Raw genomic sequence first — 57,671 nt, 5'->3', positions numbered from 1 at the left:
ACATCATCGCCATACCCGACACTATGCCAATTATCAAATGTCACGACATAGTCGCCTTCGTCCGACACCAGGACCGAGACCGGAGAAACTTCGTTAGCTAGGTTGATCTCCCACTTTTTCCGCAGAGAGCCGCCTTCCCTGACGGAGAAGATCCCACGACAAAGATTCTTCTTTACCTTTTTGTCTGCTCCCGCGTTCTCTTTGCCGCCTACCTTATCCTGAAAGTAGTCGAGTTGGCTTGTAAGTTTCTTTGGAATAACCTTCAGACAGTACTTCTTGTTCTTGGAGCAAATTGTTTTCTTTTCCGGCAGCGCCCAACTGTCCGCAAGAACAATGCTTGCGGCGAAAAGCGTGCAGAATGACAACGATAAACAACAAAATACTAATCTATGCATCGCTAGCTAAGAAGCTCGATACTCTAGGATTGGTTGCTCGTTGCAGTCCTTTTCACAAATCACTCAGAGCCTGACTCATTGGACGCCAAACGTTTGCTTGGCAAACTTTGCCATAAATGCTATTTTTGAGCTATGACAACGATGAACATTTCTCTTTCTGAGGAGCTGAGGTCTTTTGTCGATTCGCAGGTGTCCGGCGGTGATTACATCAGCAGCAGCGAGTATGTGCGAGATGTCTTGCGCAAGGAAAAGGACCGTGTTCGACTGCGAGAGATGCTGCTCGAAGGTGGTTCGTCATCCGCCAGCGGAAATGTTTGGGACGCTGAGCACTTCGAGAAAATGCGGCAGCGGGTCAGGTCGAAGACGAAATGAGAAAGCCTGTCGTCCCTCGGGTCAAAGCCGAGGACGACCTTGACAGCGCGCGCGATCATTATTTGGCGGCCGGCGGTGTCGAGGTAGCTGTCGATTTCCTGCACGACTTTGATCGCGCTATCGCTCACATTGCCCGGTTTCCCGAATCCGGCTCGCCAAAATACGGACATGAACCCGGCCTGGCCGGGATCCGGTTCTGGCCGATGAAGAAGTTCCCGTTTCTTATTTTCTACATTGAGACCGAGCATCAGATCGATGTTTGGCGGGTGATGCACGGCAAAATGGATATCGACGCGGGACTGCACGATCCCGACTCACTCCCGTAGCTTGCTAATATGAGCAATTCAGAACCAAACAAGATCATCTTTTCGATGGTCAAGGTCAGCAAGTTTTACGACAAGAAGCCTGTCCTCAAGGACATTTATCTCTCGTTCTTTTATGGCGCGAAGATCGGTGTGCTTGGGTTGAACGGGGCGGGAAAATCTTCGCTACTGCGGATCATCGCGGGAACCGATAAGGAATTTAACGGCGAAGTCGTTTTTTCGCAAGGGTATTCGGTCGGTTATCTCGAACAGGAGCCGAAGCTTGACGACGGCAAGACTGTAAAAGAAATTGTCGAGGAGGCGGTGCAATCGACGGTCGATTTGTTAATAGAGTTCGAGGAGATCAACGCCAAGTTCGCTGAGCCGATGGACGATGACGCGATGAACGCTCTCATCGAGCGGCAAGGGCAGGTGCAGGAAAGGCTCGATGCGGCGGACGCGTGGGACCTCGATTCGCGGTTAGAAATGGCGATGGACGCGTTGCGATGTCCGCCGCCAGACACGAAGATCGCAACTTTATCTGGCGGTGAAAAGCGCCGCGTCGCGCTCTGTCGCCTTCTGCTGCAAAAGCCTGACATTCTGCTATTGGACGAGCCAACTAACCATCTCGACGCCGAGACGGTTGCGTGGCTGGAGCAGCATTTGCAGCGTTACGAAGGCACGATCATCGCGGTCACGCACGACCGGTATTTTCTCGATAACATCGCCGGCTGGATACTCGAATTAGATCGCGGCGAAGGCATTCCGTATCAGGGGAATTATTCATCGTGGCTTGAGCAGAAACAGGCGAGACTCGCTCAGGAGCAGAAGACCGAAGACAAACGCCAAAAGACGTTGGAGCGTGAGCTTGAATGGATACGCATGTCGCCGAAGGGCCGCCATGCAAAGGGCAAGGCTCGTATCAACGATTACGAAAAACTGCTCGCAACCGAAAGTGAGAAACGCAGCGAAGACCTTGAGATATTCATCCCGCCGGGGGAGCGGCTGGGCGACACGGTGATCGAGGCACACGGCGTTTCAAAATCATACGGCGACAAATTACTGTTCGAGAACCTCGAATTCTCGCTCCCGCCCGGCGGCATCGTCGGCGTGATCGGACCGAACGGTGCGGGCAAGACGACGCTCTTTCGGCTGATAACCGAACAGGAAAAAGCCGACGGCGGTGTATTCAAAGTTGGACCGACCGTAAAGCTCGGCTATGTCGATCAATCGCGTGATTCGCTTTCCGGCGACAAGACCGTGTGGGACGAGATCTCGGAAGGGCTGGACGTGATACAACTCGGCAAACGCGAGGTCAATTCGCGGGCGTATGTGTCGCGATTCAATTTTTCGGGGAGCGATCAGCAAAAGCGTGTCGGGCAATTGTCAGGCGGCGAACGCAATCGCGTACACCTTGCAAAAATGCTCAAATCGGGTGCTAATGTGATCCTGTTTGACGAGCCGACAAACGACCTCGATGTCAACACGATGCGTGCCCTCGAGGAAGCGCTCGAAAACTTCGCGGGCTGTGCGGTCGTAATATCTCACGACCGCTGGTTCCTCGACCGTATCGCAACGCACATTCTGGCGTTCGAGGGCGAGAGCCACGTCGAATATTTTGACGGCAATTACAGCGAGTACGAAGAGGACCGTAAGCGCCGCCTGGGCCACGACGCCGACCAGCCGCATCGGATCAAGTATCGCAGCCTGACGCGAGCATAAATGGAACGACGCCGCTCGGATCGGCGTGTATTAGTTTCTGCGCCCTGATGACGATGCTAAGGACCGCTTCTTTCCTCGTGCTAATGGCTATCGTCTCGGCAGCCTGCGGCCCGGCCCGTGACGCTCGTGAGGCGGAGGATCACGCTGTCCAGACGCCGTCGCCTGACGGATCGCCGTCGCCCTCACCGACGCCGGCCGTCCCTGATCTCCAGGCCGAGCTCACGGATGATCGCAATACCGCCACCGTCTTTCCTATCGGGGCCTTTGACTTCAAGAACTACACCTACGAACTCCCGCGAGGCTGGCAGAATCCGGACGGCACCGCCGAGATCATATTGAAAAACGGGAAAGCCGCTCCGGTTGGCGGCCAGGTCAGCGATGGTTTGAGTAACGATGCGCGTGCTGTCGCGAAAGCAGAACGACGCATTGGCTTGTCGTTCGTTACGGCTAAATACTTTGACCTGACCGGCGACGGCGAGGATGAAGCAGTCGTCGTACTGAAGATCGAAACGGGCGGCTCAGCCGTGCCGCAAATCGGTTACGTATTCGCGTGGAAAAACGGTGCACCTGAGCTGATCTGGCAATTTCGCACCGGCGACCGGGCGGATGGTGGCCTAAAGAACCTATTCGCGGAGAACGGGATGCTCGCGATCGAGCTATTCGGCCAGGACCGCTTTATCCTCGGCCAGGTCGAGACCGGACGCATCACGGGTGACGAAGAGCAGTTGTGCTGCCCGACACACTTTACGCGCTCGGCGTATAAGTGGAACGGCAGCACGTTCATCCTCCAGGGCAAGCGTCACACGTATTCGATCGCGGACAACACCTTACCCGCTCAGGAAAACCTTGGTGACATGGTAAATGAGCCGGCCAAAAAGAAGAAATAGGCTTACGGTTCGTAGGGATTCGCAAAGCCGCACTGAGCGTAATTGTAGTGGCTGCCGAGGTTCTGGCCCGATCCCCTGAGCACGCCGTCCTCTCTGAGGCAAAGCCGCGTCGCACCGGTCTGCGTCACGCCGCTCGTCGATGATGGGATCGCCGAGACAACATAGTTTGACGGCGCATGTGTTACGGGATTTATGTCTCTTGCGATGATCCGGAACCTGTAGCCGCTCTTAGCGGTATTCCTCGGTGGATTTCCACCGACGTTCAGGTTGTTCGCCGCGGCAACGGTGCTGTCGATAAGGTGGGCAACATACAGTTCGCTTGCCGTGCCGTAATTACCGCCGCCAGTGGTTCCGATATACGCGGCCTCAGCCTCGCTTATCACGCGGAGGGCTGAGAGCGCGGACGCCTCGTTTGACGCCCGTCGTGAGCTCAACAGGTTTGGCACGGCAATAGCCGCAATGATCATGATGACGGCGACCACAATGACCAGTTCGATAAGCGAAAAACCGCCGCTTGAATTCAGTTTCTTTATTGCATTTGTTGACATAGGCTGTCAGCCTCCGCGGATACATAAGTCAATCCTCGTGCCACTCTGCGGCGGGTGCCGCATCCTGGCGTGTAAATCCATGTTGATACAGGGTTTACGTGCCTATAGATGTCGGTGATCTCATTGAGGGCCTTTCAGAAATCCGATCTCCTTCGCTTGTGATGGCGGTCACTGACTGACAATTTCTGTCAATTTGACCGATTAATGTTCTCAAAAGAAAGATTGATTTACTTTGTATCATAAAGTTCTTGACATTGATGACAACTTCATGTAGTTTGTTTTCAGGATGTCCAAGCGATCAGCCCAAATAGGTGAGCAGCCCGGTCCGGGCCAGCCCGTCCATATTGGCGACCGTGCCGCTGACAATCTGCAGTTCATTCGCGAGACGATGGAGCGCTCGACGAGCCTTACGGCCGTGCCGGGCTACGGCGGGATGCTGATGGGCATGACGGCCGTCGTCGCGGCATACATCGCAGCCCAGCAGGACCACCGTATCGGGTGGCTGCGGGTATGGCTGCTCGAAGCGTGTCTCGCCTTCGCGATCGGCCTGCTCGCGATGTGGCAAAAATCGCGCATCGCCGACACGCCGCTGTTCTCAACGCCTGCGCGCAAATTCGCACACGACTTTGCCCCACCGCTGATCGCCGGCGTCGCGATCACGCTCGGCCTGTGGCGTTACGAACATTACGAGATGATGGCACCGGTGTGGATGCTCTGCTACGGAGCCGCCGTCGTATGCGCGGGTGATTTTTCGGTGCGGGTCGTGCCGGTGATGGGATGGATATTCATAGCTCTTGGGGCAGCGGCGTTCGCCCTACCCGCCGCGTACAGCAATTGGCTGATGGCAACGAGCTTTGGCTTGACGCACATCATTTTTGGAGCAGTGATCGCAAAGAAATACGGCGGATAGGTCGCAAAGGGCCTATTGGACCTATGGCAAAGAACCTAGCACTACAGAACGACCATGGATCACACGGCCTGACCGTTGCGCGAGCGGCCGAAAGCGTATCCAATGACCTCGACAAGGTCATTCACGAGCGTATGCGGCTCGGCATCATCAGCGCGCTTGCAGCGAACGCGAGGCTGAGCTTTACCGACCTAAAACGCCTGCTCGACACAAGCGACGGCAACGTCTCGGTCCACGCCCGAAAGCTGGAGGACGCCGGCTACATCACGTGCGAGAAATCCTTCAAGGGCCGCATGCCGCTGACCGAGTACGTAATAACGAACGAGGGCCGCGACGCCCTCACGAGATACCTAGACCATATGGAGGCCCTCATTAGGGCAATGAGGGATCATAAATGACTGACCGGACAAAGACGGGACTACAGATCATACAGGCCGCCATTATCGTCGGTGTGGCAGGGAATATTCTACTCAGACAAACGCCGTGGGGGCTGAACGCGTTTCTTTTTGTGACGCTGTTTGTCGCCGGGCTGCTGATGCTCATGCGCCGATCGCGGCCTGAGCTGCTCAATTTGACGAACCTATCACTCGCCGGTGCGATGCTGTTCTTTGGAACGATGTTCCTGGTTCGAGATTCGATCGAGATGCGCGTAGCCGACACCATCGCGGTCATCATCGCGATGGGCGTGCTGATCCCTGGCAGTTTTGGCATCAGGGCGCGAATCGGCGGGACGTTTCACTACATCGCCGGACTGATCGCCGCGGCCCTGAGCAGTTTCTTTGGCGGATTTGTGCTGCTTGCGGCTGATATCGATTGGAAAGCAATGCCGGGCAATGGCCTGAGCCGGAGCGTCTTTGCCGTGCTGCGCGGGCTGGCCATCGCACTGCCGCTCGTTCTCATCTTTGGCGCTTTGTTCATGGCTGCCGATGCCGTATTCGAGGGCTGGGTCAACCGTGCCATCGATTTTGAGCTGGACACGATCATCAGCCACGTGATGCTCACATCGGTACTCGCGTGGCTGACGGCCGGTTATCTCCGCTCGGCTGTCGGCGGGTCATTCACGGCGGAGCCCGAAACACCGGCGACGGCCACGGGACATCGCACCGACGGTCCGTCTTATGTTCAGAAGGTGGCTGACGAGCCGGTCGATACCGAAAATACGCTGCCGAATAACGCGACCGTCGTCGAACACATCAACGCGACGGACGTTCCCGAGGATGCCACCTCCGCCGCGACGCCTGCCGCGTCGGCAGACGCTCCGCCGGCCAAAAAGCAAAAACGCGACTGGCAGAATATCGACAGCTCAAAACTGCCCCACGTATTCACGCTCGGAACCGTCGAGATCGGCATTATTCTAGGCCTGTTGAACGGGCTGTTCCTCATATTTGTCATCGCACAGGTGCCGTATCTGTTTGGCGGGATGGAACTGGTTCAAAATACGCCGGATTTCAAGCTCGCCGATTACGCCCGCCGCGGCTTTGGCGAATTGGTCGCCGTTTCGGCACTCGTCCTGCCGATCCTGCTCGTCGGCCATTGGCTGGTGCGCAAGGACAAGCCCGTCACCGGCACGCTGTTCCGCGTTCTTGCCGGTATCCAGATCGCACTGCTTTTTGTCATCATGGCCTCGGCTGTCCAGCGGCTGGTCCTGCTGACCGGCAACCTCGGCTATGGCCTGACCACGATTCGGCTGTATCCGCTGATCTTTATGGCGTGGCTCGCGGTCGTGTTTGTGTGGTTCTCGGCAACCGTGCTGCGCGGTGCAAGACAGCATTTCGCCTGGGGAGCATTGTGGTCGGCATTCGTCATCCTCGGCGCCACAAACCTGATGAACCCGGACAAATTCATCGTAGAGCACAATCTGGCCTTGATGCGTGAGGGCCGCGAGTTTGACGCCTACTTCAACACCAGCCTGAGCGACGACGCTCTGCCCTCAGTCTTTCTGGCATTGCCCGATATGAATGATGAGGACGCCCGGTGGGCCGCGTACAGTCTCGCCCGCCGCCACTGTGAAAAGCTCGAAGAAGCCGACCTGAGAAGCTGGAACCTGTCGCGCTCAGCGGCGTCCGGCCTGCTCGTCCGCAACAGCGGATTCGTCGACCTGCTCGGTGGTTGCGAGGCACCCAGGCTAAGGCCATATCGCGGCCTCGACTAGACCGCCGAACAAGAAAATCCTTGCGTTTCGTCTCGCTGTTTCATTAGTATCGGTGTCGTGGCCGATGGAAATGCAAAACGCGATCTCATCCGCGAATACCTGACCTTCTGCCGTGTCGAAAAGGGACTCGCGGCGACGTCTATCGACAGTTATGCCAACGACCTAGGTAAATTGTCCTCGTGGGCCGATAAGAACGGTCTCGGCCTGATGTCATTGCGGCGTGAGGATTTACGCGAATGGCTGATCGATCTGAGTCGCGAGAACTTTTCTGAGAATTCACGGCGGCGGCTGATCAGCGCGGTTCGTGGCTTTTACAAATTTCTGATGCAGGACGGCCATATCATGGCCAACCCGGCCGAAGACCTCGTCGCACCCCGGAAAGGCACGTATCTGCCGCGATTTCTTAACCGATCTGAGATCGAGGTCTTCCTTATGGCACCCGACACATCGACCGAAACCGGCCTTCGCGACCGCGCGATACTCGAATTGATGTATGCCTGCGGCCTGCGGGTTTCCGAGGTCGTCGGGCTGAAGTTCAACGATATCGACCTTGACAGCGGCATCCTCACAACGACCGGGAAAGGCAGTAAGACACGCCGCGTGCCGGTCGGGTCGAGTGCCGTCGAATGGCTCAAAAGCTATCTAGCGGCCCGCCGACAGAAGGACATCGACCGCGATGAGTTATTCGTGACATCTGCGGGTTCGCGGCTCACGCGTCAGGCTATACACGCGATGGTCCGGGCATATGCCGATAGATGCGGCCTCGAGGGCGTTTCGCCGCATACGCTACGGCATTCGTTTGCGACGCATCTCATCCAGAACAACGCCGACATCCGCTCAGTTCAACAGATGCTTGGGCATACCGACATCTCGACGACGCAGATATATACGCACGTTACCAACAGCCAGCTTAAACGCAACTACGACCGATTTCACCCGCGCTCATAACTTGCCGTAAATGCGCCGAAAACGTGTGTTTACGCGCTTGCAAGTTGATTTTTGGTTAGTTATTATTGGAAATTTGCTATTTGGCTCTGGAAAGCGCCAATGGCGGACAGTAAAGGCCGAGCATGGGTGGTCGAGCGGTCAAAGGCAACGGGCTGTAAACCCGTCGGGTTAACTCCCTACGCAGGTTCGAATCCTGCCCCATGCACCAGTAATTTGAGCGGGAGTAGCTCAGTTGGTAGAGCGTCAGCCTTCCAAGCTGAATGTCGCGAGTTCGAGTCTCGTCTCCCGCTCCAACGGTTGTTTGGAAAGGTGAGATTTGCCCAAGTAGCTCAGGGGTAGAGCGCATCCTTGGTAAGGATGAGGTCGCGGGTTCAAATCCCGCCTTGGGCTCCAGATTTTATGTTGGGTGATGCGAACACAACGATGACAATGGTCTATTGGAAGTCGGATCATTTTTGGCTGGGCAAACTCCTTGAGCACCCGGAGATCATGACCCAGGGCGAAACATTGGAGGAGCTCGAAGAGAACATCAAGGATGCGTATTTGTTAATGGCGATGGACGAGGTCCCGAGCTCATATCAGGTCAAAGAGATCCGAATATGAAACGAAAGGACCTGCTAAAGCATCTCGCGGCCAATGGTTGCGTTCTGCTGAGACACGGTTCAAACCACGACATTTATTTGAATCCGAAGAATGGGATGAGACAGCCCGTGCCGCGACACAGCGAGATCGATGAAAACCTCGCCCGGCACATTAAGAAATATTTAGGTCTAGAAAAGAGGACGAACTAAGATGAGCAAAGAGAAATTCGATCGCAGTAAGCCGCACGTGAACATTGGGACTATTGGCCACGTTGACCATGGTAAGACGACGTTGACGGCGGCGATCACAAAGGTGATGTCGAAGCACAATCCGAAGATGGCGTTTCGGTCGTTCGATTCGATCGACAACGCACCTGAGGAAAAGGCACGTGGTATCACGATCGCGACGGCACACGTGGAATATGAGACGGCAAATCGTCACTACGCACACGTCGACTGCCCGGGCCACGCCGATTATGTGAAGAACATGATCACGGGAGCCGCACAGATGGACGGAGCGATCCTCGTTGTGGCTGCGACCGACGGCCCGATGCCGCAGACGCGTGAGCACATCCTGCTTGGAAGACAGGTTGGTATCCCGACGATGGTCGTCTTTATGAACAAGTGCGACATGGTGGATGATGCGGAACTGCTCGAACTCGTCGAGATGGAGATCCGCGAACTGCTCAGCTCATATGAGTATCCGGGCGACGACATCCCTGTTATCCAGGGTTCGGCCCTGAAAGCCCTTGAGGGCGATGCGACGTGGGAAGCAAAGATCGACGAGCTGATGCAGGCTGTAGATGATTTCATTCCGACACCTGCACGCGAGACCGATAAGCCGTTCCTGATGCCTGTCGAGGATATCTTTACGATCCAGGGCCGCGGAACGGTTGCCACGGGCCGTATCGAGCGTGGACAGATCAATGTCAACGAGCCTGTTGAGATCGTCGGCATCCGCGAGACGCGGAACAGCGTTGTTACGGGTGTTGAGATGTTCAAGAAGCTGCTCGACTCGGGAATGGCGGGCGACAACGTCGGTCTGCTGCTGAGAGGCGTTGAAAGAAAGGAGATCGAACGCGGCCAGGTCATCGTCAAGCCGGGCTCGATCACTCCGCACACGAAGTTCAAGGCCGAGGCCTATGTGCTGACCAAGGAAGAAGGCGGCCGTCACACGCCGTTCTTTACGGGCTACCGCCCGCAGTTCTACTTCCGCACAACTGACGTGACCGGCGTAGCACACCTGCCGGCAGGCGTCGAGATGGTCATGCCCGGCGACAACATCCAGATGGAGATCGAGCTTATCGCTCCGATCGCCATGGAAAAGGGCCTCCGCTTCGCCATCCGCGAAGGCGGCCGCACCGTCGGTGCCGGTACAGTGTCGGAGATCGTGGAATAGCAGTCAGCCATCAGCCTTCAGCAGTCAGCCAAATCCGGTTGCTCCTGCTGAATGCCGATAGCTGAATGCTGAGAGCTAGTTTTATGCCGAGAGATAACATAATTTTGCAGTGCACTGAGTGCAAAGAGCGCAATTACGTGACGACGAAGAACAAGAAGACCCAGCCGAACAGGCTCGAGTTCAAGAAGTTCTGCCGCCGCTGCCGCAAGCACCAGCTGCACAGAGAGAACAAGTAACGAATGCACAGTGCAGAATGCACAATGCAGAATTGTGCATTCTTCATTTGGCATTGTGCATTGAATTGCAGGGGTATGGTGTCAATGGTTAGCATGGAGGTCTCCAAAACCTTAGGTGCGGGTTCGAATCCTGCTACCCCTGCCAATTATTGGGTTTAGAGAAAAGGTATGGCAGAAGCCGTAGAAACAAAGAAAGAGGGCATCGGCGCGTTTGTCAGCAAGACACGTGCTGAGCTCGACAAGACGTCGTTCCCGTCATCAAACGATGTCAAGAACACGACGATCATCGTCGTCATCAGTGTGATCTTTTTCGCCGTGTACCTTTTTCTGGTCGACCGGGCTTGGGTCTATGTGCTTCAGGGCCTGACCTGGGTGGTAGATAAGATCGCCGGAGCCTAAGGATATTTGAAGATGAAGCAGTGGTTTTTTATCCACACCTATTCGGGCCACGAAAACAAGGTCGTTGAGAGCCTGAATGCGCGCATCCGCGACATGGAGCTCGACGAGCAGATCACCGGCGTGCTCCTGCCAAAGGAGAAGGTCGTCGAGATGCGCGGTAATAAGGAGTATGTGTCCGAGCGGATGTTCTACCCCGGATATGTGCTGGTCGAGATCGAGTGTGACGAAAAAGGGAAAATTCCCGACAACGTGTTTCACGCGATCAAAGCGACGCCTAAGGTGACGGGATTTCTCGGCGGAAAGCAGCCGACGCCGCTCTCGCAGGGCGAGGTGGACCAGATCGTCCACAATATCGAGGTTGCGACCGAGAAACCAAAGCCGAAGTTCACCTATCAGGTCGGCGAGGTCGTCAGGATCAAGTCGGGCCCGTTTGCGAGCTTTACCGGCAAGGTCGAAGAGGTGAACGAAGAAAAATCGGTGCTCAAGGTGTCGATCACCATCTTTGGCCGCTCGACACCGTATGAATTGAATTTTTTGGAAGTAGAAAAAGTTACTTTCGCTGAGGAAGAGTAAGAGTTTTGGTAACAGGTAATTAGTAGAGGACATTGCCGACCAGTCGGCATCGTTAATCGAAAAGAGCAATGGCAAAGAAGATAGAAGGTTACATCAAGCTACAAATTCCGGCGGGCAAGGCCAATCCGGCGCCGCCGATCGGCCCTGCGCTGGGCCAACACGGCGTTAACATCATGGAATTCTGCAAGGCGTTCAACGCCAAGACGCAGAATGACGATCCGGATATGAAAATTCCGGTCGTTATCACCGTTTACGCCGACCGGTCGTTCACGTTCGAGACCAAGACGCCGCCTGCAGCCGACCTGCTTAGGAAGGCGTCGGGCATCGCAAAGGGCTCGGGCAAGCCGAACCGCGAAAAGGCGGGAACCGTAAAGCGCTCGCAGATCGAAGAGATCGCGAAAAAGAAGATGCAGGACCTCAACACGTCTAACCTCGAATCTGCAATGCGGACCATCGAGGGCACGGCTCGCAGCATGGGCCTTACCGTTGAGGGCTAATAAATTGGTCCTATTGGACGCATATGTCCCATAGGTCTCATAAGGGAGAACGCAAAAGCGTTCGCTAACACCTGGAGGTAAAATGAAACGAGGCAAGAAATACCTTGCCGCTCTCGAAAAGATCGAGGCCGGCAGGAAACACACTCTCGACGAAGCGGTCTCAAAATTGAAAGAGATCGCATTCGCCAAATTCGACGAAACAGTTGAACTGACCATGTGGCTCGGCGTCGATCCGCGTAAAGCGGACCAGCTCGTGCGGGGCACTATCGTGCTTCCGCACGGACTGGGCGGCGCGGCCAAAAAGGTCGTTGTAGTTGCTCAGGGCGACAAGATCAAAGAGGCACAGGAAGCCGGAGCGGATGAGGCCGGCGGCGACGATATCGTCGAAAGGATCAAGGGCGGCTGGCTCGATTTTGACGCGCTGATCGCGACGCCCGACATGATGGGCAAGGTCGGTCAGCTCGGCAAGGTGCTCGGCCCTCGCGGCCTGATGCCGAACCCGAAAACGGGAACGGTCACGATGGACGTAAAGACCGCCATCGAAGAGACCAAGGCCGGTAAGGTCGAGTATCGCGTCGACAAGACAGGTGTCATTCATTCGCCGGTCGGCAAGGTCTCGTTCGACGACGCCAAGCTCGTCGAGAACACAAGAGTCCTGATCAACGCGGTGATGAAGGCCAAGCCGACCACCGCTAAAGGCCGCTATCTAAAGAAGATAAACTTGGCCGCAACCATGAGCCCGGGCGTATTGCTCGACGAATTAGCTTACGCATAAGAGGGGGCAAAACAATGAAATCAAGAGAAACAAAAGCAACAGATCTGGCCGCCCTTACCGAATCGCTCGCAGCGTCGAAATCAGCGATGGTCGTGAGCTTTTCGGGCCTGACGGTCAGCAAGGACCAGGAATTTCGCAACAGTCTTCGTGAAGCGGGTGCGAAGTACGAGGTCGTAAAGAACACGCTCGCTCGTATCGCCGTAAAGGGCACGCAGTACGAAGAGGTCAGCGAACACTTCAAAGGCGTGACCGCCATCGCGTGGACCGAGAACGATCCGGTTGTCCTGTCGAAAGCAATTTCGAAGTTCATGAAGGACAACGCCGATATCTACACGTTCAAAACGGGCGTCGTGGATGGCAAGGTCGTCGATCTCGCCCAGCTGACGACGATCGCTAACCTTCCGAGCAAGGAAGAGCTTATTTCCAAGCTGATGTGGGTGCTCAACAGCGGGGCCCAGCGTCTGGTCACGGTCATCAACGCCGTACCCCGCGATCTCGCCGTTGTTATCGATCAGATCGGCAAACAGGATGGCCGCGCCAGCGGTGCTCCAGTGACTGAAGCCGCTCCGGCTGAAGAGGCTGCTCCGGTTGTTGAAGCCGAGGCAGCGGTCGAGGAAGCACCGGCTGCGGAAGCGGAAGTACCTATCGAGGCAGCATCCGAGGATGCTCCGGCGGAAGAGGCTGCTCCGGCGGGCGAGGCCGCCGAGGAAGTTCCGTCGGTGGAGGAAACTCCGGCCGAAGAAGCTCCGGCAGAAGAGCCGGCAGCGGAGTAGAGTTTTGAGATCTTCGGGTCTCAAGCGAATTTGAAATTTGAGATTTCAAATTTGAGATTGCGGGCCTGGCCCGCATAAGCCGTACCAAGGTAAAACGAGCCGTCGTGTTGTCAGGCACAGCGGCTTCGGGCAAGAAGGCAAAGGAGATGCAACCCCAGCCATCGAGTCCCTGGGTTCTAGCGGCTAGGAAGTGAATGCAGAATGCACAGTGCAAAATGCACAATTTTGCTTATGTATTCCATTCATGGATAAACCGGCGGGCATTGTGCGTTTTGCACTGTGCGCTCGTCATGAATACAGAACCCTAAATAGGAGATAGATACGATCATGGCAGTTACAAAAGCAGATGTGGTTGAGTATTTGAAGGGAATGTCGCTTCTCGAAGCGTCGGAACTCGTCAAAGAGCTCGAAGAAGTGTTTGGCGTGTCGGCTGCGGCCGCGGCGCCGATGGTGATGGCGGCCGGTGCCGGTGCAGGCGGCGGTGACGCTGCTCCTGCGGCTGAGGAGAAGGATTCGTATGATGTCGTCCTCGCCTCGGCCGGCGGCAACAAGATCGCGGTGATCAAGGTCGTCCGCGAGGTTGTCGCGGGACTCGGCCTGAAAGAGGCCAAGGACCTCGTCGACGGTGCTCCGAAAGCCCTCAAGGAAGGCGTTTCGAAGGCCGAGGCCGACGAGATCAAGACGAAGCTTACCGAGGCAGGCGCGACCGTCGAGGTCAAGTAAGCAGCCCTTTTACGCGATTCGCCGAGGGCAGAGGCGCTTCACACCATGCGAAGCGCCTCTGTTTTGTGGCGACGGCGCAGCCGGAATAGCGGCCATGCGTCCTTGTATCGGCGAAAATTTGCTGGTAAACTATTGGTTTCGCATGTTACGCGTGGGGCGGGGCAAGCGAATACCGGCAGCGTCGGAGTTGGGAACTATCTTATTTTACAATAGTTTCCGTTGGTTTTGAGGCGGCTATCAATGCCGCAGGCGAGTGGAGAGTTGGTGTCCGTTTTTGGCACGCTCGAAAAATTTAATAACTAGCAGAAGCTGCTAAAAAGCGGTCTGGGCAAACTTTACCCTCGACCGCATTTGCCGTCTTTTCTGCCTTGATCTCGGGGGAGCCGAACTTTACGTGCATCGTAACAGCATCGACACCGGAAATCAACAACTTTTTATCTAAACCCGCTATCGATCATATGACAAACAATCCTCTACAGAACAACTCGAAGGGCCTTGGGGTCAGGACGAGCAAGGCACCGGAGCGTGTCGATTTCTCCAAGATCTATACCTCGGCCCAGATCCCGAACCTGATCGAAGTCCAGCGAGAGTCCTACAACCGCTTCCTGCAGATGGACCTCATTCCGGAGGAGCGTGATTTTATCGGGCTGCAGTCGGTGTTCTCGTCCATCTTCCCTGTGTCGGATTTCCGTGAGACGGCAACGCTCGAATACGTCGAATACCAGATCGGCAACTGGCAGTGCAAATGCGGCAATCTCGAAGGGCTCGATCATCTGCGTGCCAACTGTAAGAATTGCTCGGCGAAGATCAAGGTCGATCCGTTCAATCCGGCCGAGGTGCTCTGTAAGAATTGCGGCACGTTCAATGCCGTGCGGCCCAACCTCTGCAACAACTGCGGCGAGCCGGTCGGCCTCAAGCACAAGCACGACCAGCAGGAATGCCAGGAGCGGGGAATGTCATACAGCGTCCCGCTCAAGGTCAAGATCCGTCTGACGGTGTATGACAAGGACGCCGATACCGGTGTCTCGACGGTCCGTGACATCAAGGAAGAGGATGTATTCTTCGGCGAGATACCGCTGATGACCGACAACGGCACGTTCATCATCAACGGAACTGAGCGCGTGATCGTATCGCAGCTTCATCGCTCGCCGGGTGTGTTTTTTAAGGGCGACCGCGACGAATTTCTCGCAAAGATCATTCCCTACCGCGGCTCGTGGGTCGAATTTGAATACGACCAGAAGGGCTTGCTTCACGCCCGCCTCGGCAAGCGTAAGATCATAGCGACCGTTTTCCTGCGTGCGTTGGGCCTGTGGCTCAGTCCGCAGATCGATATGAAGACGGTGTCTGACAACATCCTTGAGGAGATCGTTAAGAACGCTGAGTATTCGAATGCCAGTATCCTGAAGCTCTTTTACGCCGCGGATGAGGTGGTCATTGAAAAGGGCAAGACGTTTATGCGAGTCAAGCCTGACGGCGATACGCACATCGTCGGGCTTCGCTCCGAGGAGGACATCAAGGACAAGAAAGAGGATGTCGTCCGCAAAGGCAAAAAGATCACAAAGGCCGCGCTCGCCGACCTTCGCCGCATGGGCAAAGGGCAGGTGCAGGTCGCCTCGGCTGACCTTGAAGGCGCCTTCGCGCTCGACGACATCGTCAATACCGAAACGGGCGAGATCATCGTCGAATCGAATCTTGAGATCACTGCCGGGCTGTTGACCCAGATCATTGAAGAGGGCGTAACGAGCTTCTCGGTATTTTTCCCGAAGCGTGACATTATCGGCGAGATCGTGTCGGCAACGATCAAGAAGGATCCGATCGGCAAACCTGTCGACGCCCTGCTTGAGATCTACCGCAAGATGCGTCCGGGCGATCCGCCGACCGTCCCGACAGCCTATCGGCTGCTCGAAGGGATGTTCTTTGACACGCGACGGTTTGATCTGTCGCGTGTAGGACGCCTCAAGTTCAATATCAAGATGGGCCGGCCCGACCACGATCGGCTGACCGATCCGCTGCTGGCCCCGACGGATTTTCTCGATGTGGTGTCGTACCTGCTTCGGATGAAGAAGGACAGCGACAATTACTATCAGGACGATATCGACCACCTCGGCAATCGCCGCGTCCGTGCGGTCGGTGAGCTGCTCGAAAATCAGTTTCGCATCGGCCTCGAGCGAATGGAGCGGGCGATCAAGGAGAAGATGTCCATTCAGCAGGACATGTTCACCACGATGCCGCGAGATCTGGTCAATGCAAAGCCGGTGACGGCCGCGGTCCGCGAGTTTTTTGGCTCGTCGCAGCTATCGCAGTTCATGGACCAGACAAATCCGCTCAGCGAGATCACGCACAAGCGTCGCCTGTCGGCCCTTGGGCCGGGCGGACTGTCGCGTGAGCGAGCAGGCTTTGAGGTTCGTGACGTTCACCCGACGCACTACGGCCGCATCTGCCCGATCGAGACGCCTGAAGGCCCGAATATCGGCCTCATCTCGTCGCTCTCGTGCTTTGCCCGGATCAATGAGTTCGGCTTTATCGAATCACCGTATCGCAAGGTCGTTGACGGCCGCGTGATCGAGTACGTGCTCGTCAAAAACGGCGGCGATACTAAATTCAAGCCCGGTGAACACGTGCCGCTCGATGATGTCGAGTCGGCAAACAAGCGTATCAAGGACGGCAAGAAAGCCGAGTTTGAGCCATTTCCGTTCTACCTGACGGCATGGGAAGAGGACCGCTACATAATCGGCCAGGCCAATATTGAGCTTGATGCTAAGGGCAACCTCGTCAATGAGCGTAACGCTGCGAGGCAAAAGGGTGAGTTCATCACGGCCGACAAGATGGACATCCAGTATATGGATGTCTCGCCCAAACAGCTCGTATCAGTAGCGGCGTCGCTGATACCATTCCTTGAGAACGACGACGCGAACCGGGCCCTCATGGGCTCGAACATGCAACGCCAGTCTGTGCCGCTGCTCTGTGCCGAATCACCGTACGTCGGCACCGGCATGGAGAAGATCGCCGCCCGCGATTCGGGTGCCGTCGTTATCGCAAAGCGAAACGGCGTTGTTGATTACGTCGACTCGGAACGCATTATCGTCAAGGCCGACCATCAGGTGGACGGCACCATCTCTCGCGAGGTGACGGCCGACATCTATTCGCTGGTCAAATTCAAGCGTTCTAATCAGAACACGTGTATCAACCAGCGGCCGATAGTTCAGGTTGGCGAACGTGTCATCAAGGGCCAGGTCATCGCTGACGGCCCGTGTACCGATCGCGGCGAACTCGCATTGGGACGCAACGTGCTCGTGTCGTTCATGCCGTGGCGTGGTTACAACTTTGAGGACGCGATCCTCGTTAGTGAACGGCTCGTGCGTGACGACTATTACACCTCGATCCACATCGAGGAGCTCGAGATCGAGGCCCGCGACACAAAGCTCGGGCCCGAAGAGATCACTCGCGACATTCCAAACATCGGCGAGAACATGCTTCGCGACCTCGACGAGAGCGGCATTATCCGCATCGGTGCACAGGTCAAACCGGGTAGCGTGCTTGTCGGCAAAGTTACACCCAAGGGCGAGACGCAGCTAACCGCAGAGGAAAAGCTGCTCCGAGCGATCTTTGGCGAAAAAGCCGGCGACGTTAAGGATGCCTCGCTGACATGTCCTCCGGGCATAGACGGTACTGTCGTTGACGTCCAGATCTTCACGCGCAAGGGCCAGGACAAGGACGATCGATCGCTCGATATCGAGGGAATGGAGGAGGAAGCTCTCCACCGTGACCTCGATGATGAGATCCGTATCCTTCAGGAACAGCGCGATGAGCGCATCTATGAGCTTTTTGACGGCCGCAAGCTGAATAAGGACCTTATTGACGGCAAGGACGTCGTGATCAAGAAGGGCTCAACCCTTTCGCGAGAGACGCTCGCCGGCATCGAGACGAAACTGCTTCGCAAGGCCGATGTGGCTTCCGGTTCGGTCGATATTGCCAGCGAGATAAAGGAATACGAACAGCGGACCGAACGCCAGATCAACATTCTTCGCGACATCTATGACGAAAAGATCACCAAACTCAAGCAGGGCGACGAACTGCCGCCTGGCGTGATCAAAATGGTCAAGGTCTTTGTCGCGATGAAGCGTAAATTGAGCGTCGGTGACAAAATGGCAGGCCGCCACGGAAACAAGGGCGTCATCGCACGCATTCTTCCTGAGGAGGATATGCCGTATCTACCGGACGGCACGCCCGTCGAGATCGTCCTCAACCCGCTCGGCGTGCCCTCGCGTATGAACGTCGGCCAGATCCTTGAGACACACTTGGGCTGGACGGCACGAGTGCTCGGGCTTCATTTTGCGACGCCCGTCTTTGACGGCGCGACCGAGAACGAGATCAAGGAGTACATCGCCAAGGCGAACCGCAAATATGACGAGCTTGAACTGCCGCCCTCGGTCGGCCCGTCGGGCAAGACGCGTCTATATGACGGATTGACAGGAGAGCCATTCGAACAGAAGGTCTGCGTGGGCTACATCTATATGCTCAAGCTCTCACACCTTGTGGACGATAAGATACACGCCCGCTCGATCGGCCCCTATTCGCTCATCACGCAGCAGCCGCTGGGCGGTAAGGCACAATTCGGCGGCCAGCGGTTCGGCGAAATGGAAGTTTGGGCACTCGAGGCCTATGGCGCCGCCCACATCCTGCAGGAATTGCTTACATGCAAATCCGACGACGTGGCCGGCCGTTCGAAGATCTACGAGACGATCGTCAAGGGCGTCTCGAACTTCGAGCCGGGCATTCCCGAATCGTTCAACGTCCTCGTTCGCGAGCTGCAATCGCTCTGCCTCGACGTTGAATTGATCCAGGAGCACGAGATCGATCCGGAAGAGGTTGTCGCGGGCGTTGATGCCCTCGTCGGTGTTGATTAGTTCATCGAGTTCATGGAGTTCATAGAGTAAACGACGTAACTCTATGAACTCTCCAAACTCTACAAACTCTACGAACTCATATATTTATGTTTCGATTTAACGAAAGCACAAAGACGCAATTGACCGCAAACTACGAGGCTATCCGCATCTCGCTTGCCTCGCCCGAGCGTATTCGCTCGTGGTCGCACGGCGAGGTGACCAAGCCCGAGACGATCAACTACAGAACGTTCAAACCGGAGCGCGATGGGCTGTTCTGTGCCCGCATCTTCGGCCCTGTCTCGGATTGGGAATGTCTCTGCGGAAAATACAAGCGGATGAAGCACCGAGGCGTGATCTGCGACAAATGCGGCGTCGAGGTCACGCAGAGCAAGGTCCGCCGCGAGCGGCTCGGCCACATCGAACTCGCCAGCCCGTGCTCGCACGTGTGGTTCTTTAAGGGCCTGCCGTCGCGCATCGGACACCTGCTCGATATCACGCTGCGTGATCTCGAGAAGATCCTTTACTTCGAGACATACATCGTTGTCGATCCGGGCGATGTGCCCGATCTAAAGCAAAAAGACCTCCTTAATGACGAGCGCTTTCGCGAACTGACGCGAGACTATCCCGCGGGCTTTGTCGCCAAGATGGGTGCCGAGGCGATCAAAGACCTGCTGGGCCAGATCGACGTGCTGGAGTTGGTTGACGATCTGCGTCAGAGGATGAAGGACGAAACGTCGCAGCAGAAGAAACTTAAATATTCGAAGCGGCTGAAGGTGGCAAACTCCTTCCTTCGCTCGCAGAATGATCCGACGTGGATGATCCTCGACGTGATCCCGGTCATTCCGCCTGAGCTTCGGCCGCTCGTGCCGCTCGATGGCGGACGGTTTGCGACCTCGGATCTCAACGACCTCTATCGCCGCGTTATCAACCGGAACAATCGGCTCAAGAAGCTCATCGAGCTCAAGGCGCCTGAGGTCATCGTCCGCAATGAAAAGCGGATGCTTCAGGAGGCAGTTGACGCATTGTTCGACAACGGCCGCCGAGGTCGAGTGCTTCGCGGTGCGAACAATCGCCCGCTCAAGTCGCTCTCGGGCACACTAAAGGGCAAGCAGGGACGTTTTCGCCAGAACCTGCTCGGCAAGCGAGTTGATTACTCGGGCCGTTCGGTGATCGTTGTGGGCCCCGAACTCAAGCTGCATCAGTGCGGCCTGCCTAAGAAAATGGCTCTTGAGCTGTTTAAGCCATTTATTTACAATAAGTTAGAGAAAGACGATCACGCAGCAACGATCAAGCAGGCACGCGAAATGGTCGAGCGCCAGGAGCCCGTCGTTTGGGACATCCTCGAGGATGTCATTCGCGAGCATCCGGTCCTTCTCAACCGTGCGCCGACGCTTCACCGATTAGGCATTCAGGCATTCGAGCCTGTTCTGGTCGAGGGCAAGGCGATCAAGATCCATCCGCTCGTCTGCACGGCGTTCAACGCCGACTTTGATGGCGATCAAATGGCTGTACACATCCCGCTGTCGGCCGAGGCACAGATCGAGGCGAGCGTGTTGATGCTTGCGTCAAGGAACCTTCGCAGCCCGGCGAGCGGCCAGCCGATAGCCGTGCCGTCGCAGGACATCGTCCTCGGGTGTTACTACCTGACGCTTGGCCGCGAAGGCCTCAAGGGCGAGGGCAAGGCATTCTCATCGGTCGATGACGTTCTGCTGGCGCTTGACGCAGGCGTCGTCGAGACCCAGACCAAGATCAAGCTCCGCTGCAAAGGCGACCTGATCGATCTGACGATCGAACACAACAATCAGGACGTTCTGCGTGCCTCCGTTCGGGAAAATGTCGATCAGGTGATCGACACGACCGTTGGACGCGTCATCTTTAACGAACGCCTGATCCGTGACGGACTGCCGTTCGTCAACGGTGTGCTCAAGAAAAAGGGCCTGCAGTCGCTCGTTACCTATTCGCAGCTGCGTTTGGGCGACGAGGCGACCGTTGCCCTGCTCGACGACCTAAAGACGATGGGCTTCCTCTATGCGACGAAGGCCGGCGTCTCGATCGGTATTGACGATATGGTCACGCCGACCAGCAAGAAGGGCATCATCGACAAAGCGTTGAAGGAGGTCGAAAAGCTTCGCAAGCAGTACGAGGACGCCACGATGACTGACCTCGAACGCACGAACAAGGTTACGGCCATTTGGTCGGACGTTACGGACCATGTCGCCCAGGAGATGTTCAAGGCGATGCACACGCGTGAGAAGGAACGGAATGAGCTGAATCCGATCCTCGTCATGGCTGACTCCGGAGCCCGCGGATCTGACGCCCAGATACGTCAGTTGGCCGGCATGCGCGGCCTGATGGCCAAACCGTCGGGCGAGATCATTGAGAATCCTATCCTCGCGAACTTCCGCGAGGGGCTCGACGTTCTGCAGTACTTTATCTCGACGCACGGCGCCCGTAAGGGACTGGCGGATACCGCCCTTAAGACCGCTGACTCAGGCTACCTCACGCGTCGTCTGGTGGACGTTGCACAGGACGTGATCGTTTCCGAAGAGGATTGCGGAACGCTCAAGGGCGTCTGGACCGAGGCCATCATCCGCAACGGTGAAGAGGTCGAATCGCTTCGCGACCGCATCGTCGGTTATACGGCACTTGATGACGTCATCGACCCGGTTGATGCCACGCTCATCGTTAGCGCCAACGACGAGATATCTGAGGAGGTTGCCGGCCAGATACAGCTTTCAGGCCTGCAGCGTATCCGCATCCGCAGCCCGTTGACCTGCGAGGCACGTCGCGGCGTCTGCGTAAAGTGCTACGGCCGCAATCTGGCGACCGGCAACACGGTCGAGATCGGCGAAGCGGTCGGCGTGATAGCGGCGCAGTCGATCGGCGAACCCGGCACGCAGCTTACGATGCGTACCTTCCACGTCGGCGGCACTGCACGGCTTGAACAGGAAACTAAACACGTTGCTGCGATGGACGGAACCGTTCGGTTCAGCTCTGAGATGAAGGTCATCAAGAACCGCGCGGGCGAATTCGTCAGCATGCGGCGCCAGTCGGAGATCGCTCTCGTCGATGATCGCGGCCGCGAGGTCGCACACTATAAGGTCGTTTACGGTGCTCAGGTCCACGTTAAGGACGGGCAGAAGGTCAAAGAGGACGATGTGCTCGTCACGTGGGACCCGTTCACCTTCGCGATCCTTACCGAGGAATCGGGGACGATTAAGTATCAGGACCTCAAAGAGGGCAAGACGGTCGAGGAAGAGATCGATAAGGTCACAGGGCAAAAGCGCCTCGTGGTCAAAGACTCAGACGAGAAGAATCAGCCCCGCATCGAGATCCGCAGCGGCAACAACAAGGTCCTAAAGACCTATCAGATGCCGATCCGGGCCAACCTCATCGTCGACGACGGCGACACGGTCAAGGCCGGCGACATCATCGCAAAGATCCCGCGTGAGACCACAAAGACCAAGGACATCGTCGGCGGTCTGCCGCGTGTCGTCGAGCTATTTGAGGCACGTCGCCCCGGCGAAACGGCCGTCATGAGTGAGATCAACGGCGTGGTCAAATTTGGGCCGATCTCAAAGGGTAAACGCAAGATCGTGATCATCGGCGACGATGGCAGCGAACGCGAATACGATATTCCGCGCGGCACGCACATCAACGTGCAGGAAGACGACCGTGTGCGTTCGGGCGAACCGTTGATGGACGGCCCGCTCAACCCGCATGACATCCTGCGTGTCTTGGGCATGGAAGCTCTGCAGAACTACCTTGTGAACGAAATTCAGGAGGTTTATCGCCTGCAGGGTGTGAACATCAACGATAAACACATCGAGGTGATTGTTCGACAGATGCTTCGCTGGGTCAAGATCAAAGAGGTCGGTGATACCGAATTCCTGCTCGAGGAACAGGTCGATCGCTTCCGATATGAGACCGAGAATCGCCGTGTCGTCGACGAGGGCGGACAGCCTGCGGTTGGCGAGCCGCTGCTGCTCGGCATTACAAAGGCCTCGCTCTCGACCGATTCATTCATCTCGGCCGCGAGCTTCCAGGAAACGACACGCGTCCTTACCGAGGCGGCGATCTCAGGCCGCGTGGACTACCTTCGTGGCCTGAAGGAGAATGTCATTATGGGCCGTCTCATTCCGGCCGGCACCGGAATGAAACATTACCGTAACGTCGAGATCGCCTACGACCCGACACAGAACCGCAAGCAGGAAGATGAGTTTGACGAGATGGGCGACTATATTCGCGGAGGTATCGACATCCCGCTGGTCGGGCAGCTTTTAGAAGGCGACGGTGATCTGGATGTTGACGCCGGTGACGGGTTCGAAGACGAGTCGGTCGAGGAATTCGACATTGACGAAGCGATGAAGATCGACGCCGACGGAGATGATGATGTCTAAGCCTCGGCAAAGCTGAGCACTCGTCAGGCCCGGAACCCTTATAGCATTCCGGGCCTGTTTTTTGCGTCTTTGAAATTGTAACGAAGAAGAAAGCGCATTGGCAGAGGCCTGCCTTTGCGTTCGGCGGGCCTCCAATTCATCGAACGAACGGCCCGCTCTACAGATTCATCCAAGCCAAAGCCCGCCCAGCGTTCGATCTCGGTCCTAAGTATTGTGCCGTCGGCCGCGAGGTCCACCTGAATATCAACTGTGGCGGCCACATCGTAGAATGCTGCCTCGGCGGTGTATTCGGGCTTGATCCTGCGGTAAGGGATCGGAGCGCGAAATCGCTCATTCTTGGGAACTTCACCTTCGGGTGCTTCCTCCATCCTGGCCGGCTCGAGCTCGGCGCGTTCCGCCTTTGCGGTCTTGGCCCAGACAGTATGTAGTTCCTCGGCAAGTGACGGCACCGCGCGGTCGCGAGCTTCCTCTGCATCCGTCGGTGTTGAGGCGTCATACCTTAGCGCTTTCCACAAGACCAATCGGCCGCTTCGGGCGCTGACGACGTAAACGAAAGCGGCGGACTCATAGTATTCAGGCCTCGCTGACGAACTGCGGCGGACCGTTGCAGAGCGGACCAGGACGAACACATCACATCCGATGGCGGCCGCTACGGTTTGGGCATCGTCGCGCGTCATATTGAAAGGGCTGTCGGGCCTTGTGGCGGAGAATGCCGGCCTTACCATCGATGCGTCGAGCACTTCGCGGTTTCTGGCCAGGCCTACCGCAAGGCGCTCTGAAAAGGTTAGGCTCTCCGGAGCCTCATCCGGGGCGATCACCGCATATCGCTGTGCCGCCGCGTGGGCACACGACACAACGAGAAGCAGCAAACACATTCCTCCACGCCTAACCATAGTAGCGGGCCAGGATCTCGCCCTTTATCTCGCCCGGGAAGCAAATTCGGTGGATGCGATAGCCTTCCTGCAGCCCACGAACGGCCGGACTCACCTCGGAGATCTCCCGGATGACAGGCCGCGAATAACCGTCCTCTACAAAGATCAGGTCCTTTGGGTCCGACGAACGTTTTGAGTAAACGGCATAAGGCGCATCGCCGGCCTCATCCTCAACAAAGTAATGGTCGGGGTCAAAGCCGGCCCTCTCCACGACCTCGCGGGCGGTGGCAACAAAGGCCGAGCGTTCGTCCTCCGGCATGTCGAGGTCCAATGCCTTGAAGAGCCGCCTGTCGAGGAATCGCCCGGCAAGATCGGCCAAGATCGTGTCGCGGGATCCACGCCATTGCTTGATGCTGAAGAGAATGTCGTTGTCATCAAGCTCAAGATGCGCCTGCAGATCGAGTTTTTCGCCCGCCAATACTCGCTCCATCGCCGTCCCGCCAGCAGCCCAGTTAAGCTCGCCGGCCGCAAATAATGCCATCGCCCGCTTGAGCAGCATTCGCAGGACGGCCTCGGCCGACCGCAGCGTTCGGTGAAAATAGACCTGACGATACATATAATAGCGGGCCTGCAAATAATCCTCGACGGCGTATTTGCCGCGGGCGGCTACATACAGGTGGTCCGCGTTCTCATCGATCTCTATCGACCGGATGACCCACTCGAGATCGTAGATACCGTACTTTGCCCCCGTCATCATCGAATCGCGGAGCAAGTAGTCCATGCGGTCGACGTCGAGCTGTGACGACACAAGCTGGCCTAGTGCTCTCGGCCCGAAGTCGCCCCGAATGATCGAGGCAACATCCTCAGCCAGCGCCGGCGAATACTCGTGCAGCAGCCGGCCCACAGTCGTCTCCCGGCTGAGGACCGCCTGAATCGTAAAGTCCTCATGATGAAAGCCAAGGATCGACTCGATCACATGCGAAAACGGCCCGTGGCCCAGATCATGCACGAGCGCGGCTACACGGACGCTCAACTCAGCTTCGCTAGATATGACATATCGCGAGCGCAACTTGGCCAGCATCCGCCCCGCAAGATGATATGCGCCCAAGCTATGCGAGAATCTCGAATGCTCGGCCGACTGATAGGCAAAATAGGCCAATCCAAGCTGCCTGATCCGCCGCAGCCGCTGAAACTCCGGCGTATCTATCAGCGACACGATCAGCCGCCCCTCATCGGTGCCCGTGTTGACGCAAATTATATTGTGAACTGAGTCGCGGTAGATTCGTTCGATCATGTATCACCAACCGTATCCAGCCTTGAAAGCAGAGTATAAGCTATCCAACCGCCTCTTCATATTCAAATGCTCGGACTAGGGCGAGACATCAAGGCTTCCCAAGCACAAAAAAAGAGGCTACCTGTTCAGATAGCCTCATCAAGTTGTTCAGTCAGTTAGATCAGACTAGAACACGAAACGGAAACCGAACCGAATGCCCCGTGGGGCTTGGTATGAGCTAGGCTTTCCGTACAGTGCATTTCGGTTGTTGGAAAGACCATCCAAAGCCTCGTAGAGGCCAGCAGCCTGGCCGCTTATGATGAATCTCTCCATACCGATCGTATATTCTTCATACGTTTCACTGCCGTCCAAGAAGCCCGCGGCTGTTGCCGCAGTCTCGAGAGCACCCTCTTGAACCTCGGTTAGATAGAGCCATCTGCGAGGATCGATTGACGTTACTGCGGATTGGTTGAACAGGTTGGAAAAAGTAATATCACCAACCAGCTTGAACCTGCCGTCACGTCCGAACTTGTAGGCATGCGACACATAGAAGTCCGTCTTGCTAAAGGTCGGTGTGCGGCCAAGATCGCCGCGTTCTTTGAACACGATGCTGAAAGAATGACCGGCAACAGCCCCGACTGAGGTTGTCTGCGGTGTTCCACTCTGGATAACCTGCGTGAATGAAAATTGTGTTTCATTCGTTCCGCGGTTAAACCAGTCCAACGTGTAGCCGCCGGACGCTCTGAACACATGCGTTCGGTCGGTTGGAAGCAGGCCGTTATCCGGCTTACCCTCTGATGTATAGCCGGCGATGGTCCAATCCCAATAGCGGTTTACGCCCGGTGATGAGCGGGTCGCGCTCGAGCCATTAGTAGCTCCGCCGTCCCAATACTCTGAAGCGGCAAGGCCGGCATAGTTACCGAACAAGCGGCTCCAGGTATAGTTGGTGCTGTAGAAGTACTTCTTAGAGAATCGCCTTGTGAACTCAAACTGCAGCCCGTTGTAAACACGCTCGGGCTTCTGCATATAGTCAACTCCCAAGGCTTCCGCCTGTTCCTTAGCTTTGCCTTCACCCGGATTGCCCTGAATATAGAAGGCATCCCAGAAGTATCCAATGTCCTCGATAGTCGTCAGAACATTCTTTCTGATGTAGCGAGCAGAGAAGACATAGTCTTTCCATAGCTCAGTTTCAAAGCCGGCCGAAAACTCCTGCTGTTTGAAAGGCTTCAACTTAGGATCGACTCCATAAAGTTCGTATCCGAAGATCTTGAGAGCCTGCTCCGGAGTAATGTTTGACGGTGGACGGAAATCGAAATGGGTCTGCGATAGGCCGCCGAGCGTCGACGGGTCGCCGTGTCCGTGCCTATAATAGTCCCAGCCGCCAAGAACAACCGCATCTGTATAGTAGGTATACAGCGGATTCTGCGCAAGGATCGGGTAGTAATCCCTCGTATAGAATGAACCGCCAAATGATCCGATCGGCGATTCAAACTTCATACGATCGGAGAAGATTCCCCAGCTGCCAAAGATACGAGCCTTTCCGTTGCCGAAAAGATCGTAAGAGGCACCCATCCTGGGAACCGTTTTCCGTGCGAACGGAATCGTTATGGCGTCGCCGGTAAGAGTGCCCGCGCCGCCAAGGCTTCCGAATGCGGGAAGGTTCTCAGTTTCCGTACGCACACCGAGGTTAAGCGTTAGGCGACCGATAGTCCATTTGTCTTGAAAGTAAATGGCATGGGATGTGCTGGCTGCGCCGCCACTTTCCTCATAGCGTGTTGTTACACCGTAACCGATACACTCATTGGGACCATTGTTTGTGGACGGGTCGCCGTCAAACCAACACGAACCGTCAATGTTGCTTGCGAAATTGTTCGGATTACGTCCGTAGAACAGTTGTGTATTGTGGAAATTCTTACGATCGAGGAGGACGGCTGTTTTCTGATACTCATATCCGACCTTGAGGTGGTGTCGGCCAAGTCCATTGAAAAAGAAACCGGAATCGAGGTTGTATGTATTTCGCTTCGACACCTCGCCGTTGTTAAAGCCAACGTTCGAGGCTGTGTTCTGGAAACCAAAACTACACCCTGTTGCACCTTGTGTGTAAGGAAGCGAGCCATTTGTCCCCTGACAGATATAACGCGTCGGCGAGGTGTCGTTGGCCGCATAACCATCCGTCTTTGCGTTTTCAAAACCGTGTCCATAGCGTCCCGAAAGAATAAACCATGAGGCTGGATTCCAGGCAAGCTGAGTATTGAAAACGTTTGAATTGTTGCGGCCGCCCTTCAGTCTGTAAAGATCAGGGCCTCTTAATGCATATCCAAGCTGGCCCGGATTGCCGTTTACGTCGATCGCCTGTGCCCCAAACGGAAAAGCTCCGTTTACAATTAACGGGTTCCACAAAAAGCTGGTAAACCCGGTCAGATTGTTAAAGATCGAGTAGTCCAGGCGTCCCATTACATACTCATAGCGGTTTTCAACGTCGTAAACTTCATCAGAATACGTAGGATTCGGAACGATGGTGTTCGTTGCTGATGAAAAATTGTAGAACTTGGTCGTTCTTCTTGCGTTGGAAATCTGCGGTGAATATATCCCGTAAAACCATAGATGATTCTTAATGATCGGCCCGCCAAGTGAAGCAGTAGGGTCAAAATTCAGAGAGTCGTCCAGTGGGGGTCTCGGGAGCTTAAAGATGCCCTGCGGAGCAGTCTGGCTGCCCGTAAAATAGTAAGAGTTCTGGTCGATCAGACGCGGATCCGATTGAAGGTTCGATGGGCGGAACTGTGCGCCGAATTCGCCGTGCAATGCGTTGGTGCCTGATTTGGTGGCAACCACGATCACAGCGCCCGAGGCACCGCCATGCTCAGCTTCAAAACCCGATGTCTTGATCTGGACTTCCTTGACCAGAGCGATAGGAATATTGTTCGTATTTGCACCCTCGTTCCGGCCCTGCGTGCCGTAACGATGGTTCGTCACATCCTGTCCGTCAATGATCCAGGCGTTCTCGGCTTTACTCGCGCCGTCGACCTGGAAGCCGCCGGTAAGCGATTCGCTGCGAACCGAAGGTGAGGCGGTAAGGATCGAATTGAAACTGGTCCCCGTTGGGAGCTTCTCCATCAATCGGCTAGTGACGACTGTTTGGACCTTGCTGTCCGACGAGTCGACGACCTTGCCGAGCGGATCAGCATCAACTTGAACGTCGACCGTGGCCACGCCTATTGACAGTGAAAAGTCGGCAGTTGTAGTTTTCTCCGATACAACTGATGTGGACACCGTCTTTTCTGCAAACCCTTTGATTGGTGCGACCTTTACCGAATAAAGTCCGGCCGGAAGGCGAGGGAAACGATACATTCCATTGCTATCTGCAACGACAGACTGGTTGAACGCTGTGTTCACACCCGTAGCCGTTACGGTCGCGCCCGGAACAACCGCCCCCTTATCGTCCATGACCGTCCCTTCCAACGCACCCGAGACGCTCTGTCCATATGCAATTGCAGAGGCCAGAACGAACACGAATAGCACAGAGAAGATGGTCTTGATTGTGTTACTCATTTTTCTTTCTCCTTATAAGTCTTAGATCTGTCTTGTGCCTGCTTACGTAGAACCAAGCAGCCATTTCATGGTGCTAAACCATTTGCGAATTGATTATATGCAAATTGAGTGCCAAAAAAACGCTCAAACAAGAAGCCCCTAACTACTGTTGTTTCAATGCATTAGAAGTGTGGAAATAAATTGAAAATTGAAACGCAGCATGAACTCATTCAATATTTTGGATAAACTTCAAATAGATAGGAGAAATTCAATTTTCCCCAGGCTTTCGGAGTTTCTTGATTAGAGCTTTTGTCTCTTGTTTTTTTAGATCTGAGATCTGCTTATCAGCTTTCAGATATCGCTCCAATTCTTCCGCGGCCTCATCGTTTCGACCCTGCTTGTTGTAAACCAATGCAAGATAATAATGGATGTCAGAGTTCGGCTCTTTTGACATGGACTTTGCGGCCAATAGTGCCGCCTCCGCCCTTTGCAGGTCATTCGCCGCATGAAGAATGATTCCTTGCAGGAGTCGCACATGGATCGCTTGTGGCTGAAGGAATGCCGCAGCGTCGATCGCTCTTACTGCTGCCGGCTGCTGGTCGAGTTTATAGAATGCAAGTGCGAGACTGTAGTAACAGTCTGCACACTTTTGATTTACGTCAATTGCCCTAAGCAAATACGGATACCCCTTCTCGTACATGCTGTCCAGAATATGCGCCTTTCCGAGTGCGGTCAGCGCGTCAAAATAGTCCGGAAACAACCTGATGGCCTCTTCAAGATCCGCAAGTCCTCGCACGCGATCGGATCTCAGCTTGTCGATCCCCAACCTGAAATGTCGCTTGGCTTCATCCGGTACGGCCTGAGCGAAAACTACGTCTGTGATCGTCGGGCTTGAGGGCAGGAACCGCTTGTCGACCTTGAGCCGGAAATCGAGAAAGGCAGTTTCACTTAGCCCAAACTGATTGCTGATTTCAACAGTCTCTGATTCTTCGAGAAGATTCGTCATAAAAGGCTTAACCGTAACCAAATATCTTCCTGGGCCAAGTCTTCTAAACGAAAAGCGTCCTCCGGAGGTTGTGCGCTGATTTCCGATCAATGTGCCTAGATTGCTGTAAAGCTCTACAAATGCATTAACGACGGGTCTTCTATTCTCGTCGAGAACGGTTCCCTCTATGTTGTTTGATATGACTCGCTCAGTCGGACGCTGTGCGCGAACCTCATTGAACGCGACCAGTACAAAGCACAATATCAGTGCGATCTTCATCGTTCTCATAACCTTCATCCAATATGTTACTCGGAATTAGTGAAATAATTCATGGGTTTGCGTCCCTCTTCATTTAACTGCACTAAACGACTATGGGTTCAAAGCGCCCAACAAATGACCCATTTTTTCTTTTTTTGTACGCAAGTAATGTGCCGCCGGCTCCTCAGTTTCGACCTCGATCGGGATACGTTCGACGATACGCATACCGGCGGCCTCGAGGGCGCGGAGTTTGTCGGGGTTATTGGAGATCACCTTGACCTTGCAGAGGCCGAGATCGAAGAGGACCTCGGCGCATTGGCGATAGTCGCGAGCGTCAACGGCAAAGCCGAGTTTCTGATTCGCCTCGACCGTATCAGCTCCCTGATCCTGCAACTCGTAGGCGCGAATCTTGTTGATAATGCCGATACCGCGGCCTTCCTGCTGCTGGTAAACGATCGCACCGCGGCCCTCCGCCTCGATCATCTCCATCGCCCGATGAAGCTGCGGGCCGCAATCGCACTTTACCGAACCGAAAACGTCACCCGTCAGGCATTGCGAATGTATGCGAACCAGCGTAGGCGTCTCACCGTCGAGATCGCCCTTGTAGATAGCGACAAACTCCTCGTCGCTCGTAAGCGACCGGTAACCCGCGATTCTAAACTCGCCGATCTCGGTCGGCAGCCGCGCGTCGGCCACGCGTTCGACGGTGATCGCCTTGCCCGCCCATGGGCAATCCGGCTCGGTTTCCGCCACGTTCCCTTTCTCCAGCATTACAGTGTCCAACCGATTATTATACGCCGAACCATCACAAATCCCGAAGACATTCACGTCGCCAAGCCCGGATCGAGCCCGGCCGTATCGCTGAGGGCGTCCGAAGATATGTGTAGTCGCTCGTCAGAGTATTGGAGTTGATAAAGCCGCCAATAGATGCCTCGCAGGCGCAGTAATTCGTTGTGCGTGCCCATCTCGCGGAGCTCGCCGTGGTGCATCACGATAATGCGGTCACAGCGCTGGATGGTTGAGAGCCGATGCGCCACGACGAGCGACGAGCGACCCGCCATAACGCGTGTAACTGCTTGTTGAATAAGCTGTTCGGTCTCCGTGTCGATGCTGCTCGTGGCCTCGTCGAGCACGAGTATCTTCGGGTCAAAAGCAAGAGCACGGGCAAACGAGATCAACTGTTTCTGCCCGACCGACAGGCCTGCGCCGCGTTCGCCGACGGGTGAGTCGTAGCCGCGTTCGAGCCGCGTGACGAATTCATCAGCGTGCACCTCGCTCGCGGCCCAGCGAACGCGCTCCTGCGTGATCGCCTCGCTGCCAAGGCGAATGTTGTCCTCGATCGTCCCGCTGAAAAGAAATACGTCCTGCAGCACGACGGCAAAGCTCGACCTCAGATCGTTCAGGTTCCATTCGCGCACATCTACGCCGTCGATGAGGATACTTCCCTTTTGCACGTCGTAGAACCGCATGATGAGGTTCGTGATCGTCGTCTTGCCCGAGCCTGTGTGACCGACCAGAGCGATGCTCTCGCCCGGCTCGGCCGTGAAAGATACGTCCTTGAGCACCCAATCCTCGTCGTTGTAGGCGAACCAGACATTGCGGAATTCGATCTTACCGACGGTCTTGCCGGCCGCGGCGGGCTTGGCCGGCGACGTGACCTCGACATCACGATCGAGGAGAACAAATATCCGATGCGACGCCACAATGGCTGCCTGCAGCACATTGAACTTGTCCGACAGGTCACGGATCGGCTGAAATAACTGGAGCGAATACTGTATGAAGCTAGCCAAAATGCCTACCGTCAGGGCCGCCCCCGCGGCCGAGATGCCGCTTAGCGTTTCGTATCCGAAGGCAAAGATGACCACGGCAATACCAACCGCACCGATAAAATCTACCAGCGGATAAAAGACCGCGTAGTAAAAGATCGTCTCGATATTTGCGTTCCGGTAATCGTCGTTGATCTCGCGAAAGCGGCCCATCGCTTTGCGTTCGGCATTGAAAAGCTGCACCGTCTGGGCGCCTGAGAGGTATTCCTGCAAAAAGGCATTCATGCGTGCGTTTCGGGTCCGAACACGGTCAAAGCCGCGGCGGGCGTGCTTTCGAAACCAGTTAGTCGCAAAGAAAAGCAGCGGCACGGTCACGAGCGACACGAGCGCGAGCTTCCAGTCGAGCCAGAACATGATCCCGACGATCGCAAAAATAACAACCAGATCACCGAGAACATCGATCACGCCGGACGTGAACAGTTCGTTCAATGCATCGACATCCGACGTCAGCCGCGTCATCGTGCGGCCCACGGGATACTTGTCAAAATACGCGACCTCCTGCCGCTGGAGCTTTGTAAAAAGCTCGGTCCTGAGGTCAAACATCACGCGCTGACCGACGTTGTTGAGGAGCACCTCCTGAGCGTAAGAAAAAATGAACCGAAACAGAAAGACACCAAAGAACGCCAACGCAAACAGCCACACACCGTCCACCTGTTTTGGCGTGATGTAATCATCCACAGCCATCTTTGTGAAATACGGCTGCGTCGAGATCAGGATGTTGGTCGCGAGCGTCAGGCCCAATGCCCCTGCGGCCATCGCCCAATAGGGCCTTAGGTATCGCAGCAAACGCCGCGCAACGCGAAGATCGTAGGTCTTGCCGATCTCGTCTTCCTCATGATATTTGCGGACCTCTTCTGACATTGGCGGTAAGTCTCGATTCTAGAGATTGCGATTCGAAAAGCCAAAATCTAGAATTCAATCGAGTGAACCGTTTCCTAGACAAGCGGAAGGACAATTGGCAGCGGCTTGAGGAGTTGCTTGAGCTGCAGGCGGCGGGCGGGCTTCGGCGGCTGTCGCGGCTTGAGGTGCATGAGTTTGGCGAGCTGTATCGGCGGGCGGCGGCGGACCTGGCAATTGCTAGGGCTGAGACACGCGACCCGAAACTCATCAACTATCTGAACAGTCTGGTTATCAGGGCTCACGGGCGGATCTACCGGGCAGAGAGCAACGGCGCGGGGCTCATTGTGCGGTTCTTTGCCGAGGAACTTCCGAGAATATGGCGAAGGAACTGGCGTTATATGGCCGTGGCGTTTGGCCTGTATCTGGGCTTTGCCGTGTTTGGTTTTGTCGCGACATGGATAGACACGGATTTTACGCACTTTGTGATGTTGTCGGGCGTGACGGACCAAATAGCATCGAACGAACAATGGTGGCTTAGCCTGAACGAAGCAAACCAGATCGGAGCGACACAGATCCTCTCGAATAATATCCTTGTGACGTTTCGTGTTTTTGCGATGGGCGTCTTTCTCGGGATCGGCTCGTTTTACGATCTGGCGTTTGAGGGCGCGCGGCTCGGCAGTGTTTTTGGTGCCTGCTACAAACTTAATCCGCCGTTCGGCAACGCTCTGGCCTCGTTTGTCGTCGGCCACGGTGTGATCGAGCTGTCGTGCATTTTTTTCTGCGGCGGTGCAGGAATGATGATCGGCTACGCGATCATCGACCCGAGCGATCTGACACGCGCTCAGGCATTAAAAAGGAAAAGTGTCGAGGCCGCAAAGATCGTTATCGGCTGCGCGTGCTTTCTGGTGATCGCAGGTGTCATCGAAGGATTTATCTCACCGTCGGGCCTGCCCGCTTTGCTCAAGGTCGCGACCGGCATCGGCACGGGCCTGGTAATGTATTCGTATCTGCTGTTTGCGGGCCACCCGGAAACGCCTAGTCCGAATCAAACACCCTAACGAATTCGATCTTCCGCTTCCTCGCTTTGTCCTCAACAAAGAGCGTTGATCTTCTCACGCGAAACTCGGTCGCCGACCTCAGCACGTCAAGATATTTTCCCTCAAATCCCGGCGTCGGGTCCTCGCAGGCCATCATCGTTTGGATCAGGTCGTGCACCCTGAACTTGCCTTTCTCGTAGGTGTAATCACCGCCATACACGTTACAGCCGGTGTTGCCGCCAACGCCGCCATTGCGGTTAACGTTGAACGTGATCGGCTGGCTGTCGAGCGGCTTAAAGAATCCGTTGCCAAAATCGTATTTGACGAGCCGCCAGTTTCCGACAGGAAGCTGCCCGGCGATTGCCGCGTTCACGACGCCCGCGACGAGGACCATTATCATTCCGATGATCTGTTTCATAGTTCTACCTCGACGGCAACACTCGCCGTCCAGCTATGGAACGGATGAAACGGCATAATTTGCAGGTTACGCTCGAGCCGCTCGTTTGATACCATAAACTCAAATCCGTTTCACAAGGAGAAGAAAGATGCTGAGAACAAGATTGTCACTGATCGCTCTTTTTGTCGTTGCAGTAATGTCCGCCGGGACTGCCTGGCCGGTGGACGACGGTGATGTCATGGTGACTATGGACGCGTGCAAGAACGTCACGTTTCGAGTCACTAACGGGCGCAATGTTGCCATCGAGATCAAGCAGGTCAAGTACTATGACGCGACCAAAGGCGCCTGGAAGACCGAGGACATCACGAACGCCGCAGCAAGATGCGAGAAAGGGGCAGCGTGCACCATCGGCGGAAACGGCCTGTTCAATTGGAAGGGCGAAGACCTGGCCGACGCCGAGGGCAACCGCCTGACAAAGGTCGTCTTTGTTTATCAGGACGTGAACAGCAATACACGGCACGAGAGCCAGGCGTTTTCGCCGACCGATCCTGTCTGCCGCGCCGAGAAGGAGTATGGCCACGGACAGGGTTGGACGATCGCGGGCTCGTCAGATGCATCGAGCCAGACCAGCCCGACACTGCTTGGCGACGCGTGCAAGAACGTTTCCTTTAATCTCCGGCATAATTTGAACGAACCTTCCATATACATCGACAAGGTCAAGTTCTATAACCGAAACAGCGGCAAATGGAAGACCGAGAATGTAAAGGAAGTTAGCTGCCACCGCAACGAAACATGCACGGTCGGCGGTAAGGACAACCTCACGGACGCGAAGGATGACGATATTACAAAGATCATATTCATCTATTTCACGCGTGACGACAAATACAAGAAGAACCCCGACAAGGAGAGCAAGACCTTCGTCCCGCAGAGTCCGAAATGTAAGGAAGGCAAAGTTTACGGGACAGGCCAAGGCTGGACGATCGGCCCGCCCACATTGACGCTTACGCCGACGACGCGACCGTGATCGTGACGCCAAATGCGTTTTCGGCGGCCCGCTGCATTGCGTCGGGGTCGCCGGAGGTTAGGAATTCATCTCGGCCGCCGGGCGGCAGTTTCCACTTTGCTACAATTCTCACCATCTCGGCGGCTGGGTCGATGAATGTTGTTTCATGCGACACGGACTGGCGCAGGACCGGCGTGATCGCGGGATAGTGTGTGCAGGCGAGCAGGATGTGTGAGCAGTTGCGCAGCGGCGTTAGGATGCGTCTCGATTCATTCATGAGGGCGGTTGACGACGTGTCGCCGCTCTCGATCATGCCGGACAACGGCTGAGCGATACGCTGAGCTACGTTAACGCCTCGCTCGTTGAATCCACGCCGGTAAACGCCTGAAAGTATCGTTCGACGCCCGCCGATGACACCAAGTTTTTTTGGTCTGAGCTTGGCAGTCAAGGCGATCGCGGGCTCGATGACGCCTTCGATCTTGACGCCCGATTTGTCGAGATACGGCAAGGCCGTGCTCGCCGCGTTGCAGCCGATCACGATGTGCGTCACGCCCTTTGCTTTCAGAAAGCGGATGACGTCGTTTAGCCTCGCGACTAATTCCGCACGTAACATTTTGCCATAAGGCGTCACGCCAGTATCGGAAAAATACGTGACCGGAATGTCGCCGAGCCGCTCTTTCATGAGCTTATAAATACTGACGCCGCCGATGCCCCAGTCGATGATGCCGAGCCGCATAAGAAGAATTTAACCGCGAAACACGCTAAAAACGCTAAATAGGATCGCTCATTCACGGCCAAGGTGTTTGTCAGCCTCTTTCCTTTTTTGCGTGTTCCGCGTATTTTCGCGGTTATATTTTTACGGATACGTCAACCGCGCCTCGACGCCTGATTCGACCGGGCCGCTGTCAAAGGCCACGATCCGCGAGTGCCAAGCCATGTTGAGGATCTCCATCTTTTGCCCGGCAAAGCGGCTTTCGAGGTACCATTTCATCTCGTGTTCGGAGCGGATCGGGTTGTATTCGAGCATCTTTTTCCAGTCGGGATGAGCGACGAGTTTTTTTAGGGCAGCGTCGAATCGCGCGTTCGCCTTCTGATTCTTCATCGTCCGCAGCTTATCGCTGAGCAGCCGGGGATATTCGCGGATCGCCACCGGCACGGTGACCATGTCGATAATGAGAAACTTCCCGCCGGGCCGCGTCACGCGTTTGATCTCGGCCAGCAGCGGGTCCCAATCGAGATAGCGAAACGACATCAGCGAGATGACGCAGTCGAACGAGTCGTCGGGGAACGGCAGGACAGGACCTTTTATAATTTCAAATTTCAAATTTGAGATCTCAGAATTTTTGATCCTTGCCCGCTCGATGATCTTTGCCGATTCGTCAACGCCAGTACCTGAGTTCAGGCGGTCGGCGAGTGCGTTGAGCAATGCGCCATTCCCGCAGCCGATGTCGAGGACGTCGATCTTGCCGTCGGGCAGGTGACGGTTGAGCCAACTCCACTCGTCCTGCCGCACGCGAATGTCCTGAAACGCCGCGTCGTATAATTCCGCCACGTGATCGTAGGAGGTGTCACCGTCCGGCGGCCGCGGCTCGAAGCGTTTCATCACCTCAGCGGCCTCGAATCCGAGACGCTTTTTGGCCGCACCGACAAAGCCGTGCGATTTGCGACCCTTGCAGCCGATCGTGTAGAGCGGCCCGGCCGTGCTGTCACCGGCGGAGACGAACTTCGTCTTGCTCCGCGAGAATGTCGTGTACCAAAAGAAGCCGTACGCCGGCACGTTGAACGTCCGTGCAAAGAACGGAGCAAACCAACGCGCCGATCGGCAGCAATAAAAGGAGGCGGAAGCATCATCCGCAAACGGTATCTCCATCTGTTCCCACTCGTAGGGCGAGAACTGCTCGGGAAACGCCACAGTGCCAAACATCGGTCCGTACATTCCCGAATGGCCGACAAAAATGAACTCCTTGATCGTATTGCCGGTGTCGCGAATGTCCGCGATGGCGTGCAGAACGTCGCGTTTCGCCTCGACCGCACGCGTGACGACGTCGAAGCCCGCTTGCCGCTTCTCCTCAGCCATCGTCTCGGCAACGACCGGGAATTGATGCCCGCCGAGGCGATATTTGGTCGTGTAAATGATGAGAATCGACATCATTATTCGCGGTCCGCCCAATAACTTGGCTGGCGACTATGGTGAGCAATAGCGATCAAAGCGAATCTCGGAGCCACTAACGTAATAGAAGATCGAGAATGGGAACTTTCGAATCGTCTTTCGCCTGATATGCGGTGAGACCAATGGCGACGATTCAGGATGTTCACGCAGGAAATCGATCGCGGAATCTACAAGACCCAAAAACTCGGCTGCGGTTTCGATCGAAGCATTGTCCTTATAAAACAAGATCGCACTGGTCAGTTCGTCGCTAGCTTCTCGGTGGAGCGAAAATCCCAGTTTCATCTTTTGAGCGCTTCCCGAGCCTCTCGCAAGGCCCGATCACCTGGAATTCCCACGGAAGGATCGCTCTCCCATTCCTCGTAGCGACTTTCCGCTTCGGTAATCCAGAGTTGTTCGATCTCCTCCGGTGAAAAGTTCGGACTCGGTTTCGTCCAGACTCCTGAGTAGGACCGAGGCGAGATGGCCTCTCGCCTTTCGATTGAGCCTTAGTGCCTGAGCTTCGATTGTCGCAACATCAACCACTTCCATAACTTTCTTTATACAACAAATCTTAATTGTTTACAGCAGTGCACGTTCCTTGGCGCGCAGATATGCCTCAAGCAGCCGCGGCGCGAGCGTTTTTGCGGTCACATCGAGGGCAAGGCCGCCGATAGATTCTACCAGCCGAAGGGCCGCAGAGCGTTGATGGATGATCTCTTCGGCGGCGGATTGGGTAAACAGTTCATTGATGTCCGACGGCGGACAGCTGACTGCGACATTGAGATCGCGGTCGCCGATCGTCGCGACAAGCAGCAGGTGACGCGGACGCAGGAGTTTTAGCGATGTGATCAGTTCTCTAGAGCTTTCCTTATCGACGAGGTCGGTCAGGATGACGATGAACGAACGTTTTTTGAGGTTCGAGGCGATGTACTGGAAGGCGCGTGCGTAGGACGGCTCGACGATCTCGGGCTCGACGTCGTAAAGCGATTCGAGCACGGCATCGATGTGCTCGACGCCGCGTTTAGGCGGCAGAAAGCGGCGAACCCGTCGCCCAAAAACAAGGAGGCCGCAATTGTCACCTGCCCGAGCACACGCCGACATCAACGCGAGCGATGCGTGGATCGCAGTGTCGAATTTTGTTTCGTCCTCGATGCGGCCCGTCATCAGACGGCCCGCGTCGATGGCGATCATCACGGTCTGGTCGCGTTCGATCTGGTATTGCCGCGTGGTGAGTTTATTTCGCCGGGCGGTCGCCGTCCACGAGATGTGCCGAAGCTCGTCGCCGCGGACGTAATCGCGCATAGATTCAAATTCACGGCCTTCGCCACGCTTGATCGAACGCCGCTGTATCGCCAGGAACGAGCGTGCTCCGAGGGCCTTCAATTCCATCTCGCGGGCACGCCGCATGTTGGGATAAACCTTGACGGTCTGCGGTTCGCCCATCACGGCCGGACACCATACGAGGCCGAAACGTGACAGGAATCTGACGGCCGTCTTGCCGAAGGTGTATGCTCCGCGCCTCGTCGGCGTCAGGTGATAATAGAACTCCGCCGTTCCGTGTGCGAACACCGTAAACTCCGCCTCGCGCTCCTCGTCGAGATGCATTCGCGATGGATATTCGTCCTTGATCCGCAGCCACATGTCTGATGACGACTGGTTCTCGACAAGCAAGCTGACCTTTGCCGGGTCGCCGATGGCAAACCGGCGATCAAATTCGCGGGTGAAAACCACGTCGTCCATTCCGCGTCGGCTGACAAGGAAATCCACGACCGCCCCGACGATCAGCAGCACGTCATACGCCAGCACGCCGTATCTCAACTCCGCCACTCCCCACGACAGCGAGAGCGGCACGAAACCGAGGGCGAACAGGATGTAGAAGCGACGCGAGAAAATTGGAAGCATTCGATGTTTCCCACAATCATACCGCTGCGCACGGCCAAAAACTATGCGTGGCGTGAGCAACCGAAACCGCCCTCAATGGCTCAAAGTAGTGGCCCGTTATGCGAAATATTGTCTTACTGATCCTCATGCTTGGCGTGTGCCCATTGGCCGCACTCTCACAGCCCGCTCCGGCCGTCGCTCCGACGGTCGAGGAGGTGTATCTCGCCAAGGATGACGGCAATGGCAAGGCGGGCGAGCAGGTCAGCGAGTTCGCGACCACGGACATACCGATCCACTGCATCGTGCTGCTCGACTCGGCGGCAAAGGTGACGGTCAAGATGAATTTCGTCGCCGTCAGCGTCTCGGGCGTCAAGGCCGAGACAAAGGTCGTGACCGCCAGCTACACCACCAAAGAGGGCCAAAACCGTGTCTATTTCACCGGCCGCCCCGACGGCCGCTGGACGCCCGGCAAATACCGCGTCGACCTGTTCCTCGACGGCAAGGCGGCAACGAATGTGGCATTCGAGATCAAGTCGTCGGGCGTCAACGCTGGCAACAGTTTTCGCCCGTCGGGCAAACCGCCGGCGAAACCAACCAAACCGTAGACACAAAAATGCCCGGAACCGAGGTCCCGGGCATTTGCTTTTAGAAAACCGTTGCTTACCAGCGGTTGCCCTGGAAGCCGCCGTAGCCGCCGCCGCCACCGGCACCGCGTCCGCGGTCTTCGCGGGGCTTGGCCTGGTTGACCTTGATCTCGCGGCCCATGAATTCGGTGCCGTTGAGTTCGGCGATAGCCTTGTCGCCATCTTCGTTATTCGCCATTTCGACAAAGCCGAAACCGCGTGAGCGGCCCGTCTCGCGATCTTCGACGACCGTGGCCGACTCGACCGCGCCAATTCCGGCAAACAGCTCCTCAAGCTCGTGGCCCGAGGTCTGGAATGAGAGGTTTCCTACGTAAAGTTTCATTGACATAAAAATATTCTAACTGTCCCCTCCTGAGGGATTGCAAAGAAGTTTCTGGGCAGGACTGTGGAGTTCGGGGTAACGGTCGCCCCTGAATTATCACGCCTCGGAAGCTTCAAAAACCAAAAAACAAACCAACCCTCATGCCTTCCAAAACGCCGTCGAACCTAAATACTACGATCGGGGCGCATCACCGTTGATGCGCGAGAGCAGGACTAACAGTGATAATGATGCACGTAACGCGCGCAGCTTGCAAGCAGAAAATGCCCTTTTTTACGCGATAAGTCTGAGGATATCGGCTATCTTCTCTCTGGCCGCCGCCTCGCCCAGAGCAATGAACTCTTCACGCTTGCCGATCTGGTCGGGACGAAGGTGTGCGATGGCGGGGGCGACGACGATGTCGGCGGCCCGCTGCTCGGCAGTCGCAACGACCTTTAGCAGAGCCAACGCACCTTGTATCAGCACGCCGAAACCGGTCTTTGAGCTTGTGCGGAAAGTTGCCCCGCACGAGATCAGGTCGATAGCGATAACGACGCCGGCGCCCATCGCGCGCACGGTCTGAACAGGAAGCGGCGAGACAACGCCGCCGTCGATCAACATTCGCCGCTGCTCATCGCGCACCGGCGAAAAGATGCCCGGAACGGCGCAGCTTGCGCGGATCGCGGTGATGAGATCGCCTCGTTTGCTCAGCAAAACCGGCGTGTTTGTCCCGAGATCGAATGCCGCAGCGGTGAACGGTCTCTTTAGGTCCTCGAATCTGTCCACCGGAAAATGGCGCCGTAGAAAACCGCCCATCGGTTCGTTCGAGAGCAGTCCGCCGATCGGCAGCGACGGGCGGGCGAGGTCACGCCAACGGGCCGCGGCTGCCATCGTCTCTACCTCGCTAATCGACATTCCGGCCGCCAGAGCACCGCCGATGATCGAGCCGGCGGAGGTACCGGCGATCAAATCGACCGGCACATCATGCTCAGCCAAAACTTTCATCGCGCCAATGTGGGCAAATCCGCGTGCTCCGCCACCCGACAATGCCAAACCGATCTTCATAAGAAGAATTAACCGCGAAATACGCGAAAACCACTAAAGAGATTGTTAACTACGGAGTTGCTCAGTCCGTATTTAGCGTTCTTCGCGTGTTTCGCGGTTAATATCTTTTTGATTTTAACTATTGTGTATGAAAAACTTAAAATCCGACGATGACACCTCACGAATCGGCAATTTTCTCAACGAACAGCACTGCTCTCGCCGTGGCCGGAGCATGCCCGGTATGCTCGCGCTCAGTGACCGATGGGTTTGTGGAGCTCGCTCTGATGCCGGACGATCTTCAAAAACTGATCCGGGCGAACGCTCCAAGCTCGGATCATCTCAGCGAGGTCTGCGAGCGGTGCGCACGGCTGTTTGAGAGGGCAAAAGACCAGATAATCAAGGACGCCGCCGTTCAAAAGGACGGCTCGCATGTGCTCTCGACGCCGCTCAGGCTCGACGCCGATCCGCAGTTCACCGGCAAGGGCGTGACCATCGCATTTCTTGACTCGGGCTTTTATCCGCACGTCGATCTGACCACGCCGGTCAACCGCATTGTCGCGTATCGAAATCTGCTTGATGCCGACGGTGATATGTCGTCTCTGCTCGAGCCTGACGTGGCGAGTTGGCACGGCATGATGACCTCGGTCGTGGCTGCGGGCAACGGCTCGTTGTCGAATGGCTTTTATCGCGGAATCGCGCCGGACGCCGATGTCGTGCTGATCAAACTGGCTAAGACCGGGCGCATCACCGACCAGAACATCCTCGACGGCCTGACATGGGTCCTCGAAAACCGCAAGCGTCACAACATACGTATTGTCAATATTTCCGCGGGCGGTGACGACGAGGCGAGCTATCTGCACGACCCGCTGTCGCAAGCGGTCGAGGAATGTTCGGCGGCGGGCATAACGGTCGTATGTGCGGCCGGCAACTCAGGCCATCTGCCGGGCCATCCTGTCGTGCCGCCCGCAAGCGCACCATCGTGTATCGCCGTTGGCGGACTGGACGATGACAATTCGATAAATCGCGCACGCCGTGGAATGTATCGTTCGTCATACGGCCCGACCATCGACGGCCTGCAAAAGCCCGAGGTAATCGCGTCGTCGATCTGGATACCGGCACCGATATTGCCGAACACGCCAACCGCACAACAGGCCGAACTGCTCGAAAAACTCGATAAGAGCAGCGACAGCGACCTTTACGACATCATCCGCGAAAGCACTGGTGTCGACCCAGAACTCGATGCTGCCCTCGACCGTCCGGTCCACAGCATCAGGCAGATCATCACGCTCAAAATACGGCGTGAGAATGTGATCACGAAAAACTACAAGTATGTGGACGGCACGTCATTCTCCGCACCGATCGTCTCATCGGTAGCCGCGCAGCTTCTCGAAGCCGACCCAACCCTTACGCCCTCCGAGATAAAACACATCCTCATCTCAACAGCCGAACGCTTGCCGCATTACGAGATCGACCGCCAAGGCTGGGGCGTCATCGATCCGCGCCGCGCCGTCGAGCTCGCCGTCGCTAGAACTGAAGATTAGGTCCCCAGTTCTTAGTTACCATTCGCCGGTCTGTTCGACACGGTCGGCGGACGTGGGCCGGTTCGTGGCGTCGGTGCGTTGACAGGCCTATTCCCGTTCGTCGGTGGCCGGACGGGCGTCGGCGATGGCGGCACGATGGGCGTCGGCGTTGGGATCGGCGACATTCGGGGTGTCGGGGACGGCCGGGTGTTTGCGTTCAGATTAAGATTGAAATTGGTGTTGAGATTCGAATTGAAGTTCGCATTCATGTTGAAGTTGAAATTCGAATCAAAGTTGGCGTTGAGATTCGCGTTTGGCGGACTGGTGTTGATATTGTTCGCGTTTGCCGGAGCGTCCTTCTGAAGCAGCCAAAACATGAATGCACCACAGCCGAGGACAAACACCGTTCCGAGGATCGTCAGCACGACTGTCTTTGCCGTGTTTGGCGGTGGCGGCGGCGGCGGATAATAGGTCGTTGCCGGACGCTGCCTGACCTGCTGTTCGCGAGGCGATGATGTTGGTATCACGATCCTCTCGCCGCTGCCCGGCTCGCCCATGGCCGGATCTGGCCGACGGCGGATCACTGTCTCCTGGCCGAGGTCATCTTCTTCGCTCGGGATCGCGCTAAACGTCGGTGGGTCACCATCGATCAATTCCGTGCCGTCAACGGTGCAGTATTTGATGATGTCTTCGTCAAAGAGCTTGTTGCAAACGGGGCAGTATCTCATAAGTCATTTTGCGGGTTCGAGGAACGAGCCATTCTAACACGAAACACCGCCGCTATTCCTTAAATCCGACCGCCGTCCAGAACGACGTCGTGCTGAATGTTATCTCGGCAATGCCGCATCGCCGCATCATCGCTTCGATCTCGGCCTTTGAGAAACGCTGCTCCAGCCGCGTGCCAAAGCGGTCCAACGCGTCATTGCGCATTACGTAAAAGCTGTTGTTACGGTATTGTGATAGCGGAAAACCAGCGACGTTCATGCCGAGCTTTTCCAGCAGCCGTGCGGCCCGTGCCATCGGCCAATACAAAAGCAACGCGAACACCTGGCTGATCACAAATCTGACGCTATGCGGCAAGCGGCAGACGATGCCGCGAATGGCGTTACTCATTCGCCAGATCAGCCGAAACCACGCCGGTCGGTTGTCGAAATTGTAGTAGAGATACACGAGGAACGGCGCGCCGGGCTTGAGCTTACCGACGCAGGCACGCATTCCGGCCTCGGTATCGGGGATGTGGTGCAGCACGCCGAGGCTGTAGCCAAAATCACACAACCCATCGTCGAGCGGAATGTTGTCGGCACCGGCAAGGGCGAATTCGACATTCGGCACCCCAGCAAGATTTCTCTTCGCGACGTTCAGCGCATCTTCGCTCGGATCGAACAAATAGAGCTTGCCGACACGCGGCGCGACCTGCTTTGCCCACCGGCCGCTGCCGCAGCCGAGATCGAATCCGACTGCGTCGGCAGGCAACCGTTCCCACGGAAAGATGCTGAAATAGTTATCAAACATCCGTCCAAGTTCTTCTTCGCTCAACGCCGACTGGTCAAACCGCGACCATTCGTCACCAAAGCCTGCGACCACGGCGGTATCGATATTTGCTTGTTTGAGGGAATCAGTCATCTCGACCCTGCGTTCCACTGCGGCTGAACTCGGTATCCTCTGCGTGGAATCCGGCTGCCATATCGTTCCACGCAGACGACGCAGAGGAGTTTCGCAGAGAACGCCGAGGTCTGGCTACCGATCAATGAACCGTTGATACCACAGCTCCAGCATCAGCAGCGTCCAGACCTGGAACGAATGGTCGAATTTGCCCTCGATATGCTCATCGACGTATCGGCGGAGCATCTCGGGCCGGACGATGCCACGTTTTAGCGAGCTTTCGGACAGCAGCACCTCGCGGAGGAAGCCTTTCATCTCGCCTCGCAGCCACCGGCCGACGGGCACGCCGAAACCCATTTTGCGGCGGTAGATGACCTCGGAAGGAACCAGCCGGGCAGCAACCTTTTTCAATAGGTACTTTGTCCTGAGCCGGTTCATCTTGATGTTTTCCGGCAGACTCGCGGCAAACTCGATCAGTTTGTGATCGAGAAATGGCGAACGTGCCTCGAGCGAATTGGCCATCGACGCGATATCGACCTTTACGAGCAGGTCGTTCGGCAGGTACGTCATCTGGTCGGTCAGCAGCGTGGCGTCTAGAATGCCTGAGCCATTGGCACGATCAAACCAGTCATCAAGAAAATGCGAGGCCTGCTGGCCCGCGACCGCATGAGCAAAATTGTCGGTGTAAAGCGCGGGCTTTACCGCAGGCTTGAAGGTGGACATCCAGCGAAAATACCTTTCCTTTCGGCCCTCGTTCGCTGACGTAAAAAATCGCTGAACGTCACGAATACGCGTCTTTTTTAACTCAGAGGACGGCAGCAGATTGACCGGCCCTTCGATAAGCAGCTTTCGCAGCGGCCGTGGAATGCTGCGGTACATATCCGCGATCTCCATCGCCATGTACCGCTCATAACCTGCGAAACTCTCATCACCGCCGTCACCGTTGAGGGCCACGGTGACGTGTTTGCGTGTTTCCTTTGAGACGTAATACGTCGGTATTGCCGACGAGTCGGCATACGGCTCGCCGTAGTGTTCGACGAGCGTCGGCAGCACTTCGAGGGCGTTCGGGCGAACGATGAATTCGTGATACTCGGCCCCGACGTGCTCGGCAACGCGGCGGGCGTACTTTAGTTCGCTGAAATCTTCTTCTTCGAAGCCGATGGAGAATGTCTTGACCGGCTGGTCGCTCTCCTGGGCCATCAACGCGACGACCGCGGACGAATCGACGCCGCCCGAGAGGAACGCTCCCAACGGCACCTCTGAGATCATCCTCAGCCGCGTTGATTCGCGAAGGATGCGTGTCGTCTCCTCGATGGCTTCTTTCTCAGAGATCTTTATCTTCTTTGAGAAATTGGGCAGCCAATAGCGTTTTGTCTCGACCTGCCCACCCTTCCATTTCAGCCAGTGGCCCGGCTCGAGTTTCCTGATCGCCTTGAACGCCGTCTGCGGTGCGGGGACGCAGAGGTATGACATGTAGCTGTCAATGGCCTCGTGGTCGACGTCACGCGAGACGGACGGATGCTCAAGCAACGCGGTAAATTCTGAGGCAAAGATCAGGTCACCGTTCGACTGATGCGAATACAGGATCGGCTTTTTGCCGACGCGATCACGGGCCAGGAAGAGCGATTGATCACGCGCGTCCCAGATCGCGAAGGCAAACATGCCGCGCAGATGCTGTAGGCAATCCGGGCCGTATTCGTCATATAGAATGACGACAGCCTCAGTGTCGCTTTTTGTCCGGAGCTTGTGACCGCGTGCGATCAGCCCTTCGCGAAGTTCCTGATAGTTGTAGATCTCACCATTGAATACGAGTGCCATTGTGCGGTCCTCGTTATACATCGGCTGCTGCCCGCTGGCGAGGTCGATGATCGCGAGCCGACGCATTGCGAGGCCAACACTCTCGTGAATGTGAAAGCCGTCCTCGTCCGGCCCGCGATGCAGGATCGCGCCGTTCATCCGCTCAAGCAGCGAGCGGTCAACGGGCGAGCCGTTCGCGTTCACATATCCGGTAATACCGCACATCTCAAGTTCTCTGGGCGAGGCCGCGCAGCTGGGCGTTCACACGCCGCTGCGACTCAGCTCGAATGATACGCTCATTCTCCTTGCGTTCCCGATAAACGGTCCAGCCAACGCCGATGAGTATGAAGAGGAATACCTGTATCTGAGTTCGCTGGCGATATGCCGTGCCGACGTTACCCTGAAAGATCGAATAAGCCAGGGTGAGCAGCAGGCTGAAGATCAGGATCGGAAATGCATTTCGCAACCGGTTTTTGATCGTATATGCGAGGCCCACTACCAGCAACGGCATCATCGCCCACCAAACGAGCACTTCGGGTATCGTGATCGCTTGCCGAAGGTTAGCCGCCTGCCATGGAAATGGGGCGAACATTAGATATGCAAAGCCGATAGGTATCGCAGAAAGGGCACCTTCGGTCGTCGACACGTCAGATTCCTCATTAAACCCTGATTCCGCGGCGCGGGCGAGGTCCATACGGCTGCTCTGCACGCGCGAGAGATTGCCGAATACCTCATACTCGACCGTCGCGTTGCGCATAACTCCGAGGTACGTGAGTGCGACGCCAAGTCCCACCAGCACGAGCGTTCGGCGCATAACGGAGCGGTTGCTCGTTGACATTCCGATCACGAAACTGCCGCCCACCGCCACCAGCACCATGTAAAAGATATAAAACCGCAACGACAGGATGCCGAACAGCGAGAATACGAGTGCGGCCATCGTGCCGTACGAAACCTTCTTCTGCAACTCCATCACCATTGTCATCGCTGTTACGAGCAGGAAGATGATGAGGCCGTCCTTGAGCAGCTGGCCCGACCAAATAACAAACGACGGAAAGACGGCGATTGCGATGGCCGAAGCCTTGGCGACATTCCTGTTGCTAAAGATCTTGAGCGCACAAAAATAGACCATCGGCGCGGTCGCCGCACCGACGACGGCTATAAACGACTGTGCCGCGAAGATGTTTCGCCCGACAAGCAGATAGATAAAGGCCGTCAGATAGTTCATTCCCCAGCCCGCACCGCTCGCCGGCTGGGTCTGGTATGCGAGCACGCCCTCGACCTCACCACGGCCAAGCCAGGCGTTGGCCATGATGTTGCCGTTGATGTCATAAGCAAGGGCGTCGCCGCCAAAGAACGGCCGCAGGTCAAAGACATGGATGAAGATGCCAAACGCCATCCTAAGGGCCAACGCCACTAGGAAGATCGTTGTTATGAACTCCTTGTCGTCAGAAGCGGCCCGTCGAAAACCGAGAACAAACGCCGTCGAGGAAATGAGCACGACGCCCAGTGCGATCGCACCCTCAGGAAACGGCACTGCGAACGCCGCAACGCCAATGACCAGCAGGCACGTTATGCGTAAGAATGCGTTTCGCATCTACACCGAGTCCTCCCGGACCACGAGGTTGTTCTCAAGCACAAGCGCATCAAAATCAGCCTTTCGATATGTATTGACGGCGTCCTGCGGTGTGCAGACGATCGGTTCCTGCACGTTAAATGACGTATTGAGCAGGATCGGCACGCCCGTACGTTTTTTGAATTCGTCTATCAACTTCCAGTATCGCGGGTTCGCTGTCTTGCTCACCATCTGGGGCCTCGCGGTGCCGTCAACGTGAACGACCGCCGGTATCTTTTCTTTATAATCGTCGGCGACCGCGATCACAGTGATCATGAACGGATCGTGATGTTCGACGCCGAATACGTCGGTCGCAGCCTCTTCGTGCATCGAGGGCGCAAGCGGCCGAAACCACTCGCGCAATTTTACCTTTTTATTCAGTATCTCGCGCATGTCCGCGCGTCGCGGGTCAGCAAGGAACGAGCGAGCACCCAACGCACGCGGACCGAGTTCCATTCGCCCGTTGAACCACCCGACGATCGCCCCCTCTGAGATCATCATTGCCAGCTGCGGCAACAGTGCATCGTCCTTGAGCGTTTCGTACTTCAGGCCTGCCTCGTCCAGGGCGGCGCGACATTCGTCGTTCGTAAAGCCCGGGCCGTAATAGGCATTGTCCATAACAAACGATCTCGGCCGGCCAAGTATCTGATTCCAAACATAATATGCCGCCCCGACCGAGCAGCCTGCGTCGCCAGCAGCGGGCTGGACAAAGAAGCGCTTGAACGGAGTCTCATGAAAAATGCGGCCGTTCATTACCGAGTTGAACGCCACGCCGCCGGCCATACAGAGGTTCTCTTCGCCGGTCATTTCGTGGATCTTTCGCACGAGGTAAAGAGCCGTCTCCTCAAGAGCCTTTTGGGCGGAACAGGCTACGTCCCAATGATGCTGCTCGAGTTCTTCACCCGGCATTCGTGCAGGGCCGAGCTCATTCACAATGCCGTCGGGGAATTGGTAATGCTTTGCAAGATGATGATCGAGCACATCGATATGAAGACGAAAATCACCGCTGCCGTTGGTCGTCAGCACCTTCTCGCGAAAGAAGTCGACGTACTTTGGCTCACCGTACGCGGCCAGGCCCATCACCTTCCACTCGTCGCCAGCGAACATATCAAAGCCGATATAATTCGTGACCGCCGAGTAGAACTGCCCGAGCGAATGCGGCAGCTTGATGCGTTTGAGGACGTCGATCTTGTTGCCGGTCCCGCGCGAGAACAGCGTGGTCGTGTCCTCGCCCGTCCCGTCCCATGTCAGTATCGCCGCTGAATCAAAGGGCGACACAAAGAATGCCGACGCTGCGTGCGACTGGTGATGCTCGATGTAGTGGAACTTGAAATCCGACGCCCCGAAGTGCTCGCGCAGCCGCCTCGGATGGCGGAACATCCCCAAATAACTGTCGCTCACCTGCGCGATACCGCGATCTGCCCTCGCCTTGAACATATCCCGCGAGATAAACGCCGACCTCGCCGCCTGCATCGCCTTGTGCCGCAATATCCACGGCTTCCAGTAGTGCCCAATATGCTCAACGTCGCTCAGCTTGATCCCGGCATGATCGAGGCAGAATTCAATGGATTTGTAAGGAAAGCCACTGTGATGCTTCACCCGCGAGAAACGCTCTTCCTCGACGGCAGCGATCAACTCGCCGTCCTTAATGAGAGCGGCGGCGGAATCACCGAGGGTTGTCAGACCAAGAATGTACATCAGAAAGCCTATTTGACGAGGCCCTTGTGTGCTAATTCTGCGGTTGCTGTTTCTACACGATCGTCAGCATCTTGAGTCGCGAGCCATCCGAGCAGTTCCGAGAGCCCGGATTCAAGCGTGATCTTGGGTTCATAGCCCAAAAGCTGGCGGATCTTCGCAATGTCTGCTACGCAATGGCGGATGTCGCCTTCGCGGTATTTGCCGACAATGTTTGGCTGGATGTCCTTGCCCAGGCCTTTGGCGAGAACTTCAGCGATCTGTTTGACGGTCGTGGCCCGGCCGGTGCCTACGTTCATTGCCTCGAAATCGCCTCTGTCCGTCTCGAGTGCGAGCATATTTGCCTGGACAATATCGCTAACGTGGACAAAATCGCGGGACTGCTCGCCGTCCTCAAAGATCGCGGGCGACTGGTCGTTGAGCAGCCGCGAAGAGAATATCGCACAAACGCCAGTGTAGGGATTAGACAACGCCTGCCGCGTGCCGTAAACGTTGAAATACCGAAACGCCACCGTCGGGATGCCATAGGCCCGGCCGACCGCAAGACAGTACTGCTCCTGGTCCTGCTTGCTGACTGCGTAAACAGAGGTCGGAAATAGCGGCTTTGTCTCGGGTGTGCCTATCGTCATCAGCAGCGAACTGCATTCGCCGCACTTAAATTCCCAATCGTGTGCCGCGAGCTGATCGGCGGGCCGCAGGAATGGATTGACCTCAACGTTGCACTTCTCGCATCGATACGCTCCCTCGCCGTAGATCGACATTGACGAGGCGACGATGAGCTTTTTGAATTGCCCCCGCCGCTTGATCATCTCCTCGAGCATCACGGCCGTACCAAGGTCGTTGGCCTTTACATACCGGACGATCTCGTACATTGATTGCCCGACGCCGACCTCGGCGGCCTGATGATAGACCACGTCGATGCCATCGAGAGCCTTTGCGACAGCCGCGGCAACGCACACGTCACCCTGAATGAATTCAGCCTGCGTATTGAGATGCGGCGGCACAGACGCGCCATGGACCTGCTCGACCAATGAATCGAGGATGCGGACGCGATGCCCGCGCGTCACGAGCGCGTCAACAAGATGCGAGCCGATAAAACCGGCACCGCCGGTGACCAAAATGTTAGAAACTGTCATGCGTTACGCTTGCGTCTTCACCGCCGCGCGAAAGATCTCGGCTACCTTTGGAGCGACGACGCGTGCCGAATACTCGTCCTCGACCGTTTTTCTGCCGGCGAGGCCTATTTCACGCCGCAATTCGCGTGAATGGAGCAGCTTTTTGAGCACATCGATCCATTCTCGAGGTGCGTCGGCGAGATGGCCGTTCACTCCATCTCTAATGATTGTAGAGTTTACTCCAACCGGCGAGCAAACGGTCGGTATGCCCAGGGCCATGTATTGCAGTGCTTTTAGTCCGCATTTGCCCCGGCTCCAATCCTCATCCGGCAACGGCATCACGCCGATATCGATCTCACGAAGGTCCTCGATCTCGGTTGCGGAACGCCACTGCGTCGCCTCGGTATCGACGTCGGGGATCTTGTAGCTCGGTGTCCCGATAACGCGCAGACGGAATTGCTCCGTCCGGGCCAATTCACGCAGCACATCCCGTATCGTATCCAAATGCTGAACCGTGCTAAAGCTCCCGCTCCAGCCAATGGTCGGCACATCCGCGACTGGTCGCTCAACAACAGTATATTTGTCCGTATCGATCGTCGTCGGAACGATTGACACATTCTCGTTAAACTGGCGCGAGTAATCCGCCAGATACTGGTTTCCCGCCATCACATGTGCCGACAGCCGCACGATCTCGGCGGTCTTTGACGGAAATTTTAGGTAACTGAGATACCCGTTCGACGGGCTTTTGTATGAGACAAAAACGGCATCGTCAAAATCAAAAACGATCGGCACACCTGACCCGGCAATTCGCCGCTCGAACCATGGCGGCCCGAGTATTGCCGCCTCACGAAAAAGGTAAACAAGGTCGTATTTGGAGAGATCGCCTAGTTCCCTGCCGCGTCGCCGCATCGTTCTCGTTACGGCACCGATCTTTGCAAACACACCCCCACCCGTGTGCAAAACAGAGCGTAATTCCTCTGTCTCGAACGGAGCGTAGCTGATCTCAATGCCCTCGTCCGCGAGCAGCGGCTCCCACTGTTCGATCCGAAACCGCTGCCCCGGGCTTGTGTCGTAAAGCGACGGAACTATCGCGAGAACACGCATAACTAAGAATATTGGCTAAAGCTATTAACTACTTTCTATCTTTTGAGCGCCCACGTCTCGATATACGTGCCCATCTCGCCGAGATTACTGACGGCCGTCACGACACGGCCGGCCATGCTCTCAAGCTTTGCACGAATGCCGCCTTCGGCCGGGACCATGCTCGTTCCGGCATAGACCTTCCAGACCTTTGGTTCGAGGCCGTGCTTGGCTAGCAGGCGGCGGAGCGAACGCGGCGAAAACCCGAAGATGTGGAACGGCGAGAAGGTCGGCGACAGGTTCACGCACCAGTCGCGGCCGCACATTTTCTGATAAAGATTGCCGACGCGAAAGAACAGCCCCGTCTCATTTGGCACGTCGAGATACAGCAGGCCGCCGGGCTTGAGCACGCGGGCGACCTTGTCGATGACGGCGTCGGGACCGTAAAGGTGCTCGAGCACGGCGGCGAGGATGACCACGTCAAATTCTGCGTCCGGAATGTTGCTCTGCTCGATAGCCTCACGCCAGATCTTCGCGCCGGTTTGTTTCTCGGCATGATCAGCAAACGTCATCGAAGGCTCGACGCCCTCGACCGTCCAGCCGGCGGCCTTTGCAGCCGCAACGACCTCGCCGCGGCCGGTGCCGACGTCGAGGAGTTTACCCTTTCGGCCGAGCAGTTTTTCCGCCTGGCGAACCAACTCTGTCGCACTGTCGAGCTTGTCCCTCGCGTCGTGGGCCTCAAAATACTCATCGGCATCCATCCCGTAATGCTGGCCAAGGCCATCCGCAGGGATCGGCATCGGATCGGCAAACAACAGGCCGCAATCGCAGCATTGCCATATCTCGCACTCCACGCCGAGGCCGTCGCGGTGTGCCTGCCCGCCGCGCCTTCCGACCCGCCGCGTCGGCCGCTTGCCGCAAATGGGACAATCCTGCCGCACCCAGCGATAGCCGTCGCGAATCTCGTTTGTCCCGTTCTCAGTCACTCGAATTCATCCGCTCGTAAATACGCCTGTAACGCTCACCACCGATGGTTTGCATGTCGAATCGCTTCGCTGCTGTTTTACGGCACCGTTTTCTTACATCGCCCATCGTCCTTACGGCCGTCAACGCCGCCAAGTAGTTTTCCCGGTCGAGCGGATCGACCATGACGCCGACCCGTTCACTCGCGATCAACTCATCAACATCGCCGACGCCCGCGTTGACTATCATCGGCAGCCCTGCCGCAAGATATTCGGCATTCTTTGTCGGCGACGACGCCTGTTTCGAGTAACACCGCTTGATAAATGATACCGCGACATCGGCCGCGCTGAGATACCGCGGCATCTCATCCGGTGAGACGCTCGCGACAAATACGTCACTCTCGCCAAGACCAGTACTGATCAGCCGCTTACGCACCGCTGCCGTGTCTCGCTGGGTCAACACCATTACGAATACTTTCGGATCCGCCTCGCGGGCTGCCGAAAACAACTCATACATCTCATCCGACAAATACCACCCGCCGAACGAACCCGCGTAGGCGATCACATATCGCTCGCCTGCACCGATCTCGCTTCGGACCGCCTCGCGGCTTTCGGCATCGGTACAGAAATTCGCCACATCGACGCAGCACGGGATCACCTCGACAGGCAGCGCTTCGTGTTCCGATCCGGGAAAAAGTATCCCTCGAGCCTTCTCAGTCAGGACAACAAAGCCGTCGGCCTCGCGCATCAGCCAACTCTCGATGCGTTTTACCAGCCGATAAAGCCAGCCATTCTCGGGCCAGATGCCGGCATCGACGTATTCCTCAGGAAAAAAGCCGCGAATATCGAACAACAATTTCGGTCTCTTTCGGCTTACCTTCCGCGCCAACGCAGCCATCAACATCGGAACGTGAACACGTGCGTGCAGCAGATTCGGCGAATTGTGATTGATGAATTTGCTCACAAACAGCACGCCACACACCACGTCCCACGCCGTCGCCAAGACCGACAAACGCTTGTGATACCGCAACCAGTACCAGTCAATTCCATCAGCCGCCAACTCCTTTCTTAACTCCGCAGCCCTGCCACTTCGCAACTCTGCAACTCGATCTGCCGGTTCGAATGTCAGCAACGACATCTCGTGCCCGCCCTTTACGAGTTCGCGCAGATACGGCAGGACCTGCGTCTGCACAAGCGGCTCGTCGATACCGAAATAGCAGATATAGAGTGATCTCATTTAGCTCGTCGTTCGATCGCTGCGATGAGGTCCGTTACGCCCGACGGCCAGTTTGCCAGGCTACGAATGCCCGTGCGAAGAGCGTCGAAGTATCGTCCCGTGTGAAGATATGAGCCCGACAAGGTCCTGAACAGGTTAGCGTAGCAGCGCCGCCGGTCGAGCTTGCTTCCCGCTGAAAAAGCCTTGCCAAATCCGCGCAGCATGTCCCGCTCCATGACGCCGATATTGCCGTGCATATTTGAACTGTGCACACGATAATCCAGCAGCACGGCCGGCTCAAATCCGACCTTATAAAGCAACGCCACACGGTAGAAAAAGTCCCAATCCGCCGACGTTGACATCGCCGTATCAAAGCCGCCAACCTCATCAAATACCGACCGTCGAACCATCAGCCCGCTGCCGCCGCCGAGGATCACGGGCCGGTCGAACAGCAGCAGTTCATCAGCCACCGAACCACTCATTCCGTCCGACCTCGAACCGACGTCATTCCCTTCGCCATCAATCTCGCGGAGCCCGACGTGGACCAACCCAACCTCATCATCCACAAACGCCGCAACCTGTTTCTTGAGCTTGTCGGGCAGCCACCGGTCGTCGGCATCTAGAAACGTAACAAAGTCGCCGCTGGCCGCAGCCACGCCGTTATTCCGTGCCGCCGCGACGCCGCAATTCTCCTGAAAGATCGCCGTTACACGCCCGCCGTAACTCTCAATGACCTCTCGCGACGCGTCGGTCGAGCCGTCATCGACGACGACCACCTCGACATTTTCAAAGGTCTGAGCCAAAACGCTATCGACAGCCTCGCGCAGATACGCTGCGTAGTTATAGTTCGGGATGACGACGGTAACGAGAGGCTGCGGCATTACGTTTTGCGGCAGACAGCGACCAGAGTAACGGCCTCATTCACGGTCTGCTCATCAAAATTGTAATCGATTTCCGTCGGATAGAACGGCTTGCCCCAGATCATTCCGCTCAGGCGCTCGCGGATGGCAAACGGCATCTTGTTGAACACCTTCCACCCTAACAGCCGTATCTGAGTTCTAGCGTCCTTCGGCAGCCGCTGCTGTGCGTCGTAAAACGGAGGAATGCCGGCCGTCGGATCGAGCGTTTGTCCAAGAAAACTCTCGATCTCAAAATGCTCGGCCAGTTCGTCCCGTAATTCGTCCGGCGTATATTCGTGGACGTGAAATGGGTTTGCCGGCACGCCGTCAACCGGTTGCGAATAATTTGCGTTCGGTGTCGATAGCAGCAGACGGCCGCCCGGCACAAGTATGCGATGCAATTCCGCCAGGAACGCCGCCCGCTCATTCAAATGCTCAAGCGTCTCAAACGAGGTGGCAACCTCAAACGCCGTATCAGCAAACGGCAGCCCGATGCCGTTCCCTAGCAGCACGCCCGCATTACCGCCGCATTCCGTCAGCGCCGCACGGGCAGCCTCGCCATCGACATCGACACCCGTCACATGAGCGGCGTTCTCTCTCAGGATCGCGATCCCGTAACCGGTCCCGCACGCGATATCAAGCACCCGTTTGCCCTCGACGAACGGCAACGCATACATATATCGCGCCGCGTGCTCGCCCCAATACGGCGACCTCCGCCCGGCGTCGACGACGTTAGCACCACAAAATCGTTCAGAGATCGCCATCTATCGTTCGCTCATCCACCGCTCGTAGAGTTCCACGTGTCTCTCGACCATCAGGTCGGCTGAGAACCTTTCACGAACCCATAGCCTTCCGGCATCCGCGATCGAACGCTTCCGGGCATCATCGATGAAAAGTCCTACGACCTCTCTCGCAATAGCCTGCGGATCATCCGAATCGATCAAGATGCCGTTCACGCCGCTTTCGATCACCTCGCGGGCTCCGCCTACGTCGGTCGCGATCACGGGCAAGCCGCAGCCCATTGCTTCGACCAACACCTGTGAGAACGCCTCGCTCAACGAAGGCTGTACGAACACGTCAATTGCGTTATAGACGCCCGTGATATCGTCACGCCAGCCGGCAAAAACGACACTGCCCACCGGCAGTTTGGCGACCGCGTCATCAAGCCCCGGCAGTGTGCCACGGCCCGCGAATAACAACCGAGCATTCGAGACGTCCGGCCTGATCTTTGTCAGAGCATCGAGCAGTTGAAAATGCCCCTTGCCGACGGCATAGTTGCCGACATAGCCGACCACAAAGTCGTCGACGGCAAAGCCCAACTCGCTCCGCAACGCCGCGCGTTTCTCAGCATCGGGCCGAAACTTCTCAAAATCGAAGCCGAGATGAATGACCTCGATATCGTCCCGCGTGATGCCGTCAACCCCGCGCATATACGCCCGGGCCGCTTCGGATACGGTAATTACGCGATCCGCACGCCCGGTCATCCACCTGTCGGCCATCACGTGCAGCCGCGATCCCAACATCCGCACGACGCCGGTGTGATGCCGCATCAGGGCGAAGAGCGCCTTGCCCAATCGCGGTTTCGCTAGTGCGGCAACCAATCCCGAATAGAAGAGATGCGTTTGCAGGATGTCGATACGTTCACCTCGGACGAGCGCAGCGAGCTGTTTGCGGGCGGCGAACATTTGTGCCTTTCCCACAGCGTTTAGCGAGTGATATTTCACGCCCGGAAACTCAGTCAGCCACGACGGCGGCGCGCCGGGGCCGAGTTCTGCCAGCACGACCTCGATGCCGCATTTTGTCAGTCCGGCAGTGATATTTCGGAAGTAATCGCCCGCGACCGAGCTGTCGCACAGGTGGCAGACACGCATGTCTTAAGACGGTATCAGATTGACGTCAAAAAGGTCAGCCTGCGACACGAACCACTCGCGGTTCACGCTCTCGCCGTCAAAAATGACCGCGAGTTTGTAGTCCGCGAGCCGTTCCCATATCTCATCGAGCGATTGGCCGTTCTGCGTGATGAACTTTGGATGCAATCCCAACCGAGCAACCGGCCGCTGCTCGCGAAACGTCCGTTCGGCCCCGATCAGCACGTCAAGCTCGGCACCCTCGACGTCGATCTTGATACAGTTGACCGTGAGGCCTCGCTCGGCGGCAAATTCGTCCACCGAGATCGTCGGAACGCGTATCTCGGCCTTGCTCCGTTCGGTCCGGACTAGCGAATTTGCGTTCGAAACATCGTCGCCCGTGTCATAAAACACCGTCTCGCCGCGTTTCGACGACACGGCCTCGCTCCGCACTTCGACCACGTCGCCGCAGCCATTCAGATCAACAACTTGCTGGAGCACGCCCCGAGTAAACGGCGTCGGCTCGAATGAAAACACCTTTCCCGACGCCCCGACCAACCTCGCCGTCACAACCGCAAACAAACCGATATGCCCGCCAATATCCAGCACCACATCACCGGCTTTAAGATGCGTTCGAAAAAATTCGAACGTCTCCGGCTCGTAATCAGCCTCGTAATAGCGGCTCCATTTCGCGGGAAATCTGATCGGCTCCCCGCCGATCCGTCGCTCGATACCGCGACCAAGCGTCACGGCATCGAGGGCACGATAGCTGAGGTCCTTAACGAGGCTCACCTAAGCGGGCCTCCTGAGATTTGC

At 56.3% G+C, this 57,671-nt stretch carries 54 protein-coding genes and 4 tRNA genes (2 of these 58 cut by a window edge); 28 read left to right on the top strand and 30 right to left on the bottom strand.

What is annotated here, in order from left to right; all coding sequences use genetic code 11:
* A protein-coding gene (locus IPM59_05765) for a hypothetical protein (protein ID MBK9215091.1) crosses the window boundary here: on the bottom strand, positions 1 to 395 show its 5' end (the start). The gene continues 673 nt to the left of window position 1, outside the view; only the first 395 of its 1,068 coding nucleotides appear in the window; the start codon lies at positions 393 to 395; its stop codon lies beyond the left edge, outside the window.
* Positions 396 to 536: 141 nt separating this feature from the next.
* On the opposite strand from IPM59_05765, the gene IPM59_05760 reads away from it, so the two are divergent.
* The 4 genes from IPM59_05760 to IPM59_05745 are packed head-to-tail and all read left to right on the top strand — an operon-like array spanning position 537 to position 3,678.
* Positions 537 to 767, top strand: a complete 231-nt coding sequence (locus tag IPM59_05760) for a type II toxin-antitoxin system ParD family antitoxin (GenBank protein MBK9215090.1) — start codon at positions 537 to 539, stop codon at positions 765 to 767.
* On the top strand, positions 764 to 1,093 hold the full coding sequence (locus IPM59_05755; GenBank protein ID MBK9215089.1) for a type II toxin-antitoxin system RelE/ParE family toxin: 330 nt from the start codon (positions 764 to 766) through the stop codon (positions 1,091 to 1,093). The genes IPM59_05760 and IPM59_05755 overlap by 4 nt, the downstream gene beginning before the upstream one ends.
* A 9-nt stretch (positions 1,094 to 1,102) precedes the next feature.
* On the top strand, positions 1,103 to 2,791 hold the full coding sequence (gene ettA, locus IPM59_05750) for an energy-dependent translational throttle protein EttA (protein MBK9215088.1): 1,689 nt from the start codon (positions 1,103 to 1,105) through the stop codon (positions 2,789 to 2,791).
* A 53-nt stretch (positions 2,792 to 2,844) separates the two neighbouring features.
* Positions 2,845 to 3,678: a hypothetical protein gene (locus IPM59_05745; GenBank protein ID MBK9215087.1), complete on the top strand. Its 834-nt coding sequence runs from the start codon at positions 2,845 to 2,847 to the stop codon at positions 3,676 to 3,678.
* Between the two features lie 2 nt (positions 3,679 to 3,680).
* On the opposite strand, the gene IPM59_05740 is transcribed toward IPM59_05745, so the two are convergent.
* Positions 3,681 to 4,226, bottom strand: a complete 546-nt coding sequence (locus tag IPM59_05740; protein ID MBK9215086.1) for a prepilin-type N-terminal cleavage/methylation domain-containing protein — start codon at positions 4,224 to 4,226, stop codon at positions 3,681 to 3,683.
* A 286-nt stretch (positions 4,227 to 4,512) separates the two neighbouring features.
* On the opposite strand from IPM59_05740, the gene IPM59_05735 reads away from it, so the two are divergent.
* The 20 genes from IPM59_05735 (at position 4,513) to rpoC (ending at position 23,475) form a co-directional block, all read left to right on the top strand.
* Positions 4,513 to 5,136, top strand: coding sequence for a hypothetical protein (locus IPM59_05735; GenBank protein ID MBK9215085.1), 624 nt, complete (start codon positions 4,513 to 4,515; stop codon positions 5,134 to 5,136).
* Positions 5,137 to 5,159: 23 nt separating this feature from the next.
* Complete coding sequence (locus tag IPM59_05730; protein MBK9215084.1) at positions 5,160 to 5,531, top strand: transcriptional regulator; 372 nt, start codon at positions 5,160 to 5,162, stop codon at positions 5,529 to 5,531.
* Positions 5,528 to 7,285: a DUF4173 domain-containing protein gene (locus IPM59_05725; GenBank protein MBK9215083.1), complete on the top strand. Its 1,758-nt coding sequence runs from the start codon at positions 5,528 to 5,530 to the stop codon at positions 7,283 to 7,285. The genes IPM59_05730 and IPM59_05725 overlap by 4 nt, the downstream gene beginning before the upstream one ends.
* A 57-nt stretch (positions 7,286 to 7,342) precedes the next feature.
* Positions 7,343 to 8,233, top strand: a complete 891-nt coding sequence (xerD, locus tag IPM59_05720; protein MBK9215082.1) for a site-specific tyrosine recombinase XerD — start codon at positions 7,343 to 7,345, stop codon at positions 8,231 to 8,233.
* 120 nt (positions 8,234 to 8,353) lie between these two features.
* Positions 8,354 to 8,441 (top strand) — tRNA-Tyr (locus IPM59_05715).
* 9 nt (positions 8,442 to 8,450) lie between these two features.
* Positions 8,451 to 8,526 (top strand) — tRNA-Gly (locus IPM59_05710).
* Between the two features lie 25 nt (positions 8,527 to 8,551).
* Positions 8,552 to 8,626, top strand: a tRNA-Thr gene (locus tag IPM59_05705).
* A 30-nt stretch (positions 8,627 to 8,656) separates the two neighbouring features.
* Entirely contained in the window at positions 8,657 to 8,836 is a 180-nt protein-coding gene (locus IPM59_05700; protein ID MBK9215081.1) for a type II toxin-antitoxin system HicB family antitoxin, read from the top strand.
* Positions 8,833 to 9,024: a type II toxin-antitoxin system HicA family toxin gene (locus tag IPM59_05695; protein ID MBK9215080.1), complete on the top strand. Its 192-nt coding sequence runs from the start codon at positions 8,833 to 8,835 to the stop codon at positions 9,022 to 9,024. The genes IPM59_05700 and IPM59_05695 overlap by 4 nt, the downstream gene beginning before the upstream one ends.
* 1 nt (position 9,025) lies before the next feature.
* Positions 9,026 to 10,213 (top strand): elongation factor Tu, encoded by a 1,188-nt coding sequence (gene tuf / locus IPM59_05690; protein MBK9215079.1) that lies wholly within the window; start codon positions 9,026 to 9,028, stop codon positions 10,211 to 10,213.
* An 83-nt stretch (positions 10,214 to 10,296) separates the two neighbouring features.
* The gene (gene rpmG / locus IPM59_05685; GenBank protein MBK9215078.1) at positions 10,297 to 10,449 is read left to right on the top strand and encodes a 50S ribosomal protein L33; all 153 of its coding nucleotides are present in this window, start codon (positions 10,297 to 10,299) and stop codon (positions 10,447 to 10,449) included.
* A 69-nt stretch (positions 10,450 to 10,518) separates the two neighbouring features.
* A tRNA-Trp gene (locus IPM59_05680) sits at positions 10,519 to 10,594 on the top strand.
* Positions 10,595 to 10,617: 23 nt separating this feature from the next.
* Entirely contained in the window at positions 10,618 to 10,848 is a 231-nt protein-coding gene (gene secE, locus IPM59_05675; protein ID MBK9215077.1) for a preprotein translocase subunit SecE, read from the top strand.
* Positions 10,849 to 10,860: 12 nt separating this feature from the next.
* On the top strand, positions 10,861 to 11,421 hold the full coding sequence (nusG, locus tag IPM59_05670; GenBank protein ID MBK9215076.1) for a transcription termination/antitermination protein NusG: 561 nt from the start codon (positions 10,861 to 10,863) through the stop codon (positions 11,419 to 11,421).
* 68 nt (positions 11,422 to 11,489) lie between these two features.
* The gene (gene rplK / locus IPM59_05665; GenBank protein MBK9215075.1) at positions 11,490 to 11,918 is read left to right on the top strand and encodes a 50S ribosomal protein L11; all 429 of its coding nucleotides are present in this window, start codon (positions 11,490 to 11,492) and stop codon (positions 11,916 to 11,918) included.
* A gap of 82 nt (positions 11,919 to 12,000) precedes the next feature.
* Positions 12,001 to 12,693, top strand: a complete 693-nt coding sequence (locus IPM59_05660; protein MBK9215074.1) for a 50S ribosomal protein L1 — start codon at positions 12,001 to 12,003, stop codon at positions 12,691 to 12,693.
* Between the two features lie 14 nt (positions 12,694 to 12,707).
* Positions 12,708 to 13,466, top strand: a complete 759-nt coding sequence (locus IPM59_05655; GenBank protein MBK9215073.1) for a 50S ribosomal protein L10 — start codon at positions 12,708 to 12,710, stop codon at positions 13,464 to 13,466.
* Between the two features lie 327 nt (positions 13,467 to 13,793).
* Positions 13,794 to 14,189 (top strand): 50S ribosomal protein L7/L12, encoded by a 396-nt coding sequence (gene rplL, locus IPM59_05650; GenBank protein ID MBK9215072.1) that lies wholly within the window; start codon positions 13,794 to 13,796, stop codon positions 14,187 to 14,189.
* A 458-nt stretch (positions 14,190 to 14,647) separates the two neighbouring features.
* Positions 14,648 to 19,096, top strand: a complete 4,449-nt coding sequence (rpoB, locus tag IPM59_05645; protein ID MBK9215071.1) for a DNA-directed RNA polymerase subunit beta — start codon at positions 14,648 to 14,650, stop codon at positions 19,094 to 19,096.
* A gap of 86 nt (positions 19,097 to 19,182) precedes the next feature.
* Positions 19,183 to 23,475, top strand: coding sequence for a DNA-directed RNA polymerase subunit beta' (rpoC, locus tag IPM59_05640; GenBank protein ID MBK9215070.1), 4,293 nt, complete (start codon positions 19,183 to 19,185; stop codon positions 23,473 to 23,475).
* A 38-nt stretch (positions 23,476 to 23,513) separates the two neighbouring features.
* On the opposite strand, the gene IPM59_05635 is transcribed toward rpoC, so the two are convergent.
* The 6 genes from IPM59_05635 to IPM59_05610 all read right to left on the bottom strand — a co-directional run bounded on the left by IPM59_05635 (position 23,514) and on the right by IPM59_05610 (position 33,078).
* Positions 23,514 to 24,344, bottom strand: a complete 831-nt coding sequence (locus tag IPM59_05635) for an energy transducer TonB (GenBank protein MBK9215069.1) — start codon at positions 24,342 to 24,344, stop codon at positions 23,514 to 23,516.
* A gap of 16 nt (positions 24,345 to 24,360) precedes the next feature.
* Positions 24,361 to 25,641, bottom strand: coding sequence for an HD domain-containing protein (locus tag IPM59_05630; protein MBK9215068.1), 1,281 nt, complete (start codon positions 25,639 to 25,641; stop codon positions 24,361 to 24,363).
* Between the two features lie 165 nt (positions 25,642 to 25,806).
* The gene (locus IPM59_05625; GenBank protein ID MBK9215067.1) at positions 25,807 to 29,169 is read right to left on the bottom strand and encodes a TonB-dependent receptor; all 3,363 of its coding nucleotides are present in this window, start codon (positions 29,167 to 29,169) and stop codon (positions 25,807 to 25,809) included.
* A 247-nt stretch (positions 29,170 to 29,416) separates the two neighbouring features.
* Entirely contained in the window at positions 29,417 to 30,412 is a 996-nt protein-coding gene (locus IPM59_05620; protein ID MBK9215066.1) for a carboxypeptidase regulatory-like domain-containing protein, read from the bottom strand.
* Between the two features lie 90 nt (positions 30,413 to 30,502).
* Positions 30,503 to 31,162 carry a GTP cyclohydrolase II gene (gene ribA / locus IPM59_05615; protein MBK9215065.1) on the bottom strand — a complete coding sequence of 220 codons (660 nt, stop codon included), beginning with the start codon at positions 31,160 to 31,162 and terminating at the stop codon, positions 30,503 to 30,505.
* 53 nt (positions 31,163 to 31,215) lie between these two features.
* Positions 31,216 to 33,078, bottom strand: coding sequence for an ABC transporter ATP-binding protein (locus IPM59_05610; protein ID MBK9215064.1), 1,863 nt, complete (start codon positions 33,076 to 33,078; stop codon positions 31,216 to 31,218).
* Between the two features lie 62 nt (positions 33,079 to 33,140).
* Here IPM59_05610 and IPM59_05605 point away from each other — a divergent pair, with 62 nt between their 5' ends.
* A complete protein-coding gene (locus IPM59_05605; GenBank protein MBK9215063.1) occupies positions 33,141 to 34,115 on the top strand; it encodes a stage II sporulation protein M in 975 nt (324 codons plus the stop codon).
* On the opposite strand, the gene IPM59_05600 is transcribed toward IPM59_05605, so the two are convergent.
* Positions 34,093 to 34,512 (bottom strand): META domain-containing protein, encoded by a 420-nt coding sequence (locus tag IPM59_05600; GenBank protein MBK9215062.1) that lies wholly within the window; start codon positions 34,510 to 34,512, stop codon positions 34,093 to 34,095. The two genes, IPM59_05605 and IPM59_05600, sit on opposite strands and share 23 nt — an antisense overlap.
* 127 nt (positions 34,513 to 34,639) lie before the next feature.
* Between IPM59_05600 and IPM59_05595 the strand changes: the two genes are divergently transcribed.
* Positions 34,640 to 35,515, top strand: a complete 876-nt coding sequence (locus IPM59_05595; protein ID MBK9215061.1) for a hypothetical protein — start codon at positions 34,640 to 34,642, stop codon at positions 35,513 to 35,515.
* Here IPM59_05595 and IPM59_05590 read toward each other — a convergent pair.
* From IPM59_05590 to IPM59_05570, 5 genes are all read right to left on the bottom strand, one after another.
* Positions 35,493 to 36,230: an aspartate/glutamate racemase family protein gene (locus tag IPM59_05590; protein ID MBK9215060.1), complete on the bottom strand. Its 738-nt coding sequence runs from the start codon at positions 36,228 to 36,230 to the stop codon at positions 35,493 to 35,495. The two genes, IPM59_05595 and IPM59_05590, sit on opposite strands and share 23 nt — an antisense overlap.
* Positions 36,231 to 36,350: 120 nt before the next feature.
* Positions 36,351 to 37,646, bottom strand: coding sequence for a class I SAM-dependent methyltransferase (locus tag IPM59_05585; GenBank protein ID MBK9215059.1), 1,296 nt, complete (start codon positions 37,644 to 37,646; stop codon positions 36,351 to 36,353).
* Between the two features lie 33 nt (positions 37,647 to 37,679).
* Positions 37,680 to 37,946 (bottom strand): type II toxin-antitoxin system RelE/ParE family toxin, encoded by a 267-nt coding sequence (locus tag IPM59_05580; protein MBK9215058.1) that lies wholly within the window; start codon positions 37,944 to 37,946, stop codon positions 37,680 to 37,682.
* Positions 37,943 to 38,143, bottom strand: a complete 201-nt coding sequence (locus IPM59_05575) for an addiction module protein (GenBank protein MBK9215057.1) — start codon at positions 38,141 to 38,143, stop codon at positions 37,943 to 37,945. Before IPM59_05575 ends, IPM59_05580 begins: the two co-directional genes overlap by 4 nt.
* A 79-nt stretch (positions 38,144 to 38,222) precedes the next feature.
* Positions 38,223 to 39,545 carry a DUF58 domain-containing protein gene (locus IPM59_05570; GenBank protein MBK9215056.1) on the bottom strand — a complete coding sequence of 441 codons (1,323 nt, stop codon included), beginning with the start codon at positions 39,543 to 39,545 and terminating at the stop codon, positions 38,223 to 38,225.
* A 98-nt stretch (positions 39,546 to 39,643) separates the two neighbouring features.
* On the opposite strand from IPM59_05570, the gene IPM59_05565 reads away from it, so the two are divergent.
* Positions 39,644 to 40,129, top strand: coding sequence for a hypothetical protein (locus tag IPM59_05565; protein MBK9215055.1), 486 nt, complete (start codon positions 39,644 to 39,646; stop codon positions 40,127 to 40,129).
* 55 nt (positions 40,130 to 40,184) lie between these two features.
* Here IPM59_05565 and IPM59_05560 read toward each other — a convergent pair whose 3' ends face one another.
* Together IPM59_05560 and IPM59_05555 are read right to left on the bottom strand one after the other, a co-directional pair.
* Positions 40,185 to 40,490, bottom strand: coding sequence for an RNA-binding protein (locus tag IPM59_05560; GenBank protein MBK9215054.1), 306 nt, complete (start codon positions 40,488 to 40,490; stop codon positions 40,185 to 40,187).
* Between the two features lie 270 nt (positions 40,491 to 40,760).
* A complete protein-coding gene (locus tag IPM59_05555; protein MBK9215053.1) occupies positions 40,761 to 41,531 on the bottom strand; it encodes a patatin-like phospholipase family protein in 771 nt (256 codons plus the stop codon).
* A gap of 263 nt (positions 41,532 to 41,794) precedes the next feature.
* On the opposite strand from IPM59_05555, the gene IPM59_05550 reads away from it, so the two are divergent.
* Positions 41,795 to 43,051 carry a S8 family serine peptidase gene (locus IPM59_05550; GenBank protein ID MBK9215052.1) on the top strand — a complete coding sequence of 419 codons (1,257 nt, stop codon included), beginning with the start codon at positions 41,795 to 41,797 and terminating at the stop codon, positions 43,049 to 43,051.
* A gap of 11 nt (positions 43,052 to 43,062) precedes the next feature.
* On the opposite strand, the gene IPM59_05545 is transcribed toward IPM59_05550, so the two are convergent.
* From IPM59_05545 to IPM59_05480, 14 genes are all read right to left on the bottom strand, one after another.
* Entirely contained in the window at positions 43,063 to 43,758 is a 696-nt protein-coding gene (locus tag IPM59_05545) for a hypothetical protein (protein MBK9215051.1), read from the bottom strand.
* Between the two features lie 52 nt (positions 43,759 to 43,810).
* On the bottom strand, positions 43,811 to 44,653 hold the full coding sequence (locus IPM59_05540; protein ID MBK9215050.1) for a class I SAM-dependent methyltransferase: 843 nt from the start codon (positions 44,651 to 44,653) through the stop codon (positions 43,811 to 43,813).
* A gap of 114 nt (positions 44,654 to 44,767) precedes the next feature.
* The gene (gene asnB / locus IPM59_05535; protein ID MBK9215049.1) at positions 44,768 to 46,654 is read right to left on the bottom strand and encodes an asparagine synthase (glutamine-hydrolyzing); all 1,887 of its coding nucleotides are present in this window, start codon (positions 46,652 to 46,654) and stop codon (positions 44,768 to 44,770) included.
* Position 46,655: 1 nt separating this feature from the next.
* Entirely contained in the window at positions 46,656 to 48,023 is a 1,368-nt protein-coding gene (locus IPM59_05530) for a hypothetical protein (GenBank protein MBK9215048.1), read from the bottom strand.
* Complete coding sequence (locus IPM59_05525) at positions 48,024 to 49,739, bottom strand: carbamoyltransferase (GenBank protein MBK9215047.1); 1,716 nt, start codon at positions 49,737 to 49,739, stop codon at positions 48,024 to 48,026.
* A gap of 8 nt (positions 49,740 to 49,747) precedes the next feature.
* Complete coding sequence (locus tag IPM59_05520; GenBank protein MBK9215046.1) at positions 49,748 to 50,872, bottom strand: NAD-dependent epimerase/dehydratase family protein; 1,125 nt, start codon at positions 50,870 to 50,872, stop codon at positions 49,748 to 49,750.
* A 3-nt stretch (positions 50,873 to 50,875) separates the two neighbouring features.
* Positions 50,876 to 51,955, bottom strand: coding sequence for a glycosyltransferase family 4 protein (locus tag IPM59_05515; GenBank protein MBK9215045.1), 1,080 nt, complete (start codon positions 51,953 to 51,955; stop codon positions 50,876 to 50,878).
* Between the two features lie 35 nt (positions 51,956 to 51,990).
* The gene (locus tag IPM59_05510; protein ID MBK9215044.1) at positions 51,991 to 52,917 is read right to left on the bottom strand and encodes a class I SAM-dependent methyltransferase; all 927 of its coding nucleotides are present in this window, start codon (positions 52,915 to 52,917) and stop codon (positions 51,991 to 51,993) included.
* Positions 52,910 to 54,130: a glycosyltransferase gene (locus IPM59_05505; GenBank protein MBK9215043.1), complete on the bottom strand. Its 1,221-nt coding sequence runs from the start codon at positions 54,128 to 54,130 to the stop codon at positions 52,910 to 52,912. The genes IPM59_05510 and IPM59_05505 overlap by 8 nt, the downstream gene beginning before the upstream one ends.
* A complete protein-coding gene (locus tag IPM59_05500; protein ID MBK9215042.1) occupies positions 54,127 to 54,990 on the bottom strand; it encodes a glycosyltransferase in 864 nt (287 codons plus the stop codon). Before IPM59_05500 ends, IPM59_05505 begins: the two co-directional genes overlap by 4 nt.
* Positions 54,990 to 55,772 carry a class I SAM-dependent methyltransferase gene (locus IPM59_05495; protein MBK9215041.1) on the bottom strand — a complete coding sequence of 261 codons (783 nt, stop codon included), beginning with the start codon at positions 55,770 to 55,772 and terminating at the stop codon, positions 54,990 to 54,992. The genes IPM59_05500 and IPM59_05495 overlap by 1 nt, the downstream gene beginning before the upstream one ends.
* Positions 55,773 to 56,879, bottom strand: a complete 1,107-nt coding sequence (locus IPM59_05490) for a glycosyltransferase family 4 protein (GenBank protein ID MBK9215040.1) — start codon at positions 56,877 to 56,879, stop codon at positions 55,773 to 55,775.
* A gap of 3 nt (positions 56,880 to 56,882) precedes the next feature.
* Complete coding sequence (locus IPM59_05485) at positions 56,883 to 57,647, bottom strand: FkbM family methyltransferase (GenBank protein ID MBK9215039.1); 765 nt, start codon at positions 57,645 to 57,647, stop codon at positions 56,883 to 56,885.
* On the bottom strand, positions 57,648 to 57,671 hold the end of the coding sequence (locus IPM59_05480; protein ID MBK9215038.1) for an oligosaccharide flippase family protein. 1,443 nt of this gene lie beyond the right edge of the window; only the last 24 of its 1,467 coding nucleotides appear in the window; its start codon lies beyond the right edge, outside the window; it ends in the stop codon at positions 57,648 to 57,650.

This window comes from Chloracidobacterium sp. (assembly GCA_016715795.1).
Classification (GTDB): domain Bacteria; phylum Acidobacteriota; class Blastocatellia; order Pyrinomonadales; family Pyrinomonadaceae; genus OLB17.
The sequence above is the reverse complement of the archived record's forward strand: the minus strand, read 5'-3'. Positions and strand labels throughout refer to the sequence as shown.

Coding starts and splice junctions, on each gene's coding strand:
- IPM59_05760 (MBK9215090.1), top strand. CDS start 537: ATGAACATTTCTCTTTCTGAGGAGCTGAGGTCTTTTGTCGATTCGCAG.
- IPM59_05755 (MBK9215089.1), top strand. CDS start 764: ATGAGAAAGCCTGTCGTCCCTCGGGTCAAAGCCGAGGACGACCTTGAC.
- ettA (MBK9215088.1), top strand. CDS start 1,103: ATGAGCAATTCAGAACCAAACAAGATCATCTTTTCGATGGTCAAGGTC.
- IPM59_05745 (MBK9215087.1), top strand. CDS start 2,845: ATGCTAAGGACCGCTTCTTTCCTCGTGCTAATGGCTATCGTCTCGGCA.
- IPM59_05740 (MBK9215086.1), bottom strand. CDS start 4,226: ATGTCAACAAATGCAATAAAGAAACTGAATTCAAGCGGCGGTTTTTCG.
- IPM59_05735 (MBK9215085.1), top strand. CDS start 4,513: ATGTCCAAGCGATCAGCCCAAATAGGTGAGCAGCCCGGTCCGGGCCAG.
- IPM59_05730 (MBK9215084.1), top strand. CDS start 5,160: ATGGCAAAGAACCTAGCACTACAGAACGACCATGGATCACACGGCCTG.
- IPM59_05725 (MBK9215083.1), top strand. CDS start 5,528: ATGACTGACCGGACAAAGACGGGACTACAGATCATACAGGCCGCCATT.
- IPM59_05700 (MBK9215081.1), top strand. CDS start 8,657: ATGACAATGGTCTATTGGAAGTCGGATCATTTTTGGCTGGGCAAACTC.
- IPM59_05695 (MBK9215080.1), top strand. CDS start 8,833: ATGAAACGAAAGGACCTGCTAAAGCATCTCGCGGCCAATGGTTGCGTT.
- tuf (MBK9215079.1), top strand. CDS start 9,026: ATGAGCAAAGAGAAATTCGATCGCAGTAAGCCGCACGTGAACATTGGG.
- rpmG (MBK9215078.1), top strand. CDS start 10,297: ATGCCGAGAGATAACATAATTTTGCAGTGCACTGAGTGCAAAGAGCGC.
- secE (MBK9215077.1), top strand. CDS start 10,618: ATGGCAGAAGCCGTAGAAACAAAGAAAGAGGGCATCGGCGCGTTTGTC.
- nusG (MBK9215076.1), top strand. CDS start 10,861: ATGAAGCAGTGGTTTTTTATCCACACCTATTCGGGCCACGAAAACAAG.
- rplK (MBK9215075.1), top strand. CDS start 11,490: ATGGCAAAGAAGATAGAAGGTTACATCAAGCTACAAATTCCGGCGGGC.
- IPM59_05660 (MBK9215074.1), top strand. CDS start 12,001: ATGAAACGAGGCAAGAAATACCTTGCCGCTCTCGAAAAGATCGAGGCC.
- IPM59_05655 (MBK9215073.1), top strand. CDS start 12,708: ATGAAATCAAGAGAAACAAAAGCAACAGATCTGGCCGCCCTTACCGAA.
- rplL (MBK9215072.1), top strand. CDS start 13,794: ATGGCAGTTACAAAAGCAGATGTGGTTGAGTATTTGAAGGGAATGTCG.
- rpoB (MBK9215071.1), top strand. CDS start 14,648: ATGACAAACAATCCTCTACAGAACAACTCGAAGGGCCTTGGGGTCAGG.
- rpoC (MBK9215070.1), top strand. CDS start 19,183: ATGTTTCGATTTAACGAAAGCACAAAGACGCAATTGACCGCAAACTAC.
- IPM59_05630 (MBK9215068.1), bottom strand. CDS start 25,641: ATGATCGAACGAATCTACCGCGACTCAGTTCACAATATAATTTGCGTC.
- IPM59_05625 (MBK9215067.1), bottom strand. CDS start 29,169: ATGAGTAACACAATCAAGACCATCTTCTCTGTGCTATTCGTGTTCGTT.
- IPM59_05620 (MBK9215066.1), bottom strand. CDS start 30,412: ATGAAGATCGCACTGATATTGTGCTTTGTACTGGTCGCGTTCAATGAG.
- ribA (MBK9215065.1), bottom strand. CDS start 31,162: ATGCTGGAGAAAGGGAACGTGGCGGAAACCGAGCCGGATTGCCCATGG.
- IPM59_05610 (MBK9215064.1), bottom strand. CDS start 33,078: ATGTCAGAAGAGGTCCGCAAATATCATGAGGAAGACGAGATCGGCAAG.
- IPM59_05600 (MBK9215062.1), bottom strand. CDS start 34,512: ATGAAACAGATCATCGGAATGATAATGGTCCTCGTCGCGGGCGTCGTG.
- IPM59_05595 (MBK9215061.1), top strand. CDS start 34,640: ATGCTGAGAACAAGATTGTCACTGATCGCTCTTTTTGTCGTTGCAGTA.
- IPM59_05590 (MBK9215060.1), bottom strand. CDS start 36,230: ATGCGGCTCGGCATCATCGACTGGGGCATCGGCGGCGTCAGTATTTAT.
- IPM59_05585 (MBK9215059.1), bottom strand. CDS start 37,646: ATGATGTCGATTCTCATCATTTACACGACCAAATATCGCCTCGGCGGG.
- IPM59_05580 (MBK9215058.1), bottom strand. CDS start 37,946: ATGAAACTGGGATTTTCGCTCCACCGAGAAGCTAGCGACGAACTGACC.
- IPM59_05570 (MBK9215056.1), bottom strand. CDS start 39,545: ATGCTTCCAATTTTCTCGCGTCGCTTCTACATCCTGTTCGCCCTCGGT.
- IPM59_05565 (MBK9215055.1), top strand. CDS start 39,644: ATGCGAAATATTGTCTTACTGATCCTCATGCTTGGCGTGTGCCCATTG.
- IPM59_05560 (MBK9215054.1), bottom strand. CDS start 40,490: ATGAAACTTTACGTAGGAAACCTCTCATTCCAGACCTCGGGCCACGAG.
- IPM59_05555 (MBK9215053.1), bottom strand. CDS start 41,531: ATGAAGATCGGTTTGGCATTGTCGGGTGGCGGAGCACGCGGATTTGCC.
- IPM59_05550 (MBK9215052.1), top strand. CDS start 41,795: ATGCCGGACGATCTTCAAAAACTGATCCGGGCGAACGCTCCAAGCTCG.
- IPM59_05545 (MBK9215051.1), bottom strand. CDS start 43,758: ATGAGATACTGCCCCGTTTGCAACAAGCTCTTTGACGAAGACATCATC.
- IPM59_05540 (MBK9215050.1), bottom strand. CDS start 44,653: ATGACTGATTCCCTCAAACAAGCAAATATCGATACCGCCGTGGTCGCA.
- asnB (MBK9215049.1), bottom strand. CDS start 46,654: ATGTGCGGTATTACCGGATATGTGAACGCGAACGGCTCGCCCGTTGAC.
- IPM59_05530 (MBK9215048.1), bottom strand. CDS start 48,023: ATGCGAAACGCATTCTTACGCATAACGTGCCTGCTGGTCATTGGCGTT.
- IPM59_05525 (MBK9215047.1), bottom strand. CDS start 49,739: ATGTACATTCTTGGTCTGACAACCCTCGGTGATTCCGCCGCCGCTCTC.
- IPM59_05520 (MBK9215046.1), bottom strand. CDS start 50,872: ATGACAGTTTCTAACATTTTGGTCACCGGCGGTGCCGGTTTTATCGGC.
- IPM59_05515 (MBK9215045.1), bottom strand. CDS start 51,955: ATGCGTGTTCTCGCGATAGTTCCGTCGCTTTACGACACAAGCCCGGGG.
- IPM59_05505 (MBK9215043.1), bottom strand. CDS start 54,130: ATGAGATCACTCTATATCTGCTATTTCGGTATCGACGAGCCGCTTGTG.
- IPM59_05500 (MBK9215042.1), bottom strand. CDS start 54,990: ATGCCGCAGCCTCTCGTTACCGTCGTCATCCCGAACTATAACTACGCA.
- IPM59_05495 (MBK9215041.1), bottom strand. CDS start 55,772: ATGGCGATCTCTGAACGATTTTGTGGTGCTAACGTCGTCGACGCCGGG.
- IPM59_05490 (MBK9215040.1), bottom strand. CDS start 56,879: ATGCGTGTCTGCCACCTGTGCGACAGCTCGGTCGCGGGCGATTACTTC.